Origin of the sequence: Methylobacterium sp. J-048 (assembly GCF_022829515.1) — a bacterium.
Classification (GTDB): Bacteria; Pseudomonadota; Alphaproteobacteria; order Rhizobiales; family Beijerinckiaceae; genus Methylobacterium.
This window is the reverse complement of record NZ_JAKSYL010000243.1, coordinates 1-54,704: the sequence shown is the minus strand read 5'-3', so window position 1 is coordinate 54,704 and position 54,704 is coordinate 1. Positions and strand designations below refer to the sequence as shown.

Here is a 54,704-nt window from a genome sequence, read left to right as displayed (position 1 = left end):
TCGTCCGAAGGCCCGTCGCCAGCGTTCGGGACGATGCTTTAGGGGTCCGAGCCTTGAGCCGCAGCAAAGCCCTCGCACGCCCCGTTCTGACCGGCGCCCTGGCGCTCGCCCTCTGCGTCGGCCCGGCCGCGGCCGACAAGATCAAGAACCCGACCGCGGTCTTCTCCGGCCTCGACAAGATCACCGGCCGCATCGTGTCCTTCGAGGTCGCGGTGGACGAGACCGTGCAGTTCGGGTCGCTGCAGCTGACCTCCCGGGTCTGCTACACGCGCCCGCCGACCGAGAGCGCCAAGACCACGGCGTTCCTCGAAGTCGACGAGGTCACGCTCGACAACAAGTATCGCCGCATCTTTACCGGGTGGATGTTCGCGTCGAGCCCGGGGCTGCACGCGATCGAGCACCCGATCTACGACGTCTGGCTGGTCGACTGCAAAGGCGGCAGCGACGTGATCGCCGAGGCGAAGGAGCAGGAGGACGTGCCGGCCGTCGCCGCCAAGCCGGAGCGGACGAAGCGCGCCGGCCGGGATTCGACCAAGACCGCCCAGCAGCTCAACGCCGCCGGCCAGGTCGATGTCGAGGCGCCGCGCGGCGTGCCGGTGCAGCCGCGCCAGAAGCCCTCGCGCAAATTCTTCCCGTCGAACGAAGGCCCGGCGCCGGCCCCGCCGCCCCCGCCGCAGCAGCCCCAGAACCTGTTCGACGCGATCTTCCGCTAGGTCTCGACACCGCCCAGCGCGTCCAGCGCCTGCGCACCCGGCACGGAGCCGTCACAGGGCCAGACGTTCCAGTCCGCGACCTGATCGAGGGCTGCAGCCAGCCGCCGCTTGTAGACGTGCCGGGGCAGTTCCTCGGCGCCGAACTGCGTGAGGTGGTCGGTGACGAACTGCGTGTCGGCGAGCCGGTAGCCACCGGCGCGCAGGCGGGCCATCAGGTGAACGAGGGCGACCTTCGAGGCGTCGCGGACCTCGTGGAACATGCTCTCGCCGAAGAACGCCGCCCCCAGCGAGACGCCGTAGAGGCCGCCGACCAGGCGCCGCTCCGCCCCCGCATAGACCTCGACCGTGTGGACGTGGCCGATGTCGAACAGGGCCCCGTAGAGCTCGCGGATGCGCCCGTTGATCCAGGTCTTCTCGCTGTCCCGGCGCGGAGCGGCGCAGCCGGTGATCACCCCGTGGAAATCGGTGTCGCACCGGACCTCGAACTGGTCGGACCGCACCGTCCGGGCGAGGCGGCGGGACACCCGGAACCCGTCGAGCGGCAGGACGCCGCGCGCCCGCGGCTCGACCCAGTACAGGGTCGGGTCGGTCGCATCCTCGGCCATCGGAAAGATGCCCGCCGCGTAGGCCTTCAGCAGGATCTCGGGGGTGATGTCCACGCGGGTCGGATCGTGCATGGGGCGAGTGTCGCGCGGCACCGATCCAAACGCCAGAGCCGGAACCGGCCGTGATCGCCGCAAGCGCGGGAGCGGAGTCGGATTGCAGACACGATCTCGATCAGACGACAGCTTTCCTGAACACCCCCCTTATCCTGAGGTGCGAGCGCAGCGAGCCTCGAAGGAGGCCTCCAGGGATCGCGCGGCTGGCTGGAGGGCTCCTTCGAGGCCTCCGCTTCGCTCCGTCGCCTCAGGATGAGGGCGAGGGTGGGGAGAACCGGCCGAACTGGCTCGTGGTCTCCCGCCGGCCTCAGACCTTCATGCCGCCCGCGTCCAAAAAGTGCTCGAGCCAGTGGATGTCGTAGAGGCCGTTCTGGACGTCCGGGTTGCGGACCAGGGTGCGGAACAGCGGCAGGGTCGTGTCGATGCCGTCGATCACGAACTCGTCGAGCGCCCGGCGCAGGCGCATCAGGCACTCGTTGCGGGTGCGCCCGTGGACGATCAGCTTGCCGATCAGCGAGTCGTAATGCGGCGGGATCCGGTAGCCCTGGAAGGCCGCCGAATCGACCCGGACCCCGAGGCCGCCGGGAGTGTGATAATGGGTGATCTGGCCGGGGGAGGGCCGGAAGGTCTCCGGGTGCTCGGCGTTGATCCGGCACTCGATGGCGTGGCCCTCGACCTTGATGTCGGATTGCGAGACCGAGAGCGGGCCGCCCGAGGCGACCTGGATCTGCTCGATCACGAGGTCGATCCCGGTGATCATCTCGGTGACCGGATGCTCGACCTGGATGCGGGTGTTCATCTCGATGAAGTAGAACTTCCCGTCCTCGTACAGGAACTCGACGGTGCCGGCGCCGAGATAGCCCAGTTCCTTCATGGCGTTGGCGCAGATGCCGCCGATCTCGGCGCGCATCGACTCGTTGAGCGCCGGCGAGCCGCCTTCCTCCCAGACCTTCTGGTGGCGGCGCTGCAGCGAGCAGTCGCGCTCGGCCAGATGCACCGCGCCGCCGCGGCCGTCACCCAGAACCTGCACCTCGATGTGCCGGGGCTTCTCCAGGTACTTCTCCAGGTAGACCGCATCGTCGCCGAACGCGGCCTTAGCCTCGGAGCGGGCCATGCCGATCGCCTGCTCCAACTCGGCCTCGGTGCGGGCGACCTTCATGCCCCGCCCGCCGCCGCCGGCCGCCGCCTTGACCAGGACGGGGTAGCCGATCCCGGCCGCGACCCGCTTGGCCTCGTCGGCATCCTCGACGCCGCCCTCGGACCCCGGCACGCACGGGATGCCGAGCTTCACCGCCGTGCGCTTGGCCTCGATCTTGTCGCCCATGGTGCGGATATGCTGCGCCTTGGGGCCGATGAAGCCGATCTGGTGATGGGCCAGAACCTCGGCGAACCGGGCATTCTCGGACAGGAAGCCGTAGCCCGGATGCACCGCATCCGCCCCGGTGATCTCGCAGGCCGCGATGATCGACGGGATGTTGAGGTAGCTGTCCCGGGCGGCGGGCGGCCCGATGCAGACGCTCTCGTCGGCCAGCCGGACATGCATGGCATCGGCGTCGGCGGTGGAATGGACCGCCACGGTGGCGATCCCGAGTTCCTTCGCCGCCCGCAGGATGCGCAGGGCGATCTCGCCGCGGTTCGCGATCAGGATCTTGTCGAACATCGAACCCTTAGAGCGTCCAGGCGATCCGACGGGACCGCGCAGGATGCTCTATCCTCTTGTTGCGCGGCGTTTTCCAGGCCCGAAGCGGCAGCCGGTCCGGCGGAAGACGACCAAAACCTCCCGCGCCGAGGCGATCACCGCCTCGGCGCGGGACGCGGACCGAAGCGCGGGGCGGACGCACCGCCCGGCACTTCTCGAAAAGCTTCGTCGTCGCATCGTCTCGATCCGAAAGCCGGCCCAAGCCGTTCGGGAGGATGCGTCAGGCGATGACCAGCAACGCCTCGCCGAACTCGACCGGCTGGCCGTCCTCGACGAAGATCGCCGTCACCGTGCCGGCGCGGGGCGCCACGATCTCGTTGAAGGTCTTCATCGCCTCGATCAGCAGCAGCTTGTCGCCGACCTCGACCTTCGAGCCGATGTCGATGAACGCCTTGGCCTCCGGGGAGGGGCGCAGATAGGCGGTCCCGACCATCGGCGACGGCACCGCGCCGGGATGCGCCCGGGCCGGCTCGGCCGGGGCGAGGGCGCCGGTCGGCGGCGCCACTGGCGGCGGCGCCACGGCGGCCACCGGCGCGGGCGCCGCGACCTGGACGTTCACGGGTTCGAGCCGCCGCACCACGCGGATGCGCAGGTCGCCCTTCTCGACCTCGATCTCGGACAGGCCGGTCTCGGTGACGAGGTTGGCGAGTTCGCGCACGAGCTCGGAATCGATGGGATCGTTCTTGGGCATCCGGCCTTCTTCGTATCGCGCCGCGGCGGTCGGTTCGTCCGGCATGCGCGCTGGCACTCGATCACAGCCTCATGGCTGGCGGCTCTTAGCGCATCGTCCCGGAGATCGGAACCGGACCGATGCGCTAGAACTTTGGTTTTGCATCATGTTTTTCCGAAGGGCGGCAACCGCCTTTCGGGATGATGATGCTCTAGACGAAGGCGGCCCGGCGCGACAAGGCCGCGCCCTCCGCCATCCGCCGGTGGGAAGCTCCGGCCTGACGCCTCAGCAGGAGGCGTGGCCGCATTGGCGGACATCCGCGATGGTCTTGCGGATCGGGTCGACGCCGACGGCGCCGGGAATCACCTCGTCGCCGATGATGAAGGCCGGCGTGCCCGAGAGGCCGAGCCGGTCGCCCAGTCCGCGATTCTCGCTGAGCGCGGCCTTCACCTCGGGGGAGGCCATGTCCTTCTGCAGCTTGGTCGTGTCGGCGCCGAGGTCCTTGGCGACCTGGATCGCCCGGGCACCGTTCACCCGGCCCTTGGTCTCAAGCAGCTTCTGGTGGAATTCGAACAGCTTGTCGCCCTTGAGTTGCTGGCGCACCGCAACCGCGACCTGGCTGGCCTCCAGCGATTCCGGGCCGAGCACCGGGAAATCCTTGATCACCACCCGCAGCTTCGGGTCGGTCTTGATCAGGGTCTGCACGTCGCCCAGCGCCTTGCGACAATAGCCGCAATTGTAGTCGAAGAACTCGACCAGCGTGACGTCGCCCGTGGGGTTGCCGGCGACCACGTCGTGCGGGCCGTTGACCAGGGCCTCGCGGGCCTCCTTGAGGGCCGCGCTCTGGGCGAGGCGCTGCGTCTCCGCCTGCTGCTTCTCGGCCTCGGCCAGCGCTTCCTGCAGCACTTCGGGGTGCTTGATCAGGTAGTCCTTGACGATCGCCTCGATGCCGGCGCGCTGCGCGTCCGTGAACGGGGCGGCCGCCGGAGCGGCGGATTGCGTGGCGTCCTGCGCCGAGGCCGGGACGGCGGCGAGACCGAGCGCCAGGGCCAGCGCGGGCAGGGAGCGGTTGAAGAGCATGGATCCTCGCTTGCGCGGCAAGCCGGCCCGCGCGTGGCGCGAGCGGTAGAGGCTGGGTTAGGCGTTTTCGCGGCGCCGGGTCAAATCACGTCCCCGGCTCGCAGATCCCGCCCGCCACGCGTAACCCGGTCCGTCATGCCCAAGCTGTTCCGCGCCTTCTGGCTGCGCCCGCACCTGCTCTGCGCGATCGTGGTGGCGATCGTCGCCGCGCTGCTGGTGCCGGGCCTCGATCCGGGAATGCGCCTGCTCGCCGGCTGGTGCGCCGGCGTGATCGTCCATGCCGGCCTGGTGGTACGGCGGGCCACCGGGCAGACCCGCGACGCCATGCGGCGCGAGGCCGCCCGGCTCGATGACAGCGCCGGGGTGATCACGGTCTTCGCCCTGCTGGCGGCGGCGGCCAGCCTCGGCTCGGTGGCGGTGCTGGTGGTCGGCGGCCGCATCGCCGGAACCGGCGAGCGCTTCGCCCTGGCACTCGCCGGGACGAGCCTGCTCTGCACCTGGGTGTTCGTGCAGATGATCTTCACGGTGCATTACGCCCACGTCTATTACGGCACCGAGGACGAGGCCGGCGCCGAGCGCGGCGGCCTGGACTTCCATGGCGAGACCGATCCGGATTTCTGGGATTTTTTGTATTTTACCGTGACCATCGGGGCGGCGGCTGCGACGTCGGATACCAACCTCACCAGCAGGCGGATGCGGCGGATCGCGACTGCGCAGACGGTGGGCGCCTACCTGTTCAACACCGGCATCCTGGCGCTGGTGGTCAACATGGCCGCCGGCCTCGCGCCGCACTGAGGCCGGTTGAGGCCGCGGCCGCCAGGGTCTAACCCCGAGCGCTCCGCCGACTCGCCCGCGCACCCCGTCAGGACAGCATGATCTCGATCTCCCGGCGGGCCGCCGCCGTCCAGCCGTTCCTCGCCATGGACGTCATGGCCGCGGCCGCCGCCAAGGCCCGGCGCGGCGACGACGTGGTACGCATGGAAGTCGGCCAGCCCTCGGCGCCCGCCCCGCGGGCGGTGATCGCGGCGGCGCAAGCAGCCCTCGCCACCGGTCGCGTGCCCTATACCGAAGCGCTCGGCCTGCCGGCCCTGCGCGAGCGCATCGCGCGCGACTATGCCGACCGCTACGGCGTCGCGGTGAGCCCGGAGCGGGTGGTGATCACAACCGGCTCCTCGGCAGGCTTCGTGCTCGCCTTCATGAGCCTGTTCGATGCCGGCGCCCGGGTGGCGGTGCCGCAGCCGGGCTATCCGGCCTATCGCAGCATCCTGGCCTCCCTCGACCTCGTGCCGGCCCCGATGGTGCTGCGCGAAGAGGACCGCTTCGCCCCCACCGCCGCCTTGCTGCGGGAGACCCATGCCCGCGCCCCGGTGGCCGGCGCCCTGGTGATGAGCCCGGCCAACCCCTCCGGCACGGTGATCACGGAAGCCGCGTTGCGCGATCTCTGCGCAGCCACCCGGGAGCTGGGCCTGCCACTGATCTCAGACGAGATCTATCACGGCCTCAGCTACGGCGTGCCGACCGTCACCGCCCTGCGGTTCGATCCCGACGCCGTGGTGATCAACTCGTTCTCGAAATACCACTGCATGACCGGCTGGCGCGTCGGCTGGATGGTGATGCCGGAGGTTCTGGTCCGCCCGATCGAGCGGCTGGCGCAGAACCTCTACATCTCGGCGCCCTACCTCTCGCAGGTCGGCGCGCTGGCGGCCCTGGACGCATCGGAAGAACTCGACGCGGTGCGCGACGGCTACGCCCGCAACCGGGCGATCCTGCTCGACGCGCTTCCGGGCCTCGGCCTCGGGCGCGTGCACCCGGCCGACGGCGCGTTCTACCTCTACGCGGACGTGGCGAACCTCACCAACGACGCCACCGGCTTCTGCCGGCGGATGCTGGACGAGGCCAACGTCGCCGCGACCCCGGGGCTCGATTTCGACCCGGATCTCGGCCACCACCACGTCCGGTTCTCGTTTGCCGGCTCCGAGGCCGAGTGTCGCGAGGCGGTGGCTCGGCTACGGACCTGGCTGCGCTGAATTCTTAGGCGACTGCCACCGGCACCAGGGCACGGACTGCCTCGGGTAGTTCCGAAAAATGCGCGATCACCCGGTCGGGCCCGAGTTCGGTGACCGGCACGTCGGTGTAGCCGAAGGTCACCGCCACCACCGGGATGCCGGCGGCCTTGGCGGTGTCGATGTCGGTGCGGGAATCGCCGACCATCACGGCCCGGGCCAGATCGCCCCCGGCGCGCTCGATCGTGCCGGTGAGGTGGCTCGGATCGGGCTTGTAGGCCGGGAACGTGTCGCGCCCGCAGATCGCCGCGAAGCGGTGGCCGATCCCGAGCAGGCGCAGCAGCTCCACCGACTGGCCCTCGAACTTGTTGGTGCAGACCGCCAGCCGAAAACCCGCGGCCTCCAAGGCGTCCAACGCCTCGACCACCCCGGGATAGAGGTGGGAGGTGTCGGCGAGATGCGCCCCGTAATGGGCGATGAAGGCCTCGAACAGCCGCTCATGATCCTCCGGTGCGAGCGCGCGGCCCTCCGCCTCGAACCCGCGCCGGATCAGCGCCTTGGCGCCGGCCCCGATCAGGCCGCGGGCCTGGGACAGGGGCAACTCGGCCAGACCCTCGCGCTTCATCAGCACGTTGAGCGTGCCGATCAGGTCACCCGCGGTCTCGGCGAGCGTGCCGTCGAGGTCGAACACCGCGATCGGCGGGCGGGTCGTCGATTCGGGCGGCATCGCGTCGGGCTCCTGTGGGGTACCGCCTCGCTAAAGGGGGCCGGCGCCGCGGGCAAGGCGGCGCGGCGCCCCACACTCGCCCGAAAGCCCAGCGAAAGGCGAAGCGCGTCAGCTCCCGGATCCCGCGATGAAACCCTTTCTGCCCCTTCTCGCCACCTGTATCGCGCTGGCCAGCGCGCCGGTCGCGGCGGCCTCGTTCGAGTTCGTGCCCGCGCCGCAGGCCGACCTGAACCGGATGTACCGGGTCGACAAGGTCACCGGCGAGGTGACCTCGTGCCAGTACGGGCTCCAGGAATCGGCCGGCGGCATCGGCCAGACCGTCTGCTTCGGCCCCGGGGAGGGCGCCGGCCCGCAAGCGCCGTCGGAATACGGCCTGGTGGCGAGCCGCCACACCCGCGAGGCCGGCGTGTTCCGGGTCAATTACCGCACCGGCGAGATGAGCATCTGCTTCGTGCTGGTGAAGAAGGAGCAGGTGGTCTGCACCCAGCAGGGCAAGCCCGGTGCCGAGGCGAGCTCCGACGCGCCGCTCACCGGGCCCGCCCCCGGCCGCGCCGGGGCCAGCGCCACCCCGGCACAGGGCGGCCGCTTTTGAAGCACCGCGCCCCGCGGAGCCGTTCCGGTCCGCCCTGCGGCGTGCTAGGGGCCGCGCGACTCCCTGAGGAAGCCCAGCTGCCCCGCATGCCCGCCATCTCGATTCATTCCGCCTACCGGACGGCCCGGCCTTGAGCGGGCCGGACCTGCGCCGGGCGGCTGCGGCGCGCGCCCTCGAGCTGATCGAGCCCGGCATGCGGCTCGGCCTCGGCACCGGCTCGACCGCGGCGGCCTTCGTGGCCCTGCTCGGCGCGCGGGTCCGCGACGGGCTCGACATCGTCGGCGTGCCGACCTCGGAGGCGACGCGGCTGCAGGCCGAGGGCCTTGGCATCCGCCTCGCGACCCTGGACGCGCTGCCCGAGCTCGACCTGACCATCGACGGCGCCGATGAGGTCGACGACCAGTTGCGCCTGATCAAGGGCGGCGGTGCTGCGCTGCTGCGCGAAAAGATCGTCGCCTGTGCCAGCCGTCGCATGGTGGTGATCGCCGACGCCGCCAAGCACGTCGCCAAGCTCGGCGCCTTTCCGCTGCCGATCGAGGTGAACCTGTTCGGCCTCACCGCCACGCACCGCGCGGTCGAGGCCGCCGTCGCCCGGGCGGGCTGCACCGGCCCGGTCCGGCTACGGCTCGATCCGGCCGGCAAGCCGCTTCTCACCGATGGCGGCCACCACATCCTCGACGCCCATCTCGGCGCCATTCCCGATCCCGACGCGCTCGGCGCCGCCCTCTGGGCGGTGCCGGGCGTCGTCGAGCACGGCCTGTTCCTCGGCATTGCCGACGCCGCGATCCTGGCGTCGGACCGCGACGGGCAGGCCGAGGTCACCATTCTCGGCCGCGTCTGACGCGCCGTAATCCCGCAGGAACGTTCAGCATGTCCCGACGCCTCAAAGCCGCGCTCGGCCTCGCGCTCGCCGCGGCCACGATCCTTCCGCACGCGGCCTCGGCCCAGGCGAACAAGCCCGCTCCCGCCAAGCCGGCGGCGCAGCCGAACACGCCCGCCGCCGCGACGCCGACCTACACGGCAAGCCACCTGGCGCTGGCGCGCGAGGTGATGCTCAGCTCCGGCATCGCCCGCTCGTTCGATTCGGTGCTGCCGGCTTTCGCCGACCAGATCCGCAAGCAGGCGGTGACGCGTCCGGAACTCGCCAAGGATCTCGACGAGGTTCTGACCTCCCTCCAGCCCGAGATGGAGCTGCAGAAGCAGCGCATGATCGACATCGCCGCCCGCACCTACGCGGCGAAGTTCCCGGAGCCGGAACTGAAGGAGATCGCGACCTTCTTCCGCTCGCCGGCCGGCAAGCACTACGTCGAGGCCCAGCCGCAGCTCCTCGACGAGATGGTGCAGGAGATGCAGGACTGGACGCAGGAAGTGTCCGAATACGTCATGGTCCGGGTGCGCGCCGAGATGGGCAAGCGCGGTCATCAGCTGCAGTGAGGGGGCTTTCGGCGGATCGACCGTCGCGCTTCTGAACTCAGCCAGAGCGCTCCTACCCTCGGCCTCATCCTGAAGCGCCGGAGCGAAGCGGAGGCCTCGAAGGAGCCCTCCAGGGATCGCGAGCAGGATGGAGGGCTCCTTCGAAGCTCGCTGCGCTCGCACCTCCGGATGAGGGGGGTGTTTGGATAACCGTTGCCCTTGACCCTCATGCGAGCGCGATCAAACAGCCCGGCAGCATCTGAAAGGCTCGACAGCCGCCTCTACGCGGCGGGTTCGACCCTGCTCGCCGTCCTGCCGCTGGCGATGGTGCTCGCCAACCGGTCGAGCCCCGCCGTCATCGGCTTTGCTGCGCTCGCCGTCCTGGTCGGACGCGTCTTCGAGGATCGCCGTACCCTCGCGCCACGCCTCCTCACCCCCCTCGCACAGCCGCTCGGCCTCGCGGCGCTCGCATTCCTGGCCTGGTGCCTCGTCTCCTTGGCCTGGACGCCATTCCCCATCGCGTCGCTGCGCGTGCTCGGCGAGTTCCTGCCGACCCTGGTCGCCGCCTACCTGCTGGCCTGCCTCGCCCCCGGCCGGATCCCGGCCTTCGCGCCACGCCTCGCGGCAGGGGCGATCGCGCTGGCGGGTCTGATCATCGCGGTCGATCTCGCCTCCGATCTCGCCCTGGAGCGGGCGCTCGGGCACCGGGTCGCCGCCTTCGTCCACAACCGGCCGGCGCTGACCCTCGATCTCGTGGCCGGCCCCGTGGCCCTCGTGCTGTGGCGGATCCGCAGCCGCGGGCTCGCCGTCGCGACCCTGGTCTTCGTGGCGTTCGGCGTGCTGCGCTCGATCAGCGGCGCGGCCCAGCTCGGCCTGCTGGCCGGTGCCGGGATGTTCGCCCTGGGCCGGCTGCTGCCGAAGCGGGTCGGGATCGGGCTCGTGGGCCTCGGCCTCGGCCTCGCGGTGGCGCTCGCCCCGGTGGAGGGCGATTTGCTCGCCAAGGTCATGCCGGAGGCGGCCCATGAGCGCCTGGTCCAGTCCTCGTCCCGGGCGCGGGTCGCCATCGCCCGCAGCTTCGGCGCCGCAGTCGCGGCCGATCCGTGGCGCGGGGCCGGCTTCGGCACCAGCGCGCGCTTCGCCGAGACCCCGGTCGCCGGCACGGTCGCACCCGAGATGCGCATTCTCCTCGGGGTCGGCCACCCGCATAACAGCTTCCTGCAGGTCTGGGCCGAACTCGGGCTCCCCGGCGCGATCCTCAGCACGCTGGTGTTGATGCTGATGCTCGGGCGTATCGCCGGAATGGCGCAGTCCGACCGCGCCGCGGCTTTGGGTCTCATCGCCTGCGCGGCGTCCATCGCGTTCGTCGAGCACAATGGCTGGGCGGCGTGGTGGACGGCCGGGCTCGGCGCTGCCATCACCTGGATGCGTGAAGCCGCGGTTTCGCGTGCCGCTACGAGCCCCGAGATGGACGATCCTGCATGAGCGCCTACGACGTCGACCTCTTCGTCATCGGGGGCGGCTCGGGGGGCGTCCGCGCCGCCCGGATCGCGGCCGGCTACGGCGCCAGGGTCATGCTGGCCGAGGAGTACCGGGTCGGCGGCACCTGCGTGATCCGCGGCTGCGTGCCGAAGAAGCTGATGGTCTATGCCGGCCGCTTCGCCGACGAGTTCGAGGATGCCGCCGGCTTCGGCTGGACGGTCGAGCGGCCGCGCTTCGACTGGAGCGTGCTCAAGCGGCGCCGCGACGCCGAGGTGGCCCGCCTCGAAGGGATCTACGACACCAACCTGATGCGCGCCGGCGTCGACGTCGTGCCCGAGCGCGCCGTGATCGAGGATCCGCATACGATCCGCCTGCTCGGGTCGGACCGGGTCGTGCGGGCCGAGCGGATCTTGATCGCGGTCGGCGCGCACCCGGTGAAGGAGCCCGCGGTGCCGGGGATCGAGCTGGCGATCACCTCGAACGAGGTGTTCGAGCTGGAGAGCCTGCCCGCGCGCATCCTGGTGATCGGCGGCGGCTATATCGCGGTGGAGTTCGCCGGCGTCTTCGCGGCGCTCGGCAGCCGCACGACCCTGCTCCACCGCGGCGACAGGCTGCTGCGCGGCTTCGACGACGAGGTTCGCGATGCCCTGGCCGAGGCTTACGGCCAACGCATGGACCTGCGGCTCGGGCGGACGCTGGCGCAGATCGACCGGCACGCCGACGGCCTGTGCGCGCGCCTCGACGACGGCTCCGAGATCCTGGTCGACCAGGTCCTGGTGGCGACGGGCCGCCGACCGAACGTCGCCGGGCTCGGCCTGGACCAGGCCGGGATCGAGACCGACGCCGCCGGGGCGATCCCGGTGGATGCCTATTCGCAGACCCGGGTCCCCTCGATCTACGCGGTCGGCGACGTCACCAACCGGGCCAACCTGACCCCGGTGGCGATCCGCGAGGGCCACGCCTTTGCCGACACGGTCTACGGCGGCAAGCCGTCCTGCGTCGATCACCGGCTGATCCCGACCGCCGTGTTCTCGACGCCCGAAATCGGGATCGTTGGCCATACCGAAGCCACCGCCCGGGAGATCTACGGCACGATCGACGTGTATAAGGCGCGCTTCCGGCCGATGAAGGCGACGCTCTCGGGCCGCGAGGAGCGGATCCTCATGAAGGTGCTGGTCGATTGCGCCAGCGACCGGGTGGTCGGCGTTCACATCTTCGGCCACGATGCCGGCGAGGTGATCCAGGCCGTCGGCATCGCCGTCACCATGGGTGCCACCAAGGCCGATTTCGACCGGACCATCGCGGTCCACCCCACGGCGGCCGAGGAGCTGGTTACCATGCGGGTGCCGGAGGTGACCAAGCATCCGGTGGGCAGCGGCTGAGTTCCGCACGTCGCGGGGTCTCGACGCGGTGCGCAGCCGAGCCATATCAGGGTCATGGGCAAGCAGGGCGCAGGCAAGGACAACGGCGAGGACGACGCGCACGCGCGGCGTCAGTCGATCATCGACGGCCTCTTGGCCGATGCCTTGCGGCCGGCCTTCAGCTACCGGGCCCCGAGCCATGAGGCACTGCCCGCCGACATCCGCCGGGCGATCGACCGGCTCTTGGCCAAGGCGGAGACGCAGCGCAGCCGCTGCCTGACCTACGACGACCTCGAGGAAGCCCTGCCGCCGCGGGACGTCTCCGCGGAGGATCTGGAAGCCATCTTCTGGATCTTGGCCGAGCACGGGATCGAGGTCGAGGACGGCGAGGCTTGAGGTCGAACAGGTTTCGCGGTTCGGAAGCCGCGCCGAGCCGGATGCGGGAATAGAGCTTTGCGGGAGCCAGGCCCCAACTCTGCTTCAGGCTCCTGCCAGCCCTCAGGAATCCGCCCCTCGCAAGCATCCGGGAACCTCTCTATAAGCCGCGCTTCGCGCGTCATGCGCGATCGCACGACGAACGTGCGCGGAGAGAGGTCATGGCCGAGCGTTGGACACCGAAGAACTGGCGGACCCTGCCGATCCAGCAGGTCCCCGCCTATCCGGATTCTGCGGCGCTGCAGACGGTCGAGACCCAGATCGCGAGCTTTCCGCCGCTGGTTTTTGCAGGTGAGGCCCGCAAGCTGAAGGCGGCGCTCGCGCGCGTCGCGGCGGGCGAGGCGTTCCTGCTGCAGGGCGGCGACTGCGCCGAGAGCTTCGACGAGCATTCGGCCGACAACATCCGCGATTTCTTCCGGGTGTTCCTGCAGATGGCGATGGTGCTGACCTTCGCGGGCGGCTCGCCCGTGGTGAAGGTCGGGCGCATCGCCGGGCAGTTCGCCAAGCCGCGCTCCTCGCCCACCGAAACCCTCGATGGCGTGAGCCTGCCGAGCTACCGGGGCGACATCGTCAACGGCATCGGCTTCACCGAGGAGGCTCGCATTCCGGACCCGCGCCGGCAGCTCGAGGCCTACCGGCAATCGGCCGCGACCCTCAACCTGCTGCGCGCCTTCGCCACCGGCGGCTACGCCAACCTGGAGAACGCGCATCGCTGGATGCTGGGCTTCGTGAAGGATTCGCCGCAATCCTCGCGCTACCAGGATGTCGCCGGCCGCATGACCGACGCGCTCGACTTCATGCGGGCGATCGGCATCAACCCGGAGACGCATCCGGAGGTGCGGACCACCGATTTCTACACCAGCCACGAGGCTCTGCTGCTCGGCTACGAGGAGGCGCTGACCCGCGTCGACTCGACCACCGGCGATTGGTACGCGACCTCCGGGCACATGCTGTGGATCGGCGACCGCACCCGGCAGCCGGACCACGCCCACGTCGAATACGCCCGCGGGATCAAGAACCCGATCGGCTTGAAATGCGGCCCGTCCATGCAGGCGGACGGCCTGATCCGGCTAATCGACCTGCTCAACCCGGAGAACGAGCCCGGCCGGCTCAGCCTGATCTGCCGGTTCGGCGCCGACAAGGTCGGTGAGCACCTGCCGGGCCTGATCCGGGCGGTCGAGCGGGAAGGGCGGTCCGTGGTCTGGATCTGCGACCCGATGCACGGCAACACCGTCTCGGCGGGCCGCTACAAGACCCGGCCGTTCGACCGGGTGATGCAGGAGATCGAGGGCTTCTTCGGCGTCCACCGGGCCGAGGGCACGATCGCGGGCGGCATCCATCTCGAGATGACCGGCAAGGACGTGACCGAGTGCACCGGCGGTGCCCGGGCGCTCACCGCCGACGACCTGCAGGACCGCTACCACACCTACTGCGACCCGCGCCTCAACGCGGAGCAGGCGCTGGAAGTGGCGTTCCGCACGGCTGAGCTGGTCAAGGCCGAGCGCAGCCACGTCGAGCGCCCACACCTCGACGCGGCGGAGTAGGACGCTCCGCCAAATCCCTCCCCCTGCACGGGGGAGGGACCCCTCAGGCGATCGCCCGGGTGGCGCCGTTCCAGCGCTGGATCACGTCGCCGACCTGGGAGACCGGGACCGCGCGGCTGATCAGGTAGCCCTGGATCTCGTCGCAGCCCTCGGCGCGCAGGTGGGCGAGCTGCGCCTCCGTCTCCACGCCCTCGGCGGTAGTGGTCATGCCGAGGCTGGCGCCCAGCCCGATCACCGCGCGGACGATGAAGTCGGTCCCATCCTTCACGCACAGGTCGCGCACGAAGGACTGGTCGATCTTGATCTTGTCGAACGGGAAGCTGCGCAGGTAGCTCAGCGACGAGTAGCCGGTGCCGAAATCGTCCATCGAGACCCGCACGCCGAGCGCCTTCAGGCTGTGCAGGATCGCCGTGGTCGCGCCGGGATTGGCGACCAGCACCGATTCGGTGATCTCCAGCTCCAGGCGGCGGCCGGGCAAGCCGGTCCGACGCAGGGCCTCGCGCACCGCGGTGACGAGGCTCGCGGACGTGAACTGAACCGCAGAGACGTTGACCGCGACCTTGAGCCCGTCCGGCCAGCGGGCGGCCTCCTCGCAGGCCCGGCGCAGCACCCACTCCCCGAGCGGGACGATCAGGCCCAATTCTTCGGCAATCGGGATGAACTCGGCCGGCGAGACGAAGCCGCGGGTCGGGTGGTCCCAGCGCAGCAGGGCCTCGAAGCCGCAGATCCGGTCCGCGGCGAGGCTGTAGATCGGCTGGTAATAGACCTCGAACGCCTCGCGGGCGAGCGCGTCGCGCAAATCCCGCTCCAGGATCCGCCGGGTCTGGAGGCGGGCGTCCATCTCGGGCTCGAAGAACCGGAACGAGCCGCGCGCCTCGGTCTTGCCGCGGTCGAGGGCGACCTCGGCGTTCTTCAGGAGCTTCTCGCAGCTCGCCCCGTCGCCCGGCGCCAGGGTGATGCCGATGGTCAGGCCGACGCTGATCTCGTGGCTGCTCAGGCTGTAGGGCGCGCTCAGCACCTCGATGATTCGGCGCGCCAGGACGGCGGCGTCCTCGGGCCGGTCGATGTTGCGCTGAACGACGATGAACTCGTCGGCACCCAGGCGGGCGACGCAGTCGATCTCGCGCACGCAGGCGGTGAGGCGCTCGCCCACCGCCGCCAGCAATTCGTCCCCGACCCCGTGGCCCAGGGTCTCGTTCACCGGCCGGAAATCGTCGAGGTCGATGGCGAAGACCGCAAAGCCCGAATCGCGCCCGGCTTGCGCCACGGCCATCTCGATCTGCTGGCCGAGTGCTTCCCGGTTCAGCAGGCCCGTGACGGTGTCGTGATGCGCCAGGAAGGCGATGCGCGCCTCGGCGCGGCGGCGCTCGGTGACGTCCTCGTAGGTCGCCACGAAGCCGCCATCGGCGGTCGCACGCCGGTCGATCGAGACCGTCCGGCCGTTGCTCAGTTCCTGGAACTGCGTATGCCAGATGCCGCCGCGATGGGCCTCGTGCTCGTGGCGGAGGAGGGTGGCGAGGTCGCTGCCCGGATGGTTGCCGGCCGCCAGGCAGGCCGCCAGCACGTCCTGCGCCGACATCCCCGGGACGACGGCATTGGAGGCCAAGCCGTAGATCTCGCCGTAGCGCCGGTTCACCACCATCAGGCGATGCTGCGCGTCGTAGAGGCAGAGTCCCTGGGACATGTTGTCCAGGGCCGCGTCGAGCCGCAGGTTGGTCGCGGTCAGCCGGTCCTCCTGCTCCTTGAGCAGACTGATGTCGCTGCACACGGCGACGAAGCCGCCCTGCTGGGTGGCGCTGCGGCTCACCCGCAGCCAGCGCCCGTCTGCCAGGCGGATCTCTCCGTCGCGGGCGAGCGCCCGGAAGCACTCGTCGAGCTTCGTCGAGCAGGCGCCGTCCGCGTCGGCGGGGCGCGACAGGGACACGCCGGAAGCGATCGCCGCCTCCAGCCCGTCGAAGAAGTGCAGCGCCTGGGCGTTGGCGAGCGCGATCCCGCCCTCGGCATCGACCACGACCACGCCCTCGCGGGAGGTCTGGAGCGCGTCGGTCACCAGGGCCTCGGCCACCCGGCGCTGGCTGACCTCGCGCTGCATCATCGCCTGGATGTTGTCGCGCATCACCGCCATCGAGCGGAGCAGGCTGCCGAGTTCGTCGCGGCCGCCGGCCGGGATCCGGTCGTCGAGGCGCCCGCTGGCGATCCGCTCCGCCGCCACCGAGGCATCGGCCAGGGGCCCGGTGATGCGGCGGTTGAGCAGCCAGGCGATCAGCGCGCAGGCGAACACCGCCAGCCCGGCCACGATGGCGTTGACGTGCATCTCCCGGGCGACGAGCTGCCGGGCTGCCTGCCGAAAGGTGAAGCCGTCGCCTGCGGTATAGTTGACGAGGAGCTCGATCTGGCCGTCGACCGCGTTGGCCTGGTGGTCGAGGGCGTCCCAGCGCTCGGGCCGGGCGGTGGCCGGGTCGAGGCCGCGGCGCATCTCTTCCCAGGTGGCCACCGCGGCCTGGACGGCCCCGGCGGTGCGCACCGACCGGTCCGACTGCGAACGCTCGACCGCGATGGTCAGGTCCTCGGAGAGCGTCGTCGAGAGCTCGGCGATCTCGGCATCGAGCTTGGCCGCCTCCGCGGCGTCGCGGACATGCGTGCGGCGTGCGAAGGCGCTGCGCATCTTGGCGAAATCCGCCGCGGTCGCCCGGGCGTAATTGATCGACATCAGCGACTCGTCATAGGTGCGATTGACGAGTGCCCCGACATGCGAGATCGCAACGACGGCATAGAGCCCGAGCGCCCCCGACAGCACGCTCATGCCCAGGAACGCGACGAAGATCCGGCCGCGGATCGTGGTGGACAGTGCCGCCACGCCGTGCGCGACGCGCATCAGACCCGCTGGCGGCCGTTCGTCCGTCGCTCTCTCGGGGTCTCGCATCGCACCGGGCCGCCGTATGACAGGTCGAGTGAACCGTAACTGCTACATGTTAAGGCTCGATTAGCCGGCCGATCCTTCGCTCGACTCATCGATAATCGTTTTGGCGGGTCGATCACCTCGGAAACAGCCGGATGAGCTGGAACGCGAGGCATCGTGAAAATGATTTCTCAATAAACTTCCCTCTAGTCTAACCGGGCTCGAACGCTTGCCGCCGCTGCGGATACAAGTTCGGCGCTCGCGAATCCGAGGAACAGCATGGCCCCCGCAGCGCCGAGTTTACCCGCATCGCTCCGCTGGAAGCCGGTTCTCCCGGCAGCGCTCGCCTTGGTCCTCGGGATGGCCTGCGGATTGGTCCTGGTCGGCAATCTCGAGGCCTCCGGGCTGCTGGTGTCGCAGAAGGGCCGGGCGTTTCAGCCGGGCAACATCGCTTTGAGCCGGGGCGAGACGGTGATGTTCGTCAACGACGACAGCGACCTGCTGCATCACGTATTCGTCGAATCCGACACGTTCAGCTTCGATTCCGGCGACCAAGAGCCGGGCAGCCGCACGCCGGTCACCTTCACCGAGCGAGGGACGTTTCAGGTCCTCTGCGGTATTCATCCGAAGATGAAGCTGGTGGTGCGGGTGAATTGAGACCCGTTTGTAGGGGACGCGATCCGCAATTGAGCCTCCGCCGTCATTGCGAGCGCAGCGAAGCAACCTAGGGCAGCGCGTGCTATCCGCATGTAGCGTTTCCCTGGGTTGCTTCGCTGCGCTCGCAATGACGGTGGGAGCAGCTGAGGAGGGTGCCGCCCGACGGACGCCAAAAGATCAATCCCATCCGCCCTTGATCCTGAAGTGCTGCGCAGCAGCCTCGAAGGAGGGCTCCGCTTCGCTCCGTCGCCTCAGGATGAGGGGGGTGGGCTGGAGGAGGGGCGCCGGGGACATACGCCCGCGGCCCGACCACCTGGCCTCCATCACCGCTCCGCAGCCCGGATCGGCTTGGCCGGCTGCGGCGGCGGCACGCGCTCGATCGTCTGACCGTCGCGCAGCTCCGGCGGCGGGCTGAAGACGATGTGGCTGTCGGCGGCCAGGCCCGATTCGAGTTCGAGCACCCGCCCGAGATCGCGCCGCACCTTGATCGTCCGCCACGTCACCCGGTCGTCCTCGCCGACCTCCGCGACCTGAAGGCCGTTGCGGTTGAACACCGTCGCCTCGGCCGGGACCGTGACGCTCTCGTCGGTACGCGGGATCTTCAGAGTCACGGCGGCGTAGAGCCCCGCCCGCAGGGCCCGGTCGGGGTTCGGCACGTCGACCTGCGTCGTCAGGGTGCGCGAGGCGGCGTTCAGCGCCGCCGAGCTGCGCTCGACGAAGCCGCCGAAGCGGCGTCCCGGGATCTGCGGCACGCTGATCTCGGCCTGGACGCCCGGCTTGACCCCGACCGCATCGTTCTGGGGCACGTTCACGGCAATGCGCAGGATACTGTCCTGGTCCATGCTGAGCAGCGGCGTGCCGCCATTGTCGGCTTTGACCAGATCGCCGACATCGACGTTGCGGGTCGTGACGACGCCGTCGAACGGCGCCACCACCCGCTCGAATGCGGTCAGCGCCTTCAGTCGGTCCACCGCCGCTTCCTGCGACGCGATGTTGGCGGTGGCGACCTTCACCCCCGCCTCGGCGGCCGCCAGGGTCGCGGCCTGCGAGAGCACGCCGGCCTGGGAGGTGTCGGCGTTCTGGCGCGACGCCCAGCCCTGGACGGCGAGCGTCGCGGTGCGGTTGTTGGTCAGGTTGGCGAGGTTGACGTTGGCGCGGGCCTGCTCGACCTGCGCCTGGGCCTGGAGCAGCTGCGCCTTCAGCTGGCCGACCTGCGCCTCGGCCTGGACGAGCTGCTGGTCGAGTTCCGGGGCGGCGATGCGCAGGAGCAGGTCCCCGACCTTGACCCGGGAGCCGATATCGACCCGCCGCTCGGCGATGTAGCCGGTGGCGCGGGCCGCGATCGCCGCAGTGGTGAAGGGCTGGGTCTCGCCGGGCAGCGTGAGATCGAGGGGACCGTCCGCGCGCTCCGCCACGACCGTGCGGACCTGGGGCACCAGGGTCTTGATCCGCTCCAGCGTCGCGGTCGCCTCGACGTCCCGCTGCCAGTGATTGTAGGCGCCGTAGCCGAGCAGGCCCAGCGCGATCAGCCCCACGATGAGAAACGGACCCTTGCCGGGGGGCGGGGGGATGTCCTTGGGGCCGCCCTGCGCTGGGTCTTGCGCCTTCATCGTTCGGCTCTCCGCCCCGGTGTGCCGCCGGGCTCTCGCCACGGTAGCGGCCGAAGACCCCGGCGACCAGAGCGAGGCTTCGACGCATCCCGGTCCTAGCACATCGTCTGTTCCGAAAGCCGGCGGCCACGTTTCGGGACGATGCTCTATCGGGCTGCCGGCCCCGCAAGCCGGAGGCGCCCGCTGAGGCGCTTGTGCAGGTGGACCATCAGGGCGATCCCGAACAGCGGCGTCAGCAGGTTGAGGATCGGCACCACCATCATCGCCGACATCAGGCAGCCGGCGCTGAGCGTGCGCAATGCGAAGGTCTTGCGCATCTCGGCGGCCTCGGGAAGCGGCCGGAACCGGGCGGCCGCCATCTCAAAATATTCCCGCGCCAGCAGGTAGGCGTTGGCGCCGAAGAACGCCGCGATCCCGATCACCGGCACGAAGAAGATCACCAGCGCCGCCAGGTTGACCAGCAGCGTCACACCCGCGAAGCGCACGGCGTAGAACATCGCGGTGCCGAGCGGCATCGGCCGGCCGGGGGGATCGTCGGGAAAATCCGTGCGCTCCACGATCGCGGCGGCATCGTCGAGAAAAAAGCCCGCCACCAGGATCGAGATCGCCGGCATGAGATAGGCCAGCACCACGAACAGGCCGAACCCGGCGAGGTAGTAGGCGAGGCTGTCGAGGATCGGGTATTGGGCTGAGATGTGGTGGCTCGCCTGAAACGCCTGGACGAGGCGGGTCAGGCCGAGCCAGAGCAGGACCAGGAGCCCGAGCGTCAGGCCCAGGGACTTCCACAGGATCGCCCGCAGGGGCGGGGAAAAGGTCTGGCGCAAAGCCGCCGCGGCGGACTCGACGATCATCGGGCGGGGTTTCCGGCTAGCGCCGGAGGCGGCGCGGCAGCGTTGTGAAGGGGTGCGGCCACCGGCGCAAGGCCGGGCGCAGCCGCACCGGAGCGAGCGGACAGGAGTGCGCGTGCAGGACGCCCGGATGACGGCCTTGATCTCTCGGACATCCGCGGAGCCGGCGCGCGCGCCCGATTACCGGCCGCGCCTGGCACCGCTGCCTGCGGATCCGGAGGTGCTGGTGATCGGCGCCGGCGCCGCCGGGATCGGAGCGGCCCGGACTCTGGTGGAGCGGGGCGTGCGCGTCGCCGTGCTGGAGGCGCGCGACCGGATCGGCGGCCGGGCCTTGACGGTCTCGATCCGCGGTCACGCCCTCGACCTCGGGGCGCACTGGCTCCATGCCGGGCCGATCAACCCGCTGGTGGCGCTCGGCCGGGCGCGCGGGGAGCGCCTGAAGCTGGCCCCCCAGGAGAGCCACGTCTGGGTCGACCGCCGCCGCGGCCGCCCCGACGAGATCCGGGCCAATGCCCGGGCCTTCGACCGGGCCGACCAGGCGATGACCCGGGGCGCCGCGCGGCCGGGGCCCGACCGGCCGGCCGGGATCGCCCTGCCGCCGGGCCTCGGCCCCTGGGGCGCCCGGGTGGCGCAGGTCCACGGCTTGGTCTCGGGTCGGCCGCTCGGCGAGGTGTCGCTGCACGACTTCCCGAGCCTCGAATACAGCGAGAATTTTTTTCTGGCCGGCGGCTACGGCAGCTACCTCGCCCGGCTCGCCAACGATCTGCCGGTGGCGCTGTCGAGTCCGGTGGCCCGCATCGATTGGTCCAACAAGCGCGTGCGCGTGGAGACGGCCGACGGCACGGAATACCGGGCGCGGGCGGTGATCGTGACGGTGCCGGTCATGGTCCTGCGCGACGGGCCGTCCTTCTCACCGCCGCTACCGAACGCGGTCCGCGCTGCGATCGACGGCTTCTCCACCGGCCTCTACGAGCACGCGGTGCTGCACTGGCCGTCGAGCCCGTTCCGGGGCCGGGACCGGCTGGCCGCGATCCACGGCAGCCGGCCGTCGCCGGCCGGCCTGCTCACCCAGATCGACGGCACACCGTTCCACTATTACGAGCTCGACGTGCACGAGGCCGAGGCGCTCGACGCCGCCGGATCGGGCCCCGACGGCGTTCGTCGCCATGTCCGGGCGGTCCTGGCCGAGCAGTTCGGCCGGGCGCGCCTGCGCGACCTGACCATCCCGGCGGTGAGCGCGTGGCGGCACGATCCGTGGTCGCGCGGCTCCTGGGCGGTGGTGCCCCCCGGCCACGCGCCGGCCCGCGAAACCTTGCACGCACCCCTGGCGGACACGGTCTGGTTCGCCGGGGAGGCGTTGTCGCGGCTGCAATGGGGCACGGTCGGCGGCGCCTACGAGGAGGGTACCCGCGCCGCCGCAGACGCCGCCGAGCGTATCCGCGCGGGCACAGGCTGAGGCGCACGCGCGCCGCCGGCAGTCCCGCGTCTTGCCGGAGCCCGGCCGGACGGGCATCCCGCTCAGGCTGGGGTGAGGTCGGAGGCGCGCGTGGATTGGATCGAGGCGATCGGCTATCTGGGCACCGCGCTGACCATCTCGGCCTCGGCGATGAGCACCATGATCCCGCTGCGGATCATCTCGCTCTGCGCCAGCTGCGCCGTGATCACCTACGGGGTGCTGATCGGCAGCATGCCAGTGGTGCTCACCGAGGCGATCCAGATCCCGTTCAACGCCTACCGGCTGTGGCAGATGATGCGCCTGGTGCGCGACGTCGAGACCGCCGCCGACGGCAACCTGTCCCTCGAATGGCTGCGGCCGTTCGGGTCGCAGCGCCCGTTCGGAATCGGCGAGGTGGTGTTCCGCAAGGGCGAGTTGGCGGGCGAGATGTACTACGTCGAGAGCGGCGCCTTCCGGATCCCCGAATTCGAAATCGAGGTACGTCAGGGCGGGATCGTCGGAGAGCTCGGCCTGCTCGCGCCGGGCAACACCCGGACCGCCTCTCTGGTCTGCATCGAGGCCGGCAACGCCCTGTGCGTGTCGTATTCCGACGTGAAGCAGCTCTATTACCAGAACCCGGAATTCGGATTCTATTTCCTCAAGCTGACCAGCGAGCGGCTGTTCCAGAGCGTGCGAAGCGAGACCCCACCGCAAACCTTGGCGGCGCAAGGTGATTTGCTATGATCCACCGCTCGAATCACTGCGACCGAAAACACAACACCTTGTCTTTCCGGGGCGCGCCGAAGGCGTGAACCCGGAACCCATAACCGCCGCGGATGCCCAAACCGGCGCCGTCGGCTTCGGTTTGGACGTGCAACCGATCAGGCAGGTCCGCCGTGGCGTATCACGTCTACCTGCTCGCCAGCCGAAAGCACGGCACCCTCTACGTCGGTGTGACCAACAATCTCGCCCGCCGCATCCACGAGCATCGGACTGCAGCAAGTCCGGGCTTCACGGCGACCTACGGCGTGACCCGGCTGGTCTGGTATGAATCCTACACGTACGTCGTGGAGGCGATCGACCCGGAGAAGGCGCTCAAGAAATGGCGCCGCGACTGGAAGATCCGGCTGATCGAGGATTTCAACCCGGACTGGTCGGACCTCTATCCGACTTTGAGCGGCTGGACCGGATCGTAGGCAGACGCGCTCATCCGGCTGCGTCGGCGGCTATGGGTTCCGGGTTCCGCTGCGCGGCCCCGGAAAGACAAGGGCGGTGTTTCCGAACCTGCGCTCAGAGCATGCTCGGCAGGATCCGGTCCGGCGGGCGGTGGCCGTCCATGAAGGTCTTGATGTTGATGATGACCTTCTCGCCCATGTCGATGCGGCTCTCGTAGGTCGCGGAGCCCATATGGGGCAGCAGCACGACCTTGCCCTGACGGGCGAGCTTCACCAGGCGCGGGCTCACCGCCGGCTCCTGCTCGAACACGTCGAGGCCGGCCGCCGAGACATCGCCGGCCTCGATCAGCCGGGCGAGCGCGTTTTCGTCGATCACCTCGCCGCGGGCGGTGTTGACCACGATCGCCTCGGGCTTGAGCAGCTTCAGGCGCCGGGCCGAGAGCAGGTGGTAGGTCGCCGGGGTGTGCGGGCAGTTGACCGAGACGATGTCGACCCGGGCCAGCATCTGGTCGAGGGATTCCCAGTAGGTCGCGTCCAGCGCGCCCTCGATCGCGGCCGGGACCCGGCGGCGGTTGTGATAGTGGACCTGCAGGCCGAAGGCGCGGGCGCGCTTGGCGAGCGCCTGGCCGATCCGGCCCATGCCGACGATGCCGAGGCGCTTGCCGGTGATCCGTCGGCCAAGCATCCAGGTCGGCGACCAGCCCGTGGTCCAGTCGTCGTCCGGGATGATCCGCGCGCCCTCGGTGACGCGGCGGGCCACCGCCAGGATCAGCGCCATGGTCATGTCGGCGGTGTCCTCGGTCAGGACGCCGGGGGTGTTGGTGACCGTGATGCCGCGCTCGAGCGCCGCGGCCACGTCGATATGGTCGACGCCGTTGCCGAAATTCGCGATCAGCCGCAGGTTCGGGCCGGCCTGGGCCAGCAGCCCGGCATCGATTTCGTCGGTGACGGTCGGGACCAGCACGTCGGCCTCGCGCAGGGCCGCCGCCAGGGCGTCGGCCGGCATCGCGGCATCGTCGGGACTGAGGCGCACGTCGAACAGCTCGCGCATCCGCGTCTCGACGGCATCCGGCAGGCGCCGCGTCACGACCACCAGCGGCTTGCGCTTCGACACGTCTCTCTCCCCGTCAGCCTCGCGGCCGTGTTGGCGATCCCTGCCCGGTGGACCGGATCCGGACCACCGTCAGCAAGCGTCCGTTAACCGAACTCGGCCAGACAGGTCGGGTGCGAGGCACCGGTCCCGGAGCCTGTTCCGACCCATCGGCCTCTCTACCAGAGGTGGGCCGGAACACAATCGGATGCCGGCGGGATCCGCGCATCGACGGATTGCGCCTTCACCGTCCCGGCCCCGATCGGGGCTTTCCGGTTTCCGGGATGCAGGATCAACAACACCGAGCGGATCGGCCCCAGCCGGTTCCGCGCGGCACCGCGACGTTGGGAAAGGGAGAAGACCATGCGCGCGTCACGCCTGAGCTTCGCCGTCGCGGCGCTGCTGCTGGCCGGCCTCGCCCCCGCGGCCGCGGCCCCGCCTCCCACCGCGCCCGAGACCGGCACCGGCCCGGTCACGAAGCTACCGCTGCCGCGCTACGCCAGCCTCAAGACCGACCGCGTCAACCTGCGCGAAGGGCCCTCCAAGGATCACCGCACTCTGTGGGTGTTCCAGCGGGCGGGCCTGCCGGTGGAGATCGTCGGCGAGTTCGAGACCTGGCGGCGGATCCGCGACTCGGAGGGCACCGAGGGCTGGGTGCTGCACTCGCTGCTCTCGGGGCGCCGTACCGCGATCGTCAATGCCGGCCCCGACAAGGGCGCCGAGAAGGCCGCGATCCCGCTGCGCGCCAAGGCCGACGAGGGTGCGGCCGACGAGGCCCGGCTCCAGACCGGCGTGATCGGCAGCGTGAAGGCCTGCACCGGCACGTGGTGCCGCCTGATCGTGACGCTCCCCAACCGCCGGGACGTGGACGGCTACATCCGCCAGAACCGCCTCTGGGGCGTGTATCCGAACGAGGTGGTGGAGTAGTTTTTTTGAGTTTTTGGGGAGAGCGGCGGGCAACGCCGTTCGCCTAAATCCGCCGCGCCGATCTGCGCTGCGCCTTCCACCCACATCCTTATCCTGTTGTGGCAGCGGGCAGCGTCGCCCTCGAAGGAGCCCTCCAACTTCCGCGCGATCCCTGGACCCCTCCTTCGAGGCCTCCTCTACGCTCCGTCGCCTCGGGATGAGGGGGAGGGTTCGGATATGCGCTCGCCTAACCGGCCTACTGCCGACTCTTTGTGACTCAGCAGGAGGTTGGCCTCAGCCCAGCCCTCGCGAAACGCGACGCAGGCCTTGTTTCCCACTCCGGCGACAACGGTCACATCTCGGCCCCTGCAGACCGCAACGTGCCCCTTCTCTCGCACGGGCTTGCGAGTTCATACATCGGAGTCGGCAGAATCCACGGGAGACACCGCGGATCTCCCTCCTCTCTGCGGGGGGCTACCGCCTACACAGGTTTGGGGCGTGGCCGCTCTTGCACACCGCAACGGGCCCCCTCTCCCGTGCGGGAGAGGGTTGGGGTGAGGGGTCAGGTTTGTCCGGAGAGGTCGCATCCCTCACCCTGTCCCTCTCCCGCACGGGAGAGGGGACCCGCGCCCTCTGCGCCTACGGCATGACTACGGGCTACAGTCGAAACCTATGTAGCCCGTGGCCGGCGAAGGGGGAGGGAGCCGCGCCCGGGGTTGGCCTTGGCCCTCATTCGGCAGCGATGTGTGAACATCGCAGCCCGCCAGGGCGAGTGCACCCGCGCCTCATTCGGCAACGACAGACGCGCAACAAAAAAGCCGCCCGAGACCGGGCGGCTCAACGTCGGCGCAAGCGGCCGAGGCCGCCCGAAAACTCAGCTCTGGCGGCGCGCCGCCGGGCGGGCGCGGCGCAGGCGGACGATCACCTCGACGCCGGCGATTTCCATGCCCTCGGGGGCCTCCGGCAGGGAATCGACCGTGATGCCGCAATCCGGCATGTCGATCACTTGATTCTCGTCTTCCAAGTAGAAGTGGTGGTGCTCGCTCGGGTTCGTGTCGAAATAGGCCTTCGACCCGTCGAGCGCGAGCTGGCGCAGGAGCCCCGCCTCGGTGAACTGGTGCAGCGTGTTGTAGACGGTGGCCAGAGAGACCGGCACCTTGGCGCGCATCGCCTCGTCGTAGAGCATCTCGGCGGTCAGGTGGCGGTCGCCGCGGCCGAACAGGAGCCAGCCCAGCGACAGGCGCTGGCGGGTCGGCCGCAGGCCGGCCCGGCGCAGGCGGTCGCGCAGATCGGACAACGGACAGCCGCGACGCGGCATGCCGTTGGCTTCCAGCTGGGGGGCGGGGACCCGGCCGTTGAGGATCGCCTGAAGGGGCAGCAGTTCGGACATTTCGGGACTGAACGCTCGACGAGGACCCTGAAGGAATGGGATTCGTCATACTATACGGAAGTGGACATGCGGTCGCAACCCAAGCCGCCTGGCCGAGCCGCCGCGCACCCCTTCCGCAGGCGCCGATGGCTTTGAAGGCGCGGCGCCCCGTGCTAACCCGCGCGCCGAACGCCCGGGCGCCTGGCGTGCATCGCCTGCCTGCCCGCCACGAAAGTCCAGAGGAAACAGCCACCTTCATGTCGCAAGACGCCGAGACGCCAGCACAGGCCGCGAGCCGCAAGTCGAACTATTCCTACCAGGATCTACTGGCCTGCGGGCGCGGCGAGCTTTTCGGCGCCGGGAATGCGCAGCTTCCGCTGCCGCCGATGCTGATGTTCGACCGGATCACCAGCATCGGCCAGGAGGGCGGCGCCCACGGCAAGGGCCACGTGACCGCCGAGCTCGATATCCGCCCGGACCTCTGGTTCTTCCCCTGCCACTTCCAGGGCGACCCGGTGATGCCGGGCTGCCTCGGGCTCGACGCCCTGTGGCAGATGCTCGGCTTCCATCTCGGCTGGCTGGGCTCTCCGGGCCGGGGCCGGGCGCTCGGCGTCGGCGAGGTGAAGCTCGCCGGTCAGGTGCTGCCAGTGATGAAGAAGGTCGTCTACAATGTGGACGTGAAGCGCGTCCGCCAGGGCAAGCTGGTGCTGGGCATCGGCGACGGCTGGCTTGAGGCCGACGGTGAGCGTGTCTACCAGGTCCAGGATATGCGGGTCGGCCTGTTCCAGAGCTGACCGGGCCGCGTTTCGGGGGCGTCTTTCGCATCGCGGCGGCAACGCCCAGCGCCCTCGGCAGTTGAGATTGTACCCGCGTCACCTTAGCTGACCGGGACGCGGCCCGGGCGACCGACGCCGCGACGGAGGAATCGTCACGACCATGCGCCGCGTCGTCATCACCGGGATGGGCATCGTCTCATCCATCGGCAACACCACGCAGGAGGTCCTGGCCTCCCTCCATGAGGCACGCTCGGGCGTCGCGCGCGATGCGAGCTATGCCGAGCACAACTTCCGCAGTCAGGTTTCCGGCAGGCCCAGCCTCGATCCCGAAGGCGTGGTCGATCGGCGCGCCATGCGCTTCCACGGCGGCGGTTCCGCCTGGAACCATGTGGCCATGGATCAGGCGATCCGCGATTCGGGCCTGGAGCAGGCCGAGATCTCGCACGAGCGCACCGGCATCATCATGGGCTCGGGCGGCCCCTCAACCCGGGTGATCGTAGATGCTGCCGCCATCACCCGCGACAAGGGCCCGAAGCGGATCGGCCCGTTCGCGGTCCCGAAGGCGATGTCCTCGACCGCCTCGGCGACGCTGGCGACCTGGTTCAAGATCCGCGGCGTGAACTACTCGATCTCGTCGGCCTGCGCGACGTCCAACCATTGCATCGGCAACGCCGCAGAAATCATTCAGGGCGGCCGGCAGGACATCATCTTCGCCGGCGGCTGCGAAGATCTCGACTGGACGCTGTCGAACCTGTTCGACGCCATGGGGGCCATGTCGTCGAAGTACAACGACACCCCGGCCCGGGCCTCGCGCGCCTACGACGCGAACCGGGACGGCTTCGTCATCGCGGGCGGCGCGGGCGTGCTGGTTCTCGAGGAACTGGAGCACGCCAAGGCCCGCGGCGCGCGGATCTACGGCGAGGTCGCCGGCTACGGCGCGACCTCGGACGGTCACGACATGGTCGCGCCGTCGGGGGAGGGCGCGGTACGTTGCATGCGCCAGGCGATGGAAGGCCTGAAGGGCGCGCGGATCGACTACATCAACCCGCACGCCACCTCGACCCCGGTCGGCGACGACAAAGAGATCGAGGCGATCCGGGAGGTGTTCGGCCGGGGCGAGGATTGTCCGCCGATCTCGGCGACCAAGTCGCTGACCGGCCACTCGCTCGGCGCCACCGGCGTGCAGGAGGCGATCTACAGCCTGCTGATGATGCAGAACGGCTTCATCTGCGAGAGCGCGCATATCGACACGATCGACCCGGCCTTCGCCGACATGCCGATCCTGCGCCAGCGCCGGGACGACGCCAAGCTCGGCCACGTCCTGACCAACTCCTTCGGCTTTGGCGGCACCAACGCCACCCTGGTCCTGAAGCACGTAGACGCTTGACTGTCTCATCTCGGAACCACCGCGTCCGGGGCGACGTTTACCGTTCGTTGGATGGGGTGGTGGCGATGGGTACGTTCCTGATCGGAGCACTGAGCGGCCTGATGATTGCGGGCTGCGCCGCGATCTACGCCAAGCAGGCGCTGATCGAAGAGGCCCGATCGCATACGGACGGGTACTTCTAAGCCGACGCTCCACCCTGCGATGAACGCCCCGCCCGTCGGCGGGGCTTTTTTTTGGCCGGCGCCGAAGCCTGTCCGGTTTGGATCGCGCGGCAAGCCGCGCTAAGGCACCTGCGTCGCGGATAGGTTGTTCAACCGCATCGCGGCCCGTCTCCGCGTCCCGGGGGCAGCGTACTCGTACGGAATGTGAGTCGGCATGACAGGTTTGATGGCGGGCAAGCGCGGCCTGATCATGGGCGTCGCTAACGATCACTCGATCGCCTGGGGCATCGCCCGGACCCTCCACGCCCACGGCGCGCGGCTCGCCTTCACGTATCAGGGCGACGCCCTGGGCCGGCGGGTCGCCCCCCTGGCGGCGCGGCTCGATTCGGACATCGTGCTGCCCTGCGACGTCGAGGACATCGCCTCGGTGGACGCCACCTTCGCGGCCCTCGACGAACGCTTCGATGGCGGGCTCGACTTCGTGGTCCACGCCATCGGCTTCTCCGACAAGGCGCAGCTCAAGGGCCGCTACGTCGACGTCACCACCCGCGAGAACTTCGCCCGGACCCTGACGATCTCGTGCTTCTCGTTCACCGAGATCGCCCAGCGCGCGGCCAAGCGGATGAAAAACGGCGGCTCCCTGCTGACGCTCACCTACGGTGGCTCGACCCGGGTCATGCCGAATTACAACGTGATGGGCGTGGCCAAGGCTGCGCTGGAAGCCTCGGTGCGCTACCTCGCGAGCGATCTCGGCCCGGATGGAATCCGGGTCAACGCGCTCTCGGCCGGCCCGATGCGGACGCTGGCCGGCGCTGGCATCGCCGACGCAAGGCTGATGTTCAACCACCAGGCGGCCCACGCTCCGCTGCGTCGCACCGTCAGCCTCGACGACGTCGGCGGCTCGGCCCTCTACCTGCTGTCGCCGCTTTCCGGCGGCGTCACCGGCGAGGTCCATTTCGTCGATGCCGGCTACAACATCATCTCGATGCCGCGCCCCGACGTGCTGCAGGCTCAGGACGCGGCCGGCGTCGTCGGCGATTCTTAGCGGTCTGAGCCCGACGCTCAGCGAGGAAGGCAAATCGACTCGCGAACGTGCCTCGGGGCTTGCCCGCGGAATCGACGCATTGCCTCGCATTTTACGCAACCGCGAAACCGTTGCCTCGCGTCTCCGTGTCAGGCTCTCCTGCAGGAGAACCCGCGATGATCGACGCGCTTCAGACTGCCACCGCCGGCATGAGCCGGGCGACGGACCGGCTCGGGACGGCCGCGCAAAAGATTGCGGAGATCGGCGAACCGGCCGGGGATGCGGCGCTGCCGCCCGCCGCGCAGGTCGATCTGTCCAGCACGGTCGCCGACCTGATCGGGTCGCGGACATCCTTCGCGCTGAACGCCGCGGTGGCGCGCACCGCCGACCGCATGAGCGGCCAGCTCCTCGACATCAAGGCCTGACGCGGCGCCGTCACTCCGCCGGGGCCGAGTGGCGGGCGCCGATCGCCGGGGCCGCCAAAAGCGCCAGGATCGCGGCGGCGGCAAACAGCAGCCCCACGCCGATCGCGCGATAGGCCACGACGCCCACAAGGCCGCCGCCGAGGAACGCGCCCACCGTCATCAGGTGAAGCCGCAGCTTGTCGGGGTCGTGGCGCTTGGCCTGCGGATCGCCGGCCTTGCGGTCCAGCCAGCGCGCGAGCTCGATGCCGATATCGGTGACCATGCCGGTGACGTGGGTGGTCCGCACCCGGGCATCGGTGATCTTCGTCACCACGGCATTCTGCAGGCCCAGGACGAAGCTGAGGCCGAACACCAGCGCCTCGCCGCGTGCAGGCTCGGCCAACGGCAGGGCGACGAAGCCGATCGCGGCGAGCAAAATCGCCTCGGCGCAAATGCTGTAGGCGTAGGCGCCGTGGGGCGCGTGGCGACGCCGGCGGCGGATCAGCAGGGTCGAGGTCGCGGCGCCCAGCATGAACAGGACGACGAGCAGCAGCGCCTTCACGGCCAGGATCAGGTCGCCGGTCCCGGCCCGGTCGGAGATCGCCGAGACGTTGCCGGTCATGTTCGAGGCGTAGAAGCCGACGGCGTAGAAGCCTGCCGTGTTCAGCGCACCGGCCACCGCCGCCAGGGACCAGGACAGGTTGAGGTCCGCCGCGAAGCTGCGCGTCTCGCCTTCATGGACAAGCATGGATTCGCCGATGCCGTTGGAGCAGTGCCGACCGAGAGTCAGCAAACGTAACCGACGAAGCTGTGGCGGAGTATGCGGACACGGCGCAGGCGAGACCTGCACGGCTTGGGCGCGTCCCGCACCGACAACTCAGCAGAGGAGGATTGGCAAGGGCCGCTGGAACGATCCGGGCGCCCCGCTCAGCGGCCCGGATCGTCATGATCGCCAGGTCCCGCTGCGGAACCCTGCTCACCAGCCGCGGTAGCGGCGGCCGTAGCCATAATCGTCGTCGCAATCCGCATCGTCGCGCCAGCGCCGATGGCCGTAGCCGACCGGCACGCGCTCGTAGGTGACGACCCGCCGGGTCGCGTAGACCGGCTCGACGTCCTCGTAGGCGCGATAGACCGGGCGCGGCCGGACGACCACGGGCGTCGGCCCGTAGCCGTCGTACGGTGCGGGACCGTAGGAATAGCCATACGCGGGGGCGGCCTGGGCCGCTGCGCCGATCAGGGCACCGGCCGCTAGGCCGCCGATGATGCCCGCCGCGATGGCACCGCCCCCGCGCGCCTCGGCGGCGGTGGACGCGAGGGTCCCCGCGCCGATCAGCGCGGCGGCCGAAAGCACAGCGATCCGTTTCATGACCTGACTCCGAATGAAGCGCGGGATCACCGGAGCGATCCCGATCACGAGAGACAGAATGCCTAGGTTTGCCTGCATCGACGCTGAAGTGAACTTGCAGCCATCGTTCAGCTTTCCGCCTTGGCAGCGGCCGCGGGAGCTTCCCGGATGTAGCCGCGCGAGATCAGGCGGCTGCGCTCGCGGGTACGCCGCTCGGCATCCATGAGATCGGACAGGGCGTCGGCAATGGCGCAGCGGAGCGCGATGCCGGCATCGCCGCCGGCGAAGCCGAGATAGGCCCGGCTGATCGCATCGACGGGGCAGGTGTGATCCTTCTGTGCGGCTAGCGCCTGGGTCAGCATCGGGGTCTCCTTCGTTGCGCCCGGAACGAAGAGAGAACAAGCCAGAAGGGTTAACGTTTCGTCAACGACCCGGCGGGTCCTGCTGTAGCGACCCGTTAACCCTGTGGATAACGGGGATCCGGCTGCCCGCAGGCTGTGGATAGCTCTGTTCACTCCGGCAGGCGGGGCAGGCGTTGCCCACCGTCGGGAATCGGGTAGCGCGCCGCGTTCAGTTCCATGGCGAGCAGCGTGTAGTAGCCCGAGATCGCCGCCAGATCGACGAGTCCGGCCTTCCCGAATCGGGCCTCGGCCTTGGCGTAGGTCGTGTCCGAGACGCGTCTGGTGTCCTGCAGCTCGGCCGTGAAGTCGTACACGACGGTCTCGTCGTCGCTCATCGTCGCCGGTCGGCGTCCGTCGCGGATTGCCGCGACGATCTCGGGGGCGATCCCGGCCTTCTCGGCGATCGGCGCGTGAACGTACCACTCGTAATCCTGGGTCCAGCGCCGGGCGGTGAGCAGGATCACCAGTTCCGACAGGGTGGTGCCGATCTTCGGCTTAAACCGGAGGTAATCGCCCATCGACCGGGCCAAGGTCATCACTTCGGGCGAGTGCATCAGCGGCTCGAACGGGCCGAACGGAGGCTTGCCGCGGGCCTGCGCGAACGCATCCGCCGCCTGCTTCTGCTCGGGCGTGTAATCCTGCGGCGGGATGGTCGGCAGGCGGTCCTGCGCACCGGCTGCCGCCGACAGGGCAGGGGCCAGGACGGCGAGCGCCAGAGCGAGGGCGGCGGGGCGGAGACGCATCGTTTCACTCCCAGATTGTTGGGTAGCACGTTCGCGCCGACCTGCGGTTACCGCCAGAGCGCAGCGCCCCGATTGGTATCGATCGCGCGGCAGCGTCAGGCGCGGCGGTCGGGCGGTTGCGCCTGGCGCCCAGCCGGGCCATCAGCGGACGCGATGGCCGGTCCCGTTACCGCGCTGCCGATCGAGGCGGCGCTTCCCGAACTGCGCAGCGCACTCACCGCCCGGAACGCCGCCGTGCTGGTGGCGCCCCCCGGCGCCGGCAAGACCACGCGCGTCCCCTTGGACCTGCTCGACGCCCCGTGGTTGGGCGCGAAAAAAATTATCCTGCTGGAGCCGCGTCGCCTCGCGGCCCGGGCCGCGGCCGCCCGGATGGCGCAGAGCTTGGGCGAACCGGTTGGCGGAACGGTCGGCCTGCGGGTGCGGCTCGGGTCGAAGATCTCGGCGCGGACCCGGATCGAGGTGGTGACCGAGGGCGTGTTCACGCGCATGATCCTCGACGATCCGGAGTTGGCGAGCGTCGGTGCGGTCCTGTTCGACGAATTCCACGAACGCTCCCTCGACGCCGATCTCGGCCTCGCCTTGGCGTGCGATGCACAGAGCGGGCTGCGCGAGGATCTGCGGATCCTGGTCATGTCGGCGACCCTGGATGGCGCCCGGGTCGCGCGGCTGCTGGGCGACGCCCCGGTGGTCGCCTCCGAGGGCCGCGCCTTTCCGGTGGAGACCCGCTACGCCGAGCGCGACCCGAACCGGCGCATTGAGGACTCGGTCGCCGAGGTGACGTTGCGCGCGCTCCGGGCGGATACCGGCTCGGTGCTGGTGTTCCTGCCGGGACAGGCCGAGATCCGCCGGACCCATGACCTCCTGGCCCAGAAGGTCGGGCCGGAGGTGCAGCTCGCCCCACTCTACGGCGCGCTGACCCCGGCCGAGCAGGACCGCGCCGTCGCGCCGGCGCCGTCCGGGACCCGGAAGGTCGTGCTGGCCACCAGCATCGCCGAGACCTCGCTGACCATCGAGGGCGTGCGGATCGTGGTCGATTCCGGGCTGGCCCGGGTGCCGGTCTACGAGCCCGGCCTCGGCCTGACCCGGCTCGTGACCGCCCGGGCGTCCCGCGCTTCCGTGGACCAGCGCCGGGGCCGGGCCGGCCGGACCGAGCCGGGCCTGTGCTGGCGGCTCTGGTCGGAGGCCGGCACCAGCGCGCTCGAACCGTTCACCCGCCCCGAGATTCTTTCGGCCGACCTCGCCGGGCTGCTGCTCGACTGCGCGGCCTGGGGCGTCACCGACCCGCGCACGCTCGCCTTCCTGGATCCGCCGCCCGAAGCCACGCTCACGGAAGCCCGCACCATGCTCGGCGCCCTCGGGGCGCTCGACGCCGACGGGCGGCTCACCGAGATCGGCACAAAGCTGCGCGCCCTGCCGTTGCCGCCGCGGCTCGCCCGGATGGTGACGGTCGCGGCCGGGATCGGCCAGGCGCGGGACGCCGCGGACCTCGCAGCAGTCCTCGTGGAGCGTGGGCTGGGCGGCGACGGTATCGACCTCGACGAGCGGGTCGAGCGCTTCCGCCGGGACCGGGGCGGACGGGCCACGGACATGCGTCGGCTCGCCGAGAACTGGGCGCGGATCGCCGGAGGCGCCCAGCAGGATGATCGGGACGCGGCCGGCCCGCTGCTGGCGCTGGCCTATCCCGACCGGATCGCCCGCGCCCGGGGCCGGGAGGGCGAGTTCGTCATGGCCAGCGGCCGGGCCGGCCGCCTCGACCCGGCGAGCCCGCTCGCCCGGGAGACCTATCTGGTGATCGCCGACCTCGCGGGCGCCGCCGGCAACGCCCGTATCCTGGCCGCCGCCGCGATGGGCGCCGAGGCGATCGAACGGCTGTTCGCCGACCGGATCGAGGCCCGCACCGAGGTCACCTTCGATCCGCAGGCCGCCGCCCTGCGGGCGCGGGCGGTCCGGCGCCTGGGTGCGGTCAGCCTCGGGGAGCGGCCGCTGCCGGTCCCGGCCAGCCCGGAATCCGCCGCGATCCTGGCCCGCGGCATCGTCGGTCTCGGCCTCGATCGCCTGCCCTGGACCCCGGGCCTGTCGCAATGGCGTGCCCGGGTGCAGTTCCTGCGCGCCGCCGAGGGCGGTGATTGGCCGGACCTGTCCGATGCCGCCCTCGCGGCGAGCGCCGAGACCTGGCTGGCTCCGGCACTGGTCGGGCGTAGTTCCGCGGCCGCCATCACCCCGGACGACCTCGCCGGAGCCCTGCACGGCCTGCTGCCCTGGCAGCTTCGCGGCCGGCTCGACGCGGAGGCGCCGACCCATGTCGAGGTACCGACCGGCTCGCGCATCCCGGTCGACTACACCGAGGCCGAACCGGTCCTGGCCGTCCGGGTGCAGGAGCTGTTCGGCCTCGACCGGCACCCGACCGCCGGCGGACGGCCCCTGGTCCTGCACCTGCTGTCGCCGGCCCATCGCCCGATCCAGATCACCCGGGACCTGCCGGGCTTCTGGCGCGGCTCCTGGGCGGCGGTACGGGCAGAGATGCGCGGACGCTACCTGCGTCATCCCTGGCCGGAAGACCCCCTCGCCGAGGCTCCGACGCGGCGGGCCAAGCCGCGCGGGACGTAGGATCCGGCACCGGCCCACCCCAACGACAGGACGGACGCGACCCGATGACGACCGACCCGAAAAACTTCGATCCGGCCTCCGAAGGCTGGACGGCGGTGGAGGACCAGGGCTTCATCGCCCATGTCGGTCCGCTTCACTTTCGCGACGCCGACGGCGCCTACGCGTTCCGGGCGGAGCAGAAGCACGCCAACCTGATCGGCGTGGTCCATGGCGGCATGCTGATGAGCTTCGCCGACCGGGCGCTCGGCGAGACCGCGATGCGAGCGGCCGACGGCGCCAACTGCGTCACGATCCAGCTCGAGATGAAGTTCATCGATGTCGGCCGCCTCGGCGACTGGATCGAGGTGCACCCGCAGGTGGTCAAGCGCACCGGCTCCCTGGTGTTCATGCGCGGCGATGTCCGCGAAGGCACGCGCCTGGTGGCCTCGGCCGACGGCGTCTGGAAGATCCTGCGGCGCAAGCTCGGTTGATCCCAAGATCGTCCCCGTCATAATGGCGCGAACGCCAAGAGTTAGATCGACGATCGGTCGACACACGGGGAGGAAAATCATGCGGCAACCGCAGGTTGATGCGTCTGAGACTCAATTCGCGTGGCCAAGCAGACGCGCGATGCTTGCCGGAGCCGGCGCTGCTCTGCTCTCCGCGACCAGCGCCGTCGGTCAGCCGGAGCCGCCGAGCACCGTGACCAACCCGCCGCGCGACTTCCGCCCCGGCGCGTCGCCGACCACGTACTTCACTGATCCCGACGTCATCACGGTCGATCCGTCGTTCGAGCGCTACATCGTCCCCAACAGCGCGATCCGCCGCCTCTGGACCGGCGCGCTCTGGGCGGAGGGACCGGCCTGGAACAGCCTCGGCCGCTTCCTGATCTGGAGCGACATCCCGAACGACCGGCAGATGCGGTGGCTCGAGGAGGACGGCCATGTCGGAATCTTCCGCAGCCACAGCAACAACTCCAACGGCAACAGCTTCGACCGCCAGGGCCGGCAGATCTCCTGCGAGCACATCACCCGGCGGGTGGTGCGCTATGAGCTCGACGGCTCCGCCACGATCCTGGCCGACAGCTTCGACGGCAAGCCGTTCAACTCGCCCAACGACATCGAGCAGCACGCCGATGGGTCGTACTGGTTCACCGATCCGCCCTACGGCGGCCAGCTGTACGAGGGAACGCCGGACGAGGCCGGCGGCCCCTCGAACCCGCAGGGCCGTCTGAACCCGCGACTCGGCCAGCCGGTCGGTCTGCGGACAAGCAAGCGCGCACTCCCCAACGCCCTCTACCGGATCGACCCGAACGGCCGGATCGATCAGGTTCTGACCGACGCGCAGGTGCCGAACCCCAACGGCCTGTGCTTCTCGCCCGATCATAAGACGCTCTACCTCTCCTCCACCGGCAAAGGCCCGGGCGATACCGGCCCCGGCGGCAAGGGTGAGATCTACGCCTTCGACGTCGGGACCGGTGCCGCCGTGTCGAACAAGCGGCTGTTCTCGGAATGCGTCGTGGACGGCGTGAAATGCGGCCCCGACGGCATGCGGGCCGATGTCGACGGCAGTCTCTGGGTGGCGAGCAATGCCGGCCGCGCCGTGGGCTACAACGGCGTCACAATCTGGTCGCCGCAGGGCAAGCTGATCGGCCGGATCCGCCTGCCGGAGGTCTGCGGCAACCTCACCTTCGGCGGCCCGAAGCGGAACCGCCTGTTCATGACCGCGAGCCAGTCGCTCTACGCGGTCTATGTGAACACGCAGGGGGCCGGACCGGCCTGAACCGGGACGGGAAGGGTAGGGGCAACAGGTAGCAATCCGACCGTGGTTGCTGAGCCTCCGGGGCGCTATCTGTAACGGGCATGACTGACGATCCCGCCCCCGACCCGACCCTGAGCCGCCTCAGCGCAGCCTTGGGCGACCTGCCCAAGCGCGGGCTGCCGCCCGTCGAAAAATGGGATCCGCCGTTTTGCGGGATGATCGACATCCGCATCGCCGCCGACGGCACCTGGCACCACAACGGCTCCCCGATTCGCCGCGAGAAGCTGGTCAAACTGTTCGCCACCATCCTGCGGCGCGAGCCGAACGGGCGGGTGGTCCTGGTCACCCCGGTGGAGAGCGTCGGCATCACCGTGGAGGATGCCGCCTTCATTGCCGTCGAGATGGCGGTCGATGGGACGGGGGAGGGCAGGCGAATCTCGTTCCGAACCAATGTCGACGACCTCGTCGGCGTCAATTCCGAGCACACCCTGCGCTTCGAGGAGGGGCCAGACGGGGCGTTGAAGCCGTATCTCCATGTCCGCCGCGGGCTCTGGGCGCTGGTGACCCGGGCGCTGACCTACGATCTGGTCGATCTCGCCGAAGAGCGCGTGATCGACGGGCGACCGTTCCTCGGCCTATGGGCAGGCGGCACCTTCCACATCATCGCTCCGGCCGAGGCCGCGTGAGCGACCCGCGTTCCGATTTCCTCGCTCGCGCCGCGTCCCACCTGTCCCCGAACCCGCCGGGGCCGGACGATCCGACCTCGAATCCCCGGGGCGACCACAGCCTCGACCCCGACGGCAGCGCCGTGGTCCCACCACCCCCGCACCGGCGGGCCGCCGTGCTGGTGCCGGTGGTGTTCCGTCCGGACGGCCCGCAGTTGGTTCTGACCCAGCGTGCCGCCAACCTGCGCGACCATTCCGGGCAGGTCGCGCTTCCGGGCGGCAAGATCGACCCCGCCGATCCCGGCCCGGCGGATGCGGCGCTGCGGGAAGCCCACGAGGAAATCGGTCTGTCGCCAGCGGCCGTGTGCCTGCTCGGCTATCTCGACCCCTACCTGTCGGGCACGGGATTCCTGGTTACGCCCGTGATCGGCGAAGTCCTGCCGGAGGCCGCCTTCACGCCGAACCCCGCCGAGGTGGCGGACGTGTTCGAGGTGCCGCTCTCGGTGCTCATGGATCGGGACCGCTACGTCCTTCATGCCCGGGTCTGGCAGGGACGGCCGCGCCGGTACTATGCCCTGACCTTCGAGGACCGGTTGATCTGGGGCGTCACTGCCGGGATCCTGAACAACCTTCGGGAGCGCCTCTACCCGGAGACGGAAGCCTGATGCGGCAAAGAGGAATCCGGTCTTTCGGACTGCTCATGCGATGACACAGAGCTGGACTGGGCTGTCGTTCGCGTAGAACAGCCGCTCGCTCCAGCGCTGACCCTGCGGGATAAGGCTACACACCGTCATGCTGCGCCGCCTCATCGAAGAGTTCGGCCTCTTCCTCATCCCCTTCGCGCTGTTCATGGTCTACCTCGTGCTGGTCGGCCGCAATCCGCTGCGCCGGGTGCATTGGGATCCACACATCGTCCGCCTGGTGCTGGCCGGCCTCGCCGTGGTGATCGGCACGCTGGTCTATGAAGGCCTCTTCTCGGAGCGCCGGGCCGGCGGCTACGTGCCGACCCACATGGAGAACGGCCGCCTCGTGCCGGGCGCATTCAAGTGACGCAGGTGCTCGATCACGGCGCGTTGGCGGCGCTCCTCGTCCAGCCGGGCGTGGGCAGGACGCTCGCGGCCCTCGATGTGCCCGGCGCCGAGACCCGCCTGGTCGGCGGCTGCGTGCGCGACGCGCTGCTCGGGAAGCCGTCGGCGGATATCGACCTCGCGACCACGCTCTTGCCGGAGGCGGTGATTGCAGCGGCTCGCAACGCGCGGGGCCTCAAGGCGGTGCCCACCGGGATCGAGCACGGCACGATCACCCTGGTCACGGAGGACGGACCGATCGAGGTCACGACCCTGCGCGAGGATGTCGAGACCGATGGCCGCCACGCGGTGGTCCGCTTCGGCAGCGATTTCGCCCGCGATGCCGAGCGCCGCGACTTCACCGTCAACGCCCTCTCCCTGGGGGCCGACGGACGCCTGCACGATACGGTCGGGGGCCTCGCCGATCTCGAAGCCGGACGGGTCCGCTTCATCGGCGATCCGGACATCCGCATCCGCGAGGATGCCCTGCGGATCCTGCGCTTCTTCCGCTTCCACGCCCGCTTCGGCACCGGTGCGCCGGATGAGGCGGCGCTGGCCGCCTGCGTGGCCGCCCGGGACGCCCTCGACCGTCTCTCCCGGGAGCGGGTCCGGTCGGAGTTCTTGAAGCTCCTGGCTGCGCCGGGCGGTGCGCCGATGGTCGGCACCCTGAGCGCTACCGGACTGCTCCAGCGGATCACCGGCGGCGTCGCCGAACTCGGTCGGCTGGAACGGGCAGGTGCCGCATCGCTCGCACCGGTGATGCGCCTGGCCGCGCTCTCGGTCGGCGGGCGGCACGATGCGGATCGACTGCGGGATCGGCTGCGCCTGTCGAAGCAGGAGCACATCCAGCTCACCGGCTATGCCGACGCGCTGGCCGACCTCCACGGCCGCACAGCTGCGATCGACGCGCCAGCGGCCCGCGCGCTCGCGGCGGAGCACGGCCTGGCGCGACTGAACGACACCCTGGCGATCCTGTCCGGCGAGCCGCGGCCCGTCCTGGAGGACGACGCGCGCCGGGCACTTCAGGCTCTAGCTGGGGAGGGGGGTGCGCCGCGCTTCCCGCTGGCGGGGGCGGATCTGGTGGCGGCGGGCCTGCCGACCGGGCCGTCCATCGGCCGCGGGCTGGCCGCGGCGCGGGTGCTCTGGCTGGAGCGCGGATGTCCGACCGGCGCCGAGGCGCGGGCCGAGTTGCTCAAACGCGCCCTTGACGGCGCGCGCCAATCCCAACCTTAAAGCTTGAGGAGCGCCTTGGTCTCCTGAAGCTGGACGATCTGACCGTTCAGCTCCTCGCGCTTCTGCAAGTCTTCGGTGGCATCGCGCTGCAGCTCGGCCGCCTCGATGTCCTTGTCCAGGGAGGCGTGGGTCAGTTCCTCGATCGGCGCAGCGCGCTCGGCGAGGACCGTCACGGCGGTCGGGCCGATATCGGCGAAGCCGCCGCGGACATAGATCCGCTTGCCGCTGCCCTGGCTCTCGGTGATCACGATGACGCCGACCCGCAGGGAGGTCAGGACCGGGGCATGACCCGGCATCACGGTCATCTCGCCTTCGGTGCCGGGCAGCTGAACGGCGGTCACCTCGCCGGAATACAGCGTCCGCTCGGGGCCGACGAAATCGAAGTGGAAGGTGGCCATCGGTCTCTAGCTTCCCGAACCCGCAACGCGCGCTCCTCCCCCTTGCGGGGAGGAGGTGGAGGTGGGGGTGGTGCAGACGGCACCGAAACGCTCAATCCTGAACCACCCCCACCCCCGACCCCTCCCCGCAAGGGGGAGGGGAGGGAGCAGCTTACGCCGCCTTCAGCTTCTTGGCCTTCTCCTGGGCCTGCTCGATCGTGCCGACCATGTAGAAGGCGGCCTCCGGCAGGTCGTCGTAGTCGCCGTTCACCAGGCCCTTGAAGCCCTTGATGGTGTCTTCCAGCGGCACCTGCACGCCCGGCGAGCCGGTGAACACCTCTGCCACCGTGAAGGGCTGCGAGAAGAAGCGCTCGATCTTGCGGGCGCGGGCGACGGTGAGCTTATCCTCCTCGGACAGCTCGTCCATGCCCAGGATCGCGATGATGTCCTGGAGCGCCTTGTAGCGTTGCAGGGTCTGCTGGACGCGGCGGGCGACATCGTAATGCTCCTCGCCGAGGATCGCCGGCGACAGCATGCGCGAGGTCGAGTCCAGCGGGTCCACCGCCGGGTAGATGCCCTTCTCGGCGATCGAGCGCGACAGCACGGTCGTGGCGTCGAGGTGGGCGAAGGAAGCGGCGGGCGCCGGGTCGGTCAGATCGTCGGCCGGCACGTAGATCGCCTGCACCGAAGTGATCGAGCCCTTGGTGGTGGTGGTGATGCGCTCCTGCAGGGCGCCCATGTCGGTGGCGAGCGTCGGCTGGTAGCCCACGGCCGACGGAATACGGCCGAGAAGCGCCGACACTTCGGAGCCCGCCTGGGTGAAGCGGAAGATGTTGTCCACGAAGAACAGCACGTCCTGGCCCTCGTCGCGGAACTGCTCCGCGATGGTCAGGCCGGTGAGCGCGACCCGCGAGCGAGCGCCGGGGGACTCGTTCATCTGGCCGTAGACCAGGGCGCACTTGGAGCCCTCGGCCGAGCCGCCATGCTCCTTCGGGTCGACGTTCACCTTGGACTCGATCATCTCGTGATAGAGATCATTGCCCTCGCGGGTGCGCTCACCGACGCCGGCGAACACGGAATAACCGGAGTGCACCTTGGCGATGTTGTTGATCAGCTCCATGATCAGCACGGTCTTGCCGACGCCCGCGCCACCGAACAGGCCGACCTTGCCGCCCTTGGAATAGGGGGCCAGCAGGTCCACGACCTTGATGCCGGTGACGAGGATCTGCGCCTCGGTCGACTGTTCGGCGTAGGACGGGGCCGGCTGGTGGATGGCGCGATAGGTGTCGCACACCACCGGGCCGAGCTCGTCGATCGGCTCGCCGATGACATTCATGATCCGGCCGAGGGTGTTCATGCCCACCGGCACCTTGATCGGCTCGCCGGTATCCGTGCACTCCTGGCCGCGGGTCAGACCCTCGGAGGTGTCCATGGCGATGCAGCGGACGGTGCTCTCGCCGAGCTGCTGGGCAACCTCGAGGACGAGGCGGGCGCCGTTGTTCTTGGTCTCCAGGGCGTTCAGGATCTCGGGCAGGTGCCCGCTGAACTGCACGTCGACCACGGGGCCGATGACCTGGGTGATCTTGCCGACCTTGTTGGAGCCGGCGCCGGGGAGTGCGGTGTTCGCCATCGTATACCTACCCTTCAAGCTGTGCGTACAGGTCGCGGAGCCTCAGAGGGCTTCCGCGCCCGAGATGATCTCGATGAGTTCTTTGGTGATCATGGCCTGACGCGTGCGGTTGTAGATCAGCGTCTGCTTCTTGATCATCTCGCCCGCATTGCGGGTGGCCGAGTCCATGGCGCTCATGCGCGCACCCTGCTCGGACGCGGCGTTTTCCAGGAGCGCCCGATAGACCTGCACCGTGAGGTTCTTCGGAAGCAGCGTCTCCAGGATCGCCTCCTCGGAGGGCTCGAACTCCAGGGCGGCGTTGCCGTTGGCGCTCTTCACGGAGGTGTCGGCCTGGGGCAGCTCCGCGGGGATCAGGCGCTGCGCGGTGGGGATCTGCGAGATCACCGACCGGAACTCGGAGTAGAACAGCGTCGCGACGTCGAACTCGCCAGCCTCGAAACGCGTCAGGATCTTGTTGGCGATCTCGGCCGCGAACTCGTAATCCACCGGACGGTTGCCGCGGATATCCATGCTCTCGACGATCTGGTCGCGGTAGAGACGGCGAAGCTGGTCGGCGCCCTTCTTGCCGACCGTCATGATCTTGACGGTCTTGCCCGCGGCGGTGAGCTTCTGGATGTGCTCCCGGACCGCCAGGCGGACGATCGAGGAGTTGAACGCGCCGCACAGGCCACGGTCGCCGGTGCAGACGACCAGGAGGTGGGTCTGCTCGGCGCCGGTGCCGGAGAGCAGCTTCGGGGCGCCGACGCCGCCGACCAGATTGCCCGCGAGATTGCCGAGCACCTGAGCCATCTTCTCGGCGAAGGGGCGGCCGGCCTCGGCGGCCATCTGCGCCCGGCGCAGCTTGGCGGCGGCGACCATCTGCATGGCCTTGGTGATCTTCTGCGTCGCCTTCACCGAGGTGATGCGGTTGCGCAGGTCCTTCAAACTCGCCATCGGGCCGCGTCCAGATCCGTTCCAGGGCCTCTCCTCCCCCATGCGGGAAGGAGCCGAAGGTGGGGGTGGTGCCGGGTCCGGCGGCCGACGGTACCTGCGGCACCGGCCTCACTCCAGACCCCCTCCGCCGGGGGCGGAGAGGTCACCGTGGTGGCTGTTTGATCAGTTGCCGATCGACTTGGCCACGCCCTCGACCACGCTCTTGAGCTTGCCGGCGCTCTCGTCCGACAGATCCTTCGAGGTGGCGATGGCGCTGAGCAGGTCCTGGTGCTTCGAGCGCAGCGTGCTGAGCAGGCTGTCCTCGAACGCGCGGATCTTGCTGACCGGGAGCTTGTCCAGGTAGCCGTTCACGCCAGCGTAGATCACGGCGACCTGCTCTTCCATCTTGAGCGGCGAGAATTGCGGCTGCTTCAGAAGCTCGGTGAGCCGCGAGCCGCGGTTCAGGAGCTGCTGGGTCGAGGCGTCGAGATCGGAGCCGAACTGCGCGAAGGCCGCCATCTCGCGATACTGCGCCAGCTCGCCCTTGATCTTGCCGGCGACCTTTTTCATCGCCTTGGTCTGGGCCGAGGAGCCCACCCGCGACACCGACAGGCCGACATTCACCGCCGGGCGGATGCCCTGGTAGAACAGGTCGGTCTCGAGGAAGATCTGGCCGTCGGTGATCGAGATCACGTTGGTCGGGATGTAGGCCGACACGTCGTTGGCCTGGGTCTCGATGACCGGCAGGGCGGTCAGCGAGCCGTTGCCGGCGGCATCGCCCATCTTGGCGGCGCGCTCCAGCAGACGGCTGTGGAGGTAGAACACGTCGCCGGGATAAGCCTCGCGGCCCGGCGGGCGGCGCAGCAGCAGCGACATCTGGCGGTAGGCGACCGCCTGCTTGGACAGGTCGTCATACACGATCACGGCGTGCATGCCGTTATCGCGGAAATACTCGCCCATGGCGCAGCCGGCGAAGGGCGCGATGAACTGCATCGGCGCGGCATCCGACGCGGTGGCCGCGATGACGATGGAGTATTCCAGGGCGCCCTGGTCCTCCAGCACCTTCACGAACTGGGCGACCGTGGAGCGCTTCTGACCGATGGCGACGTAGATGCAGTAGAGCTTCGACTTCTCATCGCCGCCCTCGGCATGGCCGGGCTTCTGGTTGAGGATGGTATCGAGGGCGATGGCGGTCTTGCCGGTCTGGCGATCGCCGATGATCAGCTCGCGCTGGCCGCGGCCGACCGGGATCAGGGCGTCGATCGCCTTCAGGCCCGTGGCCATCGGCTCATGAACGGACTTGCGCGGAATGATGCCCGGCGCCTTCACGTCGACCCGGCGACGCTCGGTGGAAACGATCGGGCCCTTGCCGTCGATCGGATTGCCGAGGCCGTCGACCACCCGGCCGAGCAGACCCTTGCCGACCGGCACGTCCACGATGGCGCCGGTGCGCTTGACGGTCTGGCCTTCCTTGATCTCGCGGTCGGAGCCGAAGATCACGATGCCGACGTTGTCCTGTTCGAGGTTGAGCGCCATGCCGCGCACGCCCGACTCGAACTCGACCATCTCGCCGGCCTGGACGTTGTCGAGGCCGTAGGCGCGGGCGATGCCGTCGCCGACGGACAAGACCTGACCGACCTCGGAGACCTCGGCCTCTTCGCCGAAGTTCTTGATCTGGTCCTTCAGGATCGCGGAGATCTCGGCTGCGCGGATGTCCATACTCGGGCCTCTGTCGCTAAATCGTCAGTGCATGTTCGGATCGGATGGGGCGCGCTTACTGCGCGGCCCGCATCGCGAGGCGGATACCGTTGAGCTTGGTCTTGAGGGACGCGTCGATCATGCGCGAGCCCATGCGGACGACGAGGCCGCCGATCAGGCTCGGGTCGATGACCAGGTCGAGATCGATATCGGACTTGGCGATGTCGCGTAAGGACGCCTTGATCTCTTCGATCAAGGCATCGGACGGCCGTTCGGCCACCCGTACCTCGGCGCGCACGATGCCCTTCGAATCCTGGACCAGGGACCGGAAGGCGGCGATCATGCCCGGCAGCGCGAACAGGCGCCGATTCGACGCCGCGAGGCGGATGAAGTTGCCGGCCAGACCGCCGATCCCCGCGCGGTCGAGGACGGCGCCGATGGCGGCTTCCTGCTCGCCCGGGGTGAAAGCAGGGCTGCGGACCAGGCGGCGCAGATCCGCGCTCTCCTTCAGCAACCCATCGAATTGATTGAGGGCTTCAGCGACCGCGTCGATCTGGCGCTCGTCACGCGCGAGCTCGAAGAGGGCGGAAGCGTACCGGCCCGCCACGCCTGCGACCAGGGGACCAGCCTCGGAACCGTTCTGCGCCACCCGTCGCTCTCTTCTCTGTTGCCCGCCCGATCCGCGCGCTCCGGCCGGGAACGCGGTACGGATCTCGTTCGGGACGTGGGATCGCGCCAGCAACGGGAAGGGTCGAGAACCACCCCTTGTGGCGCGGCGACCGCCTAGCATGCCAGCATGGCCGCACGCAACACGGACCGGGGCCGCTCTGCGCGATACGGCGGCGGAAGTGTGACGTCAGATCCGATGCGCGGTCACGAGGTCGGCGACGCCGCGGACGCCGGTCGAGGTTCCGTAGCTCACTTGCCAGACCGAGCGCACCTCCGGGGTCGAGGCCAGCGGCGTGCGGATCGGGCCCTCGAACACAAGGCGATGGCCCCACAATTTGGCCGGCACGCGGATGCCGACGAAATTCGTTGCGGAGGTATGCTCGAACAGGGCGTCGATCAGCGGCTCGGGAGCCTCCACCGCGAAACCTTGCGAGAGCCACCAGCGGGCCTTGCCAGGGCTGCCGCCCGACACGTTCAGGAGATAGCCGGCGATCTTGGCCGGCGCGATGTTGAACCCGGCCGGCCAGGCAATGTAGGGCCGCACTCAGGCCGGCCGCCGGTGCTCGCGGATCATCTCCCGGTCGATCGTGACGAGACCGGTAAAGGGCGCGTCGAACTCGATGTCGAACGCCTCTGCCTCGCCCCAGACCGCCACGACGGTCCCGACCGTCCCCGCCGGAACGGTCTCGCCATCGTCCGTCTGCGCGTCGGCCGCGAGCGTGACCGCGTCGAGCGTGTCGATCGGGAAGCGGCGGTCAGGACTGTGCGTCGTGAAGGCCGGCCGGGTGGGCGCTTCGTAGGTCATGGACGTCCCTCAAGCCACCCGAATCTGCATCGCCGCGCGGGCGGGCACAAGCCGGGGCCGACGCGCACGATCGACTCAGCAGGCGAGCCGATCGCACCGGCGCGTGCTGGCGATCATCTTTGCCATGGCGTTGGCGCCCGGATGGCCGAGGATACCGCTGTTGCCCAGGACATACGAGGGTGTCGCGTAGAGGCCGAGATCGGCCGCCATCCGCATCTGGCCCTTGAGCGCCAGCCGGACCTCGTCGCTGTCGGCGATCTCCTCGACCTCCGCCTGTGGGATGCCGAGGGCAGCCGCGGCGGTGAGGGCGCCGGGCCCGTCGATGCGGCCGGGCTTGCCCAGGAGCGTGCGGTAGAAAGTCCACGCAGCGGCCGAGCCGAGCTTGCGCTGGACCGCGAGCATCACCTTCGCGGCCTGGGCGGATTGCGGCGACAGGATCGGGTTGCTGACGAGGCCGATGCGCAGGTCCGGATCGGATTCGTGCAGGGCCACGACGTCGGCCGCGGCCTTGCGGCAGTACGGGCAGTTGAAGTCGAAGAACTCGTAGAGCGTGGTCTGGCCCTCGCGCGGGCCGGCATAGGTGACGCCGCGCAGGCCCGGGATCTGCCCGGTGATTTCACCCGGCAGGATCGAGTTCGCGACCGGCCTTCCGTCGTCGCCGGTGACCGCGACGCGCTGGCCGTAGGATTGCGCGGCGGCACGCCCCAATCCACCACCCAGGGAAGCGCCGGCAGCGATCGCGAGGAGGTGACGACGGGACAGCGTCATGGAAAATGTCCGGGATAAAGAGTGGGTTTGGCCGAGGCTGGGCGGCCTACGGGATCGCCTCGCCGTGATGGCGCGGCTCCGTGAACGTCGCCCTACCGAATCCCGGCCGGCCGGTCACCGACCGCCCAGGCCAAGGCCTGTTCCAGGCGGTCGTTGCCCCAGAACAGCTCGCCGTCATCGGCCAAAAAGGTCGGGGCGCCGTAGATGCCGCGGGAGCGCGCCTCCTCGACGCTGACCCGCAGCCGGGTCTTGTTCGCCTCGCCGGCGGCGGCGCGCACGGTCTGGGTGCCGTCGAGGCCCAGCGAATCGAGGATCTCGACCACGGCGGCCGGCTCGGCGATGGAGCGGCCCTCGGCGAAGCTCGCGGAAAAAACCGCCTTCGAGAAAGGCACCAGCCAATCCTGATCGTGGCCGTAGACCGCCGCGCGCACCGCGCTGAGGCTGTTCTGGGGAAACTGGGCCGGCCGGGTCAGCGGCGGCAGCCCGAGCCGGGCGGCCTCGCGCTCCACGTCGCGCCACATGTTCTTGCCCTTGGCCGGGTAGAGGTTGAACGGCGAGGTCGTCCAGCCCTGCGACGCGAACAGCGGCCCAACCAAGAACGGCCGCCAGCGTACCGCGACCCCGGCCTCAGCCGCAGCGGCCTCGATCCGCATTGCCGCGAGGTAGGAATACGAGGAGGCGAATTCGTACCAGAACTCCAGGGTTGGCTGGCGCGCCATGGACTTCGCTTCTCCGATGCTCTTCGTGCTGCGGGGATCAGGCAATGCCCGCGCCGCGCCGTGCCTCACACGGCCGCAAGGCCGTCATGAGGCGAAACGCTGTCGATCGTCCGGCAACAGGCTACGCGCGAAGCGGCACGCCGGTTGCAGGCCGATGACACCCGCGATAAGCCGCCGACACCCTGCACCAGTTCCGGAACCAGCATGTCCGATCCCGCGAAGAGCCCCGTGAAGAAGGTGGTGCTGGCCTATTCCGGCGGCCTCGACACCTCGATCATCCTGAAGTGGCTGCAGACCACCTACGGCTGCGAGGTCATCACCTTCACGGCCGATCTCGGCCAGGGGGAGGAGCTGGAGCCGGCCCGCCGCAAGGCAGAGCTGCTCGGGATCAAGCCCGAAAACATCTTCATCGAGGACCTGCGCGAGGAGTTCGTGCGGGACTACGTGTTCCCGATGTTCCGGGCCAACGCCGTCTACGAGGGCGTGTATCTGCTCGGCACCTCGATCGCGCGGCCGCTGATCGCCAAGAAGCAGATCGAGATCGCGGAGCGGCTCGGGGCCGACGCGGTCTGCCACGGTGCCACCGGCAAGGGCAACGATCAGGTCCGGTTCGAGCTCGGCTATTACGCGCTCAAGCCCGACGTGACGGTGATCGCCCCCTGGCGGGAATGGGACCTGCGCTCCCGCGAGCAGCTGATCGCCTTCGCCGAGCAGCACCAGATCCCGATCGCCAAGGATAAGCGCGGCGAGAGCCCGTTCTCGGTGGACGCCAACCTGCTGCACGCTTCCTCGGAGGGCAAGGTGCTGGAGGATCCGGCCGTCGAGGTGCCCGATTACGTCTTCTCCCGGACGATCTCGCCCGAGCAGGCGCCGGACACGCCGACCATCGTCACGATCGGCTTCGAGAAGGGCGACGCGGTCTCGATCGACGGCGAGACGCTATCGCCCGCGAGCCTGCTGGCAAAGCTCAACCAGCTCGGCCACGACAACGGCATCGGCCGGCTCGACCTCGTGGAGAACCGCTTCGTCGGCATGAAGAGCCGCGGCATGTACGAGACGCCAGGCGGCACGATCCTGCTGCCGGCCCACCGGGCAATCGAGTCGATCACGCTGGACCGGGGCGCAGCCCACCTCAAGGACCAGCTGATGCCGCAATACGCGGAGCTGATCTACAACGGCTTCTGGTTCTCGCCCGAGCGCGAGATGATCCAGGCGCTGATCGACAAGAGCCAGGAGAAGGTCACCGGCACGGTGCGGCTGAAGCTCTACAAGGGCGGCGTCCACGTGATCGGCCGCGAGAGCCCGCACTCGCTCTACGACCAGGACCTCGTGACCTTCGAGGAGGGCGCCGTCGCCTACGACCACCGCGACGCGGCGGGCTTCATCAAGCTCAACGCGCTCCGGCTGCGTACCCTGGCGCAGCGCAAGAAGCGGGACGCCTGAGCGTCCCCGGGGGCCCGCGCTCAGGCGGGCTCCCACAACGCCGCGGCGTTCCGGCGGAACACGCCGGGCCCGAGATCGGCGTAGCGCAGAAAGATCTGGAAGGCCGGCTGCATCTCGCGGTGGAGCCGAGCCAGGCTGTCCTCATCGGAAGCACCGCCGAGATGGCGGCCCATGTCCAGCGTATACGGCTCCGTCCCGCCATAGGGCCGGTCCGGGTCGATGCGCGGCACGCCGTGGGCCTCGTCCCAGACGTGGTTGAGGCGCGGGATCAGCGCGAGGTGCTCGTCCGTCACCGCGAAGGTGATGTGTTCCGGGGTCTCGCCGGTGGCGGCATCCCGGAACACGTCGGTGATCGCGGCGCAATTCAGCTTGGCGAGCGGGTTGTGGTACTGGTAGCGGCCGGGCTTGAGCTTGGCGTTCTGCGAGAACACGGCGATCCCGTCCTCCAGCGCCCGGTGCTCCTCCTCGGCGCCGTCGTCGTCGCCCGTGACGTTGGCGATGTCGCCGTCGCGATCGTGGCTGCCGTAGGGCGCCTCCGGGTGGATCATCGGCGCGCCGGGCTCGGCGCCGTTCCAGGCGACCACCATCCGGCGGATCAGGGCGATGCGCTCGAGGGTGAGGTCGTAGACGGCGTCGTTCATAATCGGTGGGTCCCAGGTGTCGCGGATCTGGCGCCCCTCTTACAGAGCCGATTCGGCGGCTGCTACCGCCTGCAACGGCCTTGCGTCCGTGTGCGGCTCGATCAACCTATATCGAGTCCGGATGTCGCGAGTCGGGGACGCCCATGGCTGGTTCGATCGTATGACGGTGTGGGACGATCGGCCCGAGCGGCGAAATCCCACACTGTCTGACACCGGCATGCGCCTCCTCGACCGATACCTGCCGACCTACCAGTTCAGCGAGACGCATGCCTGCCTGGTGGCCGCCGAGCCGGCCGGGATCCTCGACAGCGTCGTCGCCTACCGCCCGGACTCGGACCGGTTCTTTCGGCTCATGATCGGCCTGCGGGAGATGCCGATGCGCCTCCTCAGCGAGCCGGGGGCTCTGCGCGCGCCGTTCGGATTCCACGATTTCACGCTGCTCGACCGAAGCGAGAGCGAGCTCGTCTACGGCTTGATCGGCCGGTTCTGGCGCCCGGATTTCGGCCTGGAACCGATCGCCGACGGCGCCGCTTTCCTGGCGTTCGACGCGACCCACGTCGCCAAGCTCGCCCTAGCCTTCACAACGCAGCGCGATCCCGCCGGCCGGACCCGGCTCGTCACCGAGACGCGCGTGTCCTGCGCGAGCCGCGCCGCGCGCCTGAAGTTCACGCCCTACTGGCTGCTGATCCGCCCCGTCAGCGGCCTCGTGCGCCGCCGTACCCTCGCGTCGATCAAGAGCGCTAGCGAGCGGGCAGCGCGCGGCTAAACGTAAAAAATTACCGTCGCAGGCAGCCCGTGAGCCCTTCGATCTGGCCCATCATGGCCTGGATCTGCGCGGCACGGCGGCGGACCCCGGGGGAGGGGCGGCCGGCGCTGCGGGTGATCGGGTTCGGCAGCACGGCGACCAGGAGGGCCGCCTCGCTCCGGGTCAGGCGGCTCGCATCCTTGCCGAACCAATGGCGGCTCGCCGCCTGCGCGCCGTAGATCCCGTCGCCCCATTCGGCGACGTTGAGGTAGATCTCCATCATCCGCCGTTTGCCCCACAGCGCGTCGAGCGCCAGCGCCAGCGGGATCTCCAGAACCTTGCGGATGTAGGAGCGGCCCGGCCACAGGAAGACGTTCTTCACCGTCTGCATGGCGATGGTCGAGGCGCCCCGGCTGGGTGAATCCTCGTCCTCCACGACTTCGCGGATCGCCCCGAAATCGACGCCGTAATCCAGGCAGAAGCGCTGGTCCTCCGAGGCGATCACCGCCTGCGGCAGCACTGACGCGATCGCGGCGAGCGGCACCGGATCCCGGCTCACGGGCTGAAGCGTCAACCACCGTCCGAGCATCAGGGTCGACGGCGGCGTCACCGCGCTATAGACGAGCGCCAGCGTGAGCGTGAAGAGGAATCCGATGGCGGGGAGCAGCAGCAGCGCTCCCACGATCCGGCGCACACGGCGGGACCGCCTCGGGCGGGCGCGTGGCAAATCGCGCTCTGCCGCGTTCCGCCTGGGTCCGGTTCGGTCAAACGTGATTTCATCTCCGCGCAAAGCGACGCCCGATTGATTTCGCCAGGCCAAGACCGGACGCAGCGCCCGATGACCTCGACTTCCTCAACGCAGGCTCAGACCGGTTCGGTCAAGGCTGGCACCCCCGCCTCCGAGTTTTCCCACAGGCTGGCGCAGGTCGCCGAGACGGTCGAGACGTTTCTGGTCGACCGGCTCGGCCCCGAAGTCGGCCCCGGCGAGATCGCCCGGCCGCCGCGCCTGATGGAGGCGATGCGGCACGCCGTGCTCGGCGGCGGCAAGCGCCTGCGCCCGTTCCTCGCCATCGAGACTGCCCGGATGCTCGGCGGCTCCGAAGCCGCCGCGCTCGCGGCCGGCGCCGGGGTCGAGCTCGTGCATTGCTACAGCCTCGTCCACGACGACCTGCCGGCCATGGACGACGACGACATGCGCCGCGGCAAGCCGACGGTGCACAAGGCCTACGACGAGGCTACCGCCATCCTGGTGGGCGACGCCCTGCAGACGCTGGCCTTCGAGATCGTCGCCGACCCGACCTGGCAGCCCGACGCGCGGATCCGCGCCGACCTGGTGCTCGGGTTGGCCCGCGCCTCCGGCCTCGGCGGCATGGTCGGTGGTCAGCTGCTCGATCTCACCGCCGAGGGGCGGTTCGGCGCGGCCAATATGGACGTGGACGACACCCTGCGGATGCAGGCGATGAAGACCGGCGCGATCCTGGCCTTCTCGGTGGAAGCCGGCGCGATCGTCGGCGGCGCCGACGAAGGGCAGCGGGCGGCGCTGCTGCGCTACGGGCTGGCGCTGGGCCAGGCGTTCCAGATCGCCGACGACATTCTGGACCGGGAGGCCTCCCCGGAGGCGATGGGCAAGGCCACCGGCAAGGACAAGGATGCCGGCAAGGCCACGCTGGTCGACCGCCTCGGCCTCGACGGGGCCCGGGCCGAATGCGACCGCCTGGTCGGTGTCTGCGAGGACGCGGTGGCGCTCTGGGGCGAGGGTGCGCGGACCCTGCGGGACGCCGCCCGCTTCACCGTCGCGCGCAAGACCTGAGCGAACCGGCGCTGGGCATGCGCCCAGGACAGGGCAGGCTCGGATCGCGACAATTGAGCAGATCGGTTTGACCGACCCGCAAGGGCGCTGCCCCGATTGTTGGGCATGCCCTCCTATCCGTCCCTATCCCGCATCCTGGCCGCCGGCTCAGGGCTCGGCGGGCTCGGTTACATGATGACCCATCCGGATCCGTCCGTTGAGAGCGTCGTGACCGGTCTGTCGTGCCTGGTGCTGTGTGTCGGCTTCTCGGCGATGCCGGCACCGAAGACGCCGAAGCCTCGGGCGCCCGTCCCGACCCCGCGACCGCCGGCACCCGAGCCGCAGACGATCCCGCTCCTGCCGGGTCCGCAGCCGCATCAGCTGCTCATGACGAAGATCGTACAGCCCGCCCGCGACCTCCCCGAGCTGGGGAGCCAACGGCAGCGCAGCGACGACCGGCAGCCCCGACGGACCGCGTAGATCCGCGGCGACGGACCGGCCGTCTTCTGGCGTCAGGCGCGGTTCTTCTTGTTGTAGACGTCGAGGCAGACCGCGGCGAGCAGGACGATACCCTTGATCACCTGCTGGTAATCGATGCCGATGCCGAGGATCGACATGCCGTTGTTCATCACACCGATGATGAACGCGCCGATGACGACGCCCGAGACCTTGCCGATGCCGCCCGCCGCCGACGCGCCGCCGATGAAGCAGGCCGCGATCACGTCGAGCTCGAAGCCGACGCCGGCCTTCGGGGTCGCGGTGTTCAGGCGTGCGGCGAAGATCATGCCAGCGAGCCCGGCCAGGGCACCCATATTGGCGAAGGTCAGGAAGGTGAGCCGCTCGGTCTTGATGCCGGACAGGCGCGCGGCCTTGATGTTGCCGCCGAGCGCGTAGATCCGCCGCCCGATCGTCGTCCGCGTGGTGACGAAGCGGTAGAGCATCACCAGCACGAACATCACGATCAGCACGTTCGGCAGCCCGCGATACGAACTCATCTGGTACGCGAAGGCGAGGATCACGGCGGTGACGATGCCGTTGCGCAGGATGAACGAGGCCAGGCTGTCGGGCTGGCTGCCGTGGCGGACCTGCACGGCGCGGCGCTGCCAGTTCATGCCGAGCAGGAGCAGCGCGAGCACGAGCCCGATCAGAACCGAGGTCCAGGGGCCGGCGAAATTGACCAGGAACCCCTTGGCGAGAAGCTGGAACACCTCCGGGAACGGCCCGATCGAGGCGCCCTGCAGCAGGGCGAGGGTCAGGCCGCGGAACACCAGCATGCCGGCCAGGGTGACGATGAAGCTCGGAATGCCGAGATAGGCGACGAAAGACCCCTGCAGCCCGCCGATGGCCGCGCCGACCGCGAGGCAGATGATCGTCGCGGATAGGGGATCGATGCCGAAGCGGACCATCAGCAGGGCCGCCAGCGCGCCGACGAAGCCGACGATCGAGCCGATCGACAGGTCGATATGGCCGGCCACGATGACCAGCAGCATGCCCAGCGCCATCACGACGACGTAGCTGTTCTGCAGGATCAGGTTGGTCAGGTTGAGCGGCTGGAACAGCACGCCGTTCGTCGTGTACTCGAAGAACAGCGTGATCAGCAGCAGCGCGATCACCAGTCCGTAATCCCGGAACTGCGAGGTCCCGAGGAAGCCGCGCTTGGCACGCGCATCGGCGGCAGGCTTGGCGTCCGGGATCGAATCGGGGCCGGAGGGCATCGTCTTGGCCGCAGAGATCTCGGTCATACGTTCAGTTCCTTCGAGCGCATGATCGCGCGCATGATCGCCTCCTGGCTCGCCTCCGAGCGCTGGAACTCGCCCACGAAGCGCCCCTCGTTCATCACGTAGATGCGGTCGCACATGCCGAGCAGCTCCGGCATCTCCGACGAGATCATCAGCACGCCCCGGCCGCCATCGGCCAACTCATTGATGATCGAATAGATTTCGTACTTGGCGCCGACATCGATGCCCCGCGTCGGCTCATCGAGGATCAGCACCTTGGGATGCGTGAACAGCCACTTGCTGAGCACGACCTTCTGCTGGTTGCCGCCGGACAGGTTCACGGTCTGCTGCGCGACGCCGAAGGAGCGGATGCGCATCTTGGTCCGGTAATCGGTGGCGACGCCGCGCTCCTTGTCCTCGTCGATCACCGCGGCCGTGGACACGCCCGGCAGGTTCGCCAGGGTGGTGTTCTTGGTGATGGTCTCGTCGAGCACGAGGCCGAGCTGCTTGCGGTCCTCGGTGACGTAGGCGATGCCCGCCGCGATCGCCTTGCCGATGGTCGAGACATCGACATCCCGGCCCTCGATCCGGACCCGGCCCGAAATGCCCTGGCCGTAGGCGCGGCCGAACAGGCTCATGGCGAGCTCGGTGCGGCCCGAGCCCATCAGGCCGGCGATCCCGACGATCTCGCCCTTGCGGACGGTGAGGCTGACGTTGCGCACCACCGCCCGGTCGGCATGGACGGCGTGATGCACCGTCCAGTCGCGCACCTCGAGCATGACGTCGCCGAGGCGCGGCTCGCGGGCGGGATACCGGTTCGCCATCTCGCGGCCGACCATGCCCCGGATGATGCGGTCCTCGTCGACGGTGCCG

The 54,704-nt window shown here is 69.6% G+C and carries 58 protein-coding genes; 31 read left to right on the top strand and 27 right to left on the bottom strand.

The features are described from left to right. Positions 1–53: 53 nt before the first annotated feature. Positions 54–713 (top strand): DUF2155 domain-containing protein, encoded by a 660-nt coding sequence (locus tag MKL09_RS24480; RefSeq protein ID WP_409566985.1) that lies wholly within the window; start codon positions 54–56, stop codon positions 711–713. On the opposite strand, the gene aat is transcribed toward MKL09_RS24480, so the two are convergent. From aat to MKL09_RS24460, 4 genes are all read right to left on the bottom strand, one after another. Beyond that, positions 710–1,390, bottom strand: a complete 681-nt coding sequence (gene aat / locus MKL09_RS24475) for a leucyl/phenylalanyl-tRNA--protein transferase (RefSeq protein WP_244024574.1) — start codon at positions 1,388–1,390, stop codon at positions 710–712. The genes MKL09_RS24480 and aat overlap by 4 nt on opposite strands. 289 nt (positions 1,391–1,679) lie before the next feature. Beyond that, complete coding sequence (gene accC, locus MKL09_RS24470; protein ID WP_244024572.1) at positions 1,680–3,032, bottom strand: acetyl-CoA carboxylase biotin carboxylase subunit; 1,353 nt, start codon at positions 3,030–3,032, stop codon at positions 1,680–1,682. A gap of 259 nt (positions 3,033–3,291) precedes the next feature. Then, the gene (gene accB, locus MKL09_RS24465) at positions 3,292–3,762 is read right to left on the bottom strand and encodes an acetyl-CoA carboxylase biotin carboxyl carrier protein (protein ID WP_244024673.1); all 471 of its coding nucleotides are present in this window, start codon (positions 3,760–3,762) and stop codon (positions 3,292–3,294) included. 264 nt (positions 3,763–4,026) lie between these two features. Next, positions 4,027–4,821, bottom strand: a complete 795-nt coding sequence (locus MKL09_RS24460; protein WP_244024571.1) for a DsbA family protein — start codon at positions 4,819–4,821, stop codon at positions 4,027–4,029. A gap of 135 nt (positions 4,822–4,956) precedes the next feature. Between MKL09_RS24460 and MKL09_RS24455 the strand changes: the two genes are divergently transcribed. Next, positions 4,957–5,616 (top strand): DUF1345 domain-containing protein, encoded by a 660-nt coding sequence (locus MKL09_RS24455; RefSeq protein WP_244024569.1) that lies wholly within the window; start codon positions 4,957–4,959, stop codon positions 5,614–5,616. 77 nt (positions 5,617–5,693) lie between these two features. After that, on the top strand, positions 5,694–6,848 hold the full coding sequence (locus MKL09_RS24450; RefSeq protein WP_244024567.1) for a pyridoxal phosphate-dependent aminotransferase: 1,155 nt from the start codon (positions 5,694–5,696) through the stop codon (positions 6,846–6,848). 4 nt (positions 6,849–6,852) lie between these two features. Here MKL09_RS24450 and gph read toward each other — a convergent pair whose 3' ends face one another. Further along, the gene (gene gph, locus MKL09_RS24445) at positions 6,853–7,551 is read right to left on the bottom strand and encodes a phosphoglycolate phosphatase (RefSeq protein WP_244024565.1); all 699 of its coding nucleotides are present in this window, start codon (positions 7,549–7,551) and stop codon (positions 6,853–6,855) included. Positions 7,552–7,678: 127 nt separating this feature from the next. Here gph and MKL09_RS24440 point away from each other — a divergent pair, with 127 nt between their 5' ends. The 7 genes from MKL09_RS24440 (at position 7,679) to MKL09_RS24410 (ending at position 14,375) form a co-directional block, all read left to right on the top strand. Further along, positions 7,679–8,143, top strand: coding sequence for a hypothetical protein (locus MKL09_RS24440; RefSeq protein WP_244024563.1), 465 nt, complete (start codon positions 7,679–7,681; stop codon positions 8,141–8,143). Between the two features lie 130 nt (positions 8,144–8,273). Continuing rightward, a complete protein-coding gene (rpiA, locus tag MKL09_RS24435; RefSeq protein WP_244024561.1) occupies positions 8,274–8,984 on the top strand; it encodes a ribose-5-phosphate isomerase RpiA in 711 nt (236 codons plus the stop codon). Positions 8,985–9,013: 29 nt separating this feature from the next. Then, complete coding sequence (locus MKL09_RS24430) at positions 9,014–9,577, top strand: DUF2059 domain-containing protein (RefSeq protein ID WP_244024560.1); 564 nt, start codon at positions 9,014–9,016, stop codon at positions 9,575–9,577. Between the two features lie 207 nt (positions 9,578–9,784). Continuing rightward, a complete protein-coding gene (locus MKL09_RS24425) occupies positions 9,785–11,038 on the top strand; it encodes an O-antigen ligase family protein (protein WP_244024671.1) in 1,254 nt (417 codons plus the stop codon). Further along, positions 11,035–12,417, top strand: a complete 1,383-nt coding sequence (gene gor / locus MKL09_RS24420) for a glutathione-disulfide reductase (RefSeq protein ID WP_244024558.1) — start codon at positions 11,035–11,037, stop codon at positions 12,415–12,417. Before MKL09_RS24425 ends, gor begins: the two co-directional genes overlap by 4 nt. 54 nt (positions 12,418–12,471) lie before the next feature. Next, complete coding sequence (locus MKL09_RS24415) at positions 12,472–12,792, top strand: RNA polymerase sigma factor region1.1 domain-containing protein (protein ID WP_244024556.1); 321 nt, start codon at positions 12,472–12,474, stop codon at positions 12,790–12,792. 200 nt (positions 12,793–12,992) lie between these two features. Next, positions 12,993–14,375 (top strand): class II 3-deoxy-7-phosphoheptulonate synthase, encoded by a 1,383-nt coding sequence (locus tag MKL09_RS24410; protein WP_244024554.1) that lies wholly within the window; start codon positions 12,993–12,995, stop codon positions 14,373–14,375. A 43-nt stretch (positions 14,376–14,418) separates the two neighbouring features. Here the strand turns inward: MKL09_RS24410 and MKL09_RS24405 are convergent, their stop codons facing one another. Continuing rightward, positions 14,419–17,250 carry an EAL domain-containing protein gene (locus tag MKL09_RS24405; RefSeq protein WP_409566984.1) on the bottom strand — a complete coding sequence of 944 codons (2,832 nt, stop codon included), beginning with the start codon at positions 17,248–17,250 and terminating at the stop codon, positions 14,419–14,421. 396 nt (positions 17,251–17,646) lie between these two features. On the opposite strand from MKL09_RS24405, the gene MKL09_RS24400 reads away from it, so the two are divergent. After that, on the top strand, positions 17,647–17,931 hold the full coding sequence (locus MKL09_RS24400; protein WP_244024551.1) for a plastocyanin/azurin family copper-binding protein: 285 nt from the start codon (positions 17,647–17,649) through the stop codon (positions 17,929–17,931). A gap of 323 nt (positions 17,932–18,254) precedes the next feature. On the opposite strand, the gene MKL09_RS24395 is transcribed toward MKL09_RS24400, so the two are convergent. Both MKL09_RS24395 and MKL09_RS24390 read right to left on the bottom strand, forming a co-directional pair. Next, positions 18,255–19,541, bottom strand: a complete 1,287-nt coding sequence (locus MKL09_RS24395; protein ID WP_244024548.1) for an efflux RND transporter periplasmic adaptor subunit — start codon at positions 19,539–19,541, stop codon at positions 18,255–18,257. Positions 19,542–19,687: 146 nt separating this feature from the next. Then, positions 19,688–20,392 carry a sulfate transporter family protein gene (locus tag MKL09_RS24390; protein ID WP_244024547.1) on the bottom strand — a complete coding sequence of 235 codons (705 nt, stop codon included), beginning with the start codon at positions 20,390–20,392 and terminating at the stop codon, positions 19,688–19,690. A gap of 127 nt (positions 20,393–20,519) precedes the next feature. Here MKL09_RS24390 and MKL09_RS24385 point away from each other — a divergent pair, with 127 nt between their 5' ends. From MKL09_RS24385 to MKL09_RS24375, 3 genes are all read left to right on the top strand, one after another. Next, positions 20,520–21,845, top strand: a complete 1,326-nt coding sequence (locus MKL09_RS24385) for a flavin monoamine oxidase family protein (protein WP_244024545.1) — start codon at positions 20,520–20,522, stop codon at positions 21,843–21,845. Positions 21,846–21,935: 90 nt separating this feature from the next. Continuing rightward, positions 21,936–22,568, top strand: coding sequence for a cyclic nucleotide-binding domain-containing protein (locus MKL09_RS24380; RefSeq protein ID WP_244024543.1), 633 nt, complete (start codon positions 21,936–21,938; stop codon positions 22,566–22,568). A 152-nt stretch (positions 22,569–22,720) separates the two neighbouring features. Next, positions 22,721–23,020 carry a GIY-YIG nuclease family protein gene (locus MKL09_RS24375; RefSeq protein WP_244024541.1) on the top strand — a complete coding sequence of 100 codons (300 nt, stop codon included), beginning with the start codon at positions 22,721–22,723 and terminating at the stop codon, positions 23,018–23,020. 94 nt (positions 23,021–23,114) lie between these two features. Here the strand turns inward: MKL09_RS24375 and MKL09_RS24370 are convergent, their stop codons facing one another. Beyond that, a complete protein-coding gene (locus MKL09_RS24370; RefSeq protein WP_244024538.1) occupies positions 23,115–24,113 on the bottom strand; it encodes a 2-hydroxyacid dehydrogenase in 999 nt (332 codons plus the stop codon). A 339-nt stretch (positions 24,114–24,452) separates the two neighbouring features. Here MKL09_RS24370 and MKL09_RS24365 point away from each other — a divergent pair, with 339 nt between their 5' ends. Then, positions 24,453–25,016, top strand: a complete 564-nt coding sequence (locus MKL09_RS24365) for an SH3 domain-containing protein (RefSeq protein ID WP_244024536.1) — start codon at positions 24,453–24,455, stop codon at positions 25,014–25,016. A gap of 853 nt (positions 25,017–25,869) precedes the next feature. Here MKL09_RS24365 and irr read toward each other — a convergent pair. Further along, positions 25,870–26,385, bottom strand: a complete 516-nt coding sequence (irr, locus tag MKL09_RS24360; RefSeq protein WP_279606100.1) for a Fur family transcriptional regulator Irr — start codon at positions 26,383–26,385, stop codon at positions 25,870–25,872. Positions 26,386–26,621: 236 nt separating this feature from the next. On the opposite strand from irr, the gene fabA reads away from it, so the two are divergent. The 5 genes from fabA to MKL09_RS24340 all read left to right on the top strand — a co-directional run bounded on the left by fabA (position 26,622) and on the right by MKL09_RS24340 (position 30,137). Continuing rightward, positions 26,622–27,158: a 3-hydroxyacyl-[acyl-carrier-protein] dehydratase FabA gene (gene fabA, locus MKL09_RS24355; protein ID WP_244024534.1), complete on the top strand. Its 537-nt coding sequence runs from the start codon at positions 26,622–26,624 to the stop codon at positions 27,156–27,158. A gap of 142 nt (positions 27,159–27,300) precedes the next feature. Then, positions 27,301–28,527, top strand: a complete 1,227-nt coding sequence (gene fabB, locus MKL09_RS24350) for a beta-ketoacyl-ACP synthase I (protein ID WP_244024532.1) — start codon at positions 27,301–27,303, stop codon at positions 28,525–28,527. 59 nt (positions 28,528–28,586) lie between these two features. Then, entirely contained in the window at positions 28,587–28,709 is a 123-nt protein-coding gene (locus tag MKL09_RS32115) for a hypothetical protein (RefSeq protein WP_279606099.1), read from the top strand. A gap of 193 nt (positions 28,710–28,902) precedes the next feature. After that, complete coding sequence (gene fabI / locus MKL09_RS24345; RefSeq protein ID WP_244024530.1) at positions 28,903–29,733, top strand: enoyl-ACP reductase FabI; 831 nt, start codon at positions 28,903–28,905, stop codon at positions 29,731–29,733. Positions 29,734–29,888: 155 nt separating this feature from the next. Next, positions 29,889–30,137: a flagellar protein gene (locus MKL09_RS24340; protein WP_244024528.1), complete on the top strand. Its 249-nt coding sequence runs from the start codon at positions 29,889–29,891 to the stop codon at positions 30,135–30,137. 10 nt (positions 30,138–30,147) lie between these two features. Here the strand turns inward: MKL09_RS24340 and MKL09_RS24335 are convergent, their stop codons facing one another. The 4 genes from MKL09_RS24335 to MKL09_RS24320 form a co-directional block, all read right to left on the bottom strand. Further along, positions 30,148–30,864 carry a YoaK family protein gene (locus MKL09_RS24335; protein WP_244024526.1) on the bottom strand — a complete coding sequence of 239 codons (717 nt, stop codon included), beginning with the start codon at positions 30,862–30,864 and terminating at the stop codon, positions 30,148–30,150. 228 nt (positions 30,865–31,092) lie between these two features. Then, positions 31,093–31,482 carry a hypothetical protein gene (locus tag MKL09_RS24330; RefSeq protein ID WP_244024525.1) on the bottom strand — a complete coding sequence of 130 codons (390 nt, stop codon included), beginning with the start codon at positions 31,480–31,482 and terminating at the stop codon, positions 31,093–31,095. Between the two features lie 107 nt (positions 31,483–31,589). Beyond that, positions 31,590–31,823, bottom strand: a complete 234-nt coding sequence (locus MKL09_RS24325; RefSeq protein ID WP_244024523.1) for a hypothetical protein — start codon at positions 31,821–31,823, stop codon at positions 31,590–31,592. Positions 31,824–31,972: 149 nt separating this feature from the next. Continuing rightward, entirely contained in the window at positions 31,973–32,605 is a 633-nt protein-coding gene (locus MKL09_RS24320; RefSeq protein WP_244024521.1) for a carboxymuconolactone decarboxylase family protein, read from the bottom strand. Positions 32,606–32,758: 153 nt separating this feature from the next. On the opposite strand from MKL09_RS24320, the gene hrpB reads away from it, so the two are divergent. From hrpB to MKL09_RS24285, 7 genes are all read left to right on the top strand, one after another. Next, complete coding sequence (hrpB, locus tag MKL09_RS24315) at positions 32,759–35,212, top strand: ATP-dependent helicase HrpB (RefSeq protein WP_244024519.1); 2,454 nt, start codon at positions 32,759–32,761, stop codon at positions 35,210–35,212. 44 nt (positions 35,213–35,256) lie between these two features. Then, a complete protein-coding gene (locus tag MKL09_RS24310) occupies positions 35,257–35,682 on the top strand; it encodes a PaaI family thioesterase (RefSeq protein WP_244024517.1) in 426 nt (141 codons plus the stop codon). Between the two features lie 79 nt (positions 35,683–35,761). After that, entirely contained in the window at positions 35,762–36,973 is a 1,212-nt protein-coding gene (locus MKL09_RS24305) for an SMP-30/gluconolactonase/LRE family protein (RefSeq protein WP_244024515.1), read from the top strand. Between the two features lie 80 nt (positions 36,974–37,053). Next, positions 37,054–37,638, top strand: coding sequence for a DUF1285 domain-containing protein (locus MKL09_RS24300; RefSeq protein WP_244024512.1), 585 nt, complete (start codon positions 37,054–37,056; stop codon positions 37,636–37,638). After that, complete coding sequence (locus tag MKL09_RS24295) at positions 37,635–38,282, top strand: CoA pyrophosphatase (RefSeq protein WP_244024510.1); 648 nt, start codon at positions 37,635–37,637, stop codon at positions 38,280–38,282. Before MKL09_RS24300 ends, MKL09_RS24295 begins: the two co-directional genes overlap by 4 nt. Before the next feature lie 127 nt (positions 38,283–38,409). Continuing rightward, the gene (locus MKL09_RS24290; protein ID WP_244024508.1) at positions 38,410–38,667 is read left to right on the top strand and encodes a DUF6111 family protein; all 258 of its coding nucleotides are present in this window, start codon (positions 38,410–38,412) and stop codon (positions 38,665–38,667) included. Next, on the top strand, positions 38,664–39,917 hold the full coding sequence (locus MKL09_RS24285; RefSeq protein WP_244024506.1) for a CCA tRNA nucleotidyltransferase: 1,254 nt from the start codon (positions 38,664–38,666) through the stop codon (positions 39,915–39,917). The genes MKL09_RS24290 and MKL09_RS24285 overlap by 4 nt, the downstream gene beginning before the upstream one ends. Here the strand turns inward: MKL09_RS24285 and MKL09_RS24280 are convergent. From MKL09_RS24280 to MKL09_RS24240, 9 genes are all read right to left on the bottom strand, one after another. Continuing rightward, the gene (locus MKL09_RS24280; protein WP_244024504.1) at positions 39,914–40,315 is read right to left on the bottom strand and encodes a F0F1 ATP synthase subunit epsilon; all 402 of its coding nucleotides are present in this window, start codon (positions 40,313–40,315) and stop codon (positions 39,914–39,916) included. The two genes, MKL09_RS24285 and MKL09_RS24280, sit on opposite strands and share 4 nt — an antisense overlap. Positions 40,316–40,466: 151 nt before the next feature. After that, a complete protein-coding gene (gene atpD, locus MKL09_RS24275) occupies positions 40,467–41,924 on the bottom strand; it encodes a F0F1 ATP synthase subunit beta (RefSeq protein ID WP_244024502.1) in 1,458 nt (485 codons plus the stop codon). A gap of 42 nt (positions 41,925–41,966) precedes the next feature. Beyond that, positions 41,967–42,857 carry a F0F1 ATP synthase subunit gamma gene (locus MKL09_RS24270; RefSeq protein ID WP_244024500.1) on the bottom strand — a complete coding sequence of 297 codons (891 nt, stop codon included), beginning with the start codon at positions 42,855–42,857 and terminating at the stop codon, positions 41,967–41,969. Between the two features lie 162 nt (positions 42,858–43,019). After that, complete coding sequence (gene atpA, locus MKL09_RS24265) at positions 43,020–44,555, bottom strand: F0F1 ATP synthase subunit alpha (RefSeq protein ID WP_244024498.1); 1,536 nt, start codon at positions 44,553–44,555, stop codon at positions 43,020–43,022. Positions 44,556–44,610: 55 nt separating this feature from the next. Continuing rightward, positions 44,611–45,183, bottom strand: a complete 573-nt coding sequence (locus MKL09_RS24260) for a F0F1 ATP synthase subunit delta (protein WP_244024496.1) — start codon at positions 45,181–45,183, stop codon at positions 44,611–44,613. 207 nt (positions 45,184–45,390) lie between these two features. After that, entirely contained in the window at positions 45,391–45,747 is a 357-nt protein-coding gene (locus MKL09_RS24255) for a DUF6883 domain-containing protein (RefSeq protein ID WP_244024495.1), read from the bottom strand. Next, positions 45,748–46,008 carry a DUF4926 domain-containing protein gene (locus MKL09_RS24250; protein ID WP_244024493.1) on the bottom strand — a complete coding sequence of 87 codons (261 nt, stop codon included), beginning with the start codon at positions 46,006–46,008 and terminating at the stop codon, positions 45,748–45,750. A 75-nt stretch (positions 46,009–46,083) separates the two neighbouring features. Further along, the gene (locus MKL09_RS24245) at positions 46,084–46,776 is read right to left on the bottom strand and encodes a DsbA family protein (RefSeq protein WP_244024491.1); all 693 of its coding nucleotides are present in this window, start codon (positions 46,774–46,776) and stop codon (positions 46,084–46,086) included. Positions 46,777–46,868: 92 nt separating this feature from the next. After that, complete coding sequence (locus tag MKL09_RS24240; protein ID WP_243971549.1) at positions 46,869–47,495, bottom strand: 2-hydroxychromene-2-carboxylate isomerase; 627 nt, start codon at positions 47,493–47,495, stop codon at positions 46,869–46,871. 204 nt (positions 47,496–47,699) lie between these two features. On the opposite strand from MKL09_RS24240, the gene MKL09_RS24235 reads away from it, so the two are divergent. Then, the gene (locus tag MKL09_RS24235) at positions 47,700–48,938 is read left to right on the top strand and encodes an argininosuccinate synthase (protein WP_244024489.1); all 1,239 of its coding nucleotides are present in this window, start codon (positions 47,700–47,702) and stop codon (positions 48,936–48,938) included. A 20-nt stretch (positions 48,939–48,958) separates the two neighbouring features. Here MKL09_RS24235 and MKL09_RS24230 read toward each other — a convergent pair whose 3' ends face one another. Beyond that, positions 48,959–49,579 carry a hypothetical protein gene (locus tag MKL09_RS24230; RefSeq protein WP_244024487.1) on the bottom strand — a complete coding sequence of 207 codons (621 nt, stop codon included), beginning with the start codon at positions 49,577–49,579 and terminating at the stop codon, positions 48,959–48,961. A gap of 217 nt (positions 49,580–49,796) precedes the next feature. On the opposite strand from MKL09_RS24230, the gene MKL09_RS24225 reads away from it, so the two are divergent. Next, entirely contained in the window at positions 49,797–50,345 is a 549-nt protein-coding gene (locus tag MKL09_RS24225; protein ID WP_244024485.1) for a hypothetical protein, read from the top strand. A gap of 10 nt (positions 50,346–50,355) precedes the next feature. Here MKL09_RS24225 and mtgA read toward each other — a convergent pair whose 3' ends face one another. Further along, a complete protein-coding gene (gene mtgA, locus MKL09_RS24220) occupies positions 50,356–51,018 on the bottom strand; it encodes a monofunctional biosynthetic peptidoglycan transglycosylase (RefSeq protein WP_244024483.1) in 663 nt (220 codons plus the stop codon). Positions 51,019–51,162: 144 nt separating this feature from the next. Here mtgA and MKL09_RS24215 point away from each other — a divergent pair, with 144 nt between their 5' ends. Continuing rightward, positions 51,163–52,134: a polyprenyl synthetase family protein gene (locus tag MKL09_RS24215; RefSeq protein WP_244024481.1), complete on the top strand. Its 972-nt coding sequence runs from the start codon at positions 51,163–51,165 to the stop codon at positions 52,132–52,134. A gap of 105 nt (positions 52,135–52,239) precedes the next feature. Continuing rightward, positions 52,240–52,593, top strand: coding sequence for a hypothetical protein (locus MKL09_RS24210; RefSeq protein ID WP_244024479.1), 354 nt, complete (start codon positions 52,240–52,242; stop codon positions 52,591–52,593). Between the two features lie 32 nt (positions 52,594–52,625). Here MKL09_RS24210 and mmsB read toward each other — a convergent pair whose 3' ends face one another. Both mmsB and MKL09_RS24200 read right to left on the bottom strand, forming a co-directional pair. Beyond that, on the bottom strand, positions 52,626–53,855 hold the full coding sequence (gene mmsB / locus MKL09_RS24205) for a multiple monosaccharide ABC transporter permease (RefSeq protein WP_244024476.1): 1,230 nt from the start codon (positions 53,853–53,855) through the stop codon (positions 52,626–52,628). Continuing rightward, positions 53,852–54,704 (bottom strand): sugar ABC transporter ATP-binding protein (locus MKL09_RS24200; protein ID WP_244024474.1); only part of this gene is annotated, 853 nt, incomplete at its 5' end. The genes MKL09_RS24200 and mmsB, both read right to left, overlap by 4 nt.

Excerpts from the sequence above, each read along its gene's own strand:
- MKL09_RS24390 (WP_244024547.1), bottom strand. The coding sequence starts at position 20,392 with ATGATCGTCGAGTCCGCCGCGGCGGCTTTGCGCCAGACCTTTTCCCCG.
- MKL09_RS24455 (WP_244024569.1), top strand. The coding sequence starts at position 4,957 with ATGCCCAAGCTGTTCCGCGCCTTCTGGCTGCGCCCGCACCTGCTCTGC.
- MKL09_RS24425 (WP_244024671.1), top strand. The coding sequence starts at position 9,785 with ATGCGAGCGCGATCAAACAGCCCGGCAGCATCTGAAAGGCTCGACAGC.
- MKL09_RS24440 (WP_244024563.1), top strand. The coding sequence starts at position 7,679 with ATGAAACCCTTTCTGCCCCTTCTCGCCACCTGTATCGCGCTGGCCAGC.
- accB (WP_244024673.1), bottom strand. The coding sequence starts at position 3,762 with ATGCCCAAGAACGATCCCATCGATTCCGAGCTCGTGCGCGAACTCGCC.
- gph (WP_244024565.1), bottom strand. The coding sequence starts at position 7,551 with ATGCCGCCCGAATCGACGACCCGCCCGCCGATCGCGGTGTTCGACCTC.
- fabB (WP_244024532.1), top strand. The coding sequence starts at position 27,301 with ATGCGCCGCGTCGTCATCACCGGGATGGGCATCGTCTCATCCATCGGC.
- MKL09_RS24245 (WP_244024491.1), bottom strand. The coding sequence starts at position 46,776 with ATGACGCTGTCCCGTCGTCACCTCCTCGCGATCGCTGCCGGCGCTTCC.
- MKL09_RS24250 (WP_244024493.1), bottom strand. The coding sequence starts at position 46,008 with ATGACCTACGAAGCGCCCACCCGGCCGGCCTTCACGACGCACAGTCCT.
- aat (WP_244024574.1), bottom strand. The coding sequence starts at position 1,390 with ATGCACGATCCGACCCGCGTGGACATCACCCCCGAGATCCTGCTGAAG.
- MKL09_RS24365 (WP_244024536.1), top strand. The coding sequence starts at position 24,453 with ATGCGCGCGTCACGCCTGAGCTTCGCCGTCGCGGCGCTGCTGCTGGCC.
- MKL09_RS24280 (WP_244024504.1), bottom strand. The coding sequence starts at position 40,315 with ATGGCCACCTTCCACTTCGATTTCGTCGGCCCCGAGCGGACGCTGTAT.
- MKL09_RS24330 (WP_244024525.1), bottom strand. The coding sequence starts at position 31,482 with ATGAAACGGATCGCTGTGCTTTCGGCCGCCGCGCTGATCGGCGCGGGG.
- fabA (WP_244024534.1), top strand. The coding sequence starts at position 26,622 with ATGTCGCAAGACGCCGAGACGCCAGCACAGGCCGCGAGCCGCAAGTCG.
- MKL09_RS24395 (WP_244024548.1), bottom strand. The coding sequence starts at position 19,541 with ATGAAGGCGCAAGACCCAGCGCAGGGCGGCCCCAAGGACATCCCCCCG.
- MKL09_RS24385 (WP_244024545.1), top strand. The coding sequence starts at position 20,520 with ATGACGGCCTTGATCTCTCGGACATCCGCGGAGCCGGCGCGCGCGCCC.
- mmsB (WP_244024476.1), bottom strand. The coding sequence starts at position 53,855 with ATGACCGAGATCTCTGCGGCCAAGACGATGCCCTCCGGCCCCGATTCG.
- irr (WP_279606100.1), bottom strand. The coding sequence starts at position 26,385 with ATGTCCGAACTGCTGCCCCTTCAGGCGATCCTCAACGGCCGGGTCCCC.
- accC (WP_244024572.1), bottom strand. The coding sequence starts at position 3,032 with ATGTTCGACAAGATCCTGATCGCGAACCGCGGCGAGATCGCCCTGCGC.
- MKL09_RS24240 (WP_243971549.1), bottom strand. The coding sequence starts at position 47,495 with ATGGCGCGCCAGCCAACCCTGGAGTTCTGGTACGAATTCGCCTCCTCG.
- MKL09_RS24405 (WP_409566984.1), bottom strand. The coding sequence starts at position 17,250 with ATGCGCGTCGCGCACGGCGTGGCGGCACTGTCCACCACGATCCGCGGC.
- MKL09_RS24340 (WP_244024528.1), top strand. The coding sequence starts at position 29,889 with ATGATCGACGCGCTTCAGACTGCCACCGCCGGCATGAGCCGGGCGACG.
- MKL09_RS24460 (WP_244024571.1), bottom strand. The coding sequence starts at position 4,821 with ATGCTCTTCAACCGCTCCCTGCCCGCGCTGGCCCTGGCGCTCGGTCTC.
- MKL09_RS24320 (WP_244024521.1), bottom strand. The coding sequence starts at position 32,605 with ATGCGTCTCCGCCCCGCCGCCCTCGCTCTGGCGCTCGCCGTCCTGGCC.
- MKL09_RS24415 (WP_244024556.1), top strand. The coding sequence starts at position 12,472 with ATGGGCAAGCAGGGCGCAGGCAAGGACAACGGCGAGGACGACGCGCAC.
- fabI (WP_244024530.1), top strand. The coding sequence starts at position 28,903 with ATGACAGGTTTGATGGCGGGCAAGCGCGGCCTGATCATGGGCGTCGCT.
- MKL09_RS24225 (WP_244024485.1), top strand. The coding sequence starts at position 49,797 with ATGCGCCTCCTCGACCGATACCTGCCGACCTACCAGTTCAGCGAGACG.
- MKL09_RS24230 (WP_244024487.1), bottom strand. The coding sequence starts at position 49,579 with ATGAACGACGCCGTCTACGACCTCACCCTCGAGCGCATCGCCCTGATC.
- MKL09_RS24215 (WP_244024481.1), top strand. The coding sequence starts at position 51,163 with ATGACCTCGACTTCCTCAACGCAGGCTCAGACCGGTTCGGTCAAGGCT.
- MKL09_RS24310 (WP_244024517.1), top strand. The coding sequence starts at position 35,257 with ATGACGACCGACCCGAAAAACTTCGATCCGGCCTCCGAAGGCTGGACG.
- MKL09_RS24335 (WP_244024526.1), bottom strand. The coding sequence starts at position 30,864 with ATGCTTGTCCATGAAGGCGAGACGCGCAGCTTCGCGGCGGACCTCAAC.
- atpA (WP_244024498.1), bottom strand. The coding sequence starts at position 44,555 with ATGGACATCCGCGCAGCCGAGATCTCCGCGATCCTGAAGGACCAGATC.
- MKL09_RS24325 (WP_244024523.1), bottom strand. The coding sequence starts at position 31,823 with ATGCTGACCCAGGCGCTAGCCGCACAGAAGGATCACACCTGCCCCGTC.
- MKL09_RS24270 (WP_244024500.1), bottom strand. The coding sequence starts at position 42,857 with ATGGCGAGTTTGAAGGACCTGCGCAACCGCATCACCTCGGTGAAGGCG.
- MKL09_RS24290 (WP_244024508.1), top strand. The coding sequence starts at position 38,410 with ATGCTGCGCCGCCTCATCGAAGAGTTCGGCCTCTTCCTCATCCCCTTC.
- MKL09_RS24210 (WP_244024479.1), top strand. The coding sequence starts at position 52,240 with ATGCCCTCCTATCCGTCCCTATCCCGCATCCTGGCCGCCGGCTCAGGG.
- MKL09_RS24305 (WP_244024515.1), top strand. The coding sequence starts at position 35,762 with ATGCGGCAACCGCAGGTTGATGCGTCTGAGACTCAATTCGCGTGGCCA.
- MKL09_RS24450 (WP_244024567.1), top strand. The coding sequence starts at position 5,694 with ATGATCTCGATCTCCCGGCGGGCCGCCGCCGTCCAGCCGTTCCTCGCC.
- MKL09_RS24430 (WP_244024560.1), top strand. The coding sequence starts at position 9,014 with ATGTCCCGACGCCTCAAAGCCGCGCTCGGCCTCGCGCTCGCCGCGGCC.
- MKL09_RS24300 (WP_244024512.1), top strand. The coding sequence starts at position 37,054 with ATGACTGACGATCCCGCCCCCGACCCGACCCTGAGCCGCCTCAGCGCA.
- MKL09_RS24410 (WP_244024554.1), top strand. The coding sequence starts at position 12,993 with ATGGCCGAGCGTTGGACACCGAAGAACTGGCGGACCCTGCCGATCCAG.
- MKL09_RS24235 (WP_244024489.1), top strand. The coding sequence starts at position 47,700 with ATGTCCGATCCCGCGAAGAGCCCCGTGAAGAAGGTGGTGCTGGCCTAT.
- hrpB (WP_244024519.1), top strand. The coding sequence starts at position 32,759 with ATGGCCGGTCCCGTTACCGCGCTGCCGATCGAGGCGGCGCTTCCCGAA.
- atpD (WP_244024502.1), bottom strand. The coding sequence starts at position 41,924 with ATGGCGAACACCGCACTCCCCGGCGCCGGCTCCAACAAGGTCGGCAAG.
- gor (WP_244024558.1), top strand. The coding sequence starts at position 11,035 with ATGAGCGCCTACGACGTCGACCTCTTCGTCATCGGGGGCGGCTCGGGG.